This is a genomic window from Delftia sp. ASV31, from assembly GCF_016428765.1.
Lineage (GTDB): Bacteria > Pseudomonadota > Gammaproteobacteria > Burkholderiales > Burkholderiaceae_C > Comamonas > Comamonas acidovorans.
This window is the reverse complement of the sequence record NZ_JAELTK010000034.1, coordinates 1-55018: the sequence shown is the minus strand read 5'-3', so window position 1 is coordinate 55018 and position 55018 is coordinate 1. Positions and strand designations below refer to the sequence as shown.

The 55018-nt window shown below is 68.5% G+C and carries 54 protein-coding genes (1 of these 54 cut by a window edge); 25 read left to right on the top strand and 29 right to left on the bottom strand.

What is annotated here, in order from left to right:
• The 4 genes from JHD82_RS14305 to JHD82_RS14290 all read right to left on the bottom strand — a co-directional run.
• A protein-coding gene (locus tag JHD82_RS14305; protein ID WP_199137086.1) for an alpha/beta hydrolase crosses the window boundary here: on the bottom strand, positions 1 to 492 show its 5' portion. The gene continues 144 nt to the left of window position 1, outside the view; only the first 492 of its 636 coding nucleotides appear in the window; its start codon is at positions 490 to 492; its stop codon lies off the left edge, out of view.
• A gap of 80 nt (positions 493 to 572) precedes the next feature.
• Positions 573 to 947, bottom strand: a complete 375-nt coding sequence (locus tag JHD82_RS14300; RefSeq protein ID WP_012202322.1) for a ferredoxin — start codon at positions 945 to 947, stop codon at positions 573 to 575.
• Between the two features lie 10 nt (positions 948 to 957).
• Complete coding sequence (locus JHD82_RS14295) at positions 958 to 2091, bottom strand: VanZ family protein (RefSeq protein WP_199137084.1); 1134 nt, start codon at positions 2089 to 2091, stop codon at positions 958 to 960.
• Between the two features lie 31 nt (positions 2092 to 2122).
• Positions 2123 to 2551: a CopD family protein gene (locus JHD82_RS14290; protein WP_013800243.1), complete on the bottom strand. Its 429-nt coding sequence runs from the start codon at positions 2549 to 2551 to the stop codon at positions 2123 to 2125.
• A gap of 123 nt (positions 2552 to 2674) precedes the next feature.
• Here JHD82_RS14290 and hemB point away from each other — a divergent pair, with 123 nt between their 5' ends.
• Together hemB and JHD82_RS14280 are read left to right on the top strand one after the other, a co-directional pair.
• Complete coding sequence (gene hemB / locus JHD82_RS14285; RefSeq protein ID WP_013800242.1) at positions 2675 to 3682, top strand: porphobilinogen synthase; 1008 nt, start codon at positions 2675 to 2677, stop codon at positions 3680 to 3682.
• A gap of 4 nt (positions 3683 to 3686) precedes the next feature.
• Positions 3687 to 4880: a magnesium transporter CorA family protein gene (locus tag JHD82_RS14280; RefSeq protein WP_123695559.1), complete on the top strand. Its 1194-nt coding sequence runs from the start codon at positions 3687 to 3689 to the stop codon at positions 4878 to 4880.
• Here JHD82_RS14280 and JHD82_RS14275 read toward each other — a convergent pair.
• Together JHD82_RS14275 and JHD82_RS14270 are read right to left on the bottom strand one after the other, a co-directional pair.
• A complete protein-coding gene (locus tag JHD82_RS14275) occupies positions 4877 to 6835 on the bottom strand; it encodes an ATP-binding protein (RefSeq protein ID WP_199137082.1) in 1959 nt (652 codons plus the stop codon). The genes JHD82_RS14280 and JHD82_RS14275 overlap by 4 nt on opposite strands.
• Positions 6836 to 6854: 19 nt before the next feature.
• Positions 6855 to 7592 carry a response regulator transcription factor gene (locus JHD82_RS14270; protein ID WP_012202316.1) on the bottom strand — a complete coding sequence of 246 codons (738 nt, stop codon included), beginning with the start codon at positions 7590 to 7592 and terminating at the stop codon, positions 6855 to 6857.
• 219 nt (positions 7593 to 7811) lie between these two features.
• Between JHD82_RS14270 and JHD82_RS30310 the strand changes: the two genes are divergently transcribed.
• From JHD82_RS30310 to JHD82_RS14255, 3 genes are all read left to right on the top strand, one after another.
• Positions 7812 to 10424, top strand: a complete 2613-nt coding sequence (locus JHD82_RS30310; RefSeq protein WP_199137081.1) for a choice-of-anchor Q domain-containing protein — start codon at positions 7812 to 7814, stop codon at positions 10422 to 10424.
• Positions 10421 to 11065, top strand: a complete 645-nt coding sequence (locus tag JHD82_RS14260) for a molybdopterin-dependent oxidoreductase (protein ID WP_199137080.1) — start codon at positions 10421 to 10423, stop codon at positions 11063 to 11065. The genes JHD82_RS30310 and JHD82_RS14260 overlap by 4 nt, the downstream gene beginning before the upstream one ends.
• Positions 11066 to 11428: 363 nt before the next feature.
• Entirely contained in the window at positions 11429 to 11746 is a 318-nt protein-coding gene (locus JHD82_RS14255; protein ID WP_047218820.1) for a hypothetical protein, read from the top strand.
• 77 nt (positions 11747 to 11823) lie between these two features.
• Here the strand turns inward: JHD82_RS14255 and JHD82_RS14250 are convergent, their stop codons facing one another.
• Both JHD82_RS14250 and JHD82_RS14245 read right to left on the bottom strand, forming a co-directional pair.
• Positions 11824 to 12114 (bottom strand): nucleotidyltransferase family protein, encoded by a 291-nt coding sequence (locus tag JHD82_RS14250; RefSeq protein WP_013800234.1) that lies wholly within the window; start codon positions 12112 to 12114, stop codon positions 11824 to 11826.
• 122 nt (positions 12115 to 12236) lie between these two features.
• A complete protein-coding gene (locus JHD82_RS14245) occupies positions 12237 to 12929 on the bottom strand; it encodes a dienelactone hydrolase family protein (protein WP_199137079.1) in 693 nt (230 codons plus the stop codon).
• Positions 12930 to 13118: 189 nt separating this feature from the next.
• On the opposite strand from JHD82_RS14245, the gene JHD82_RS14240 reads away from it, so the two are divergent.
• The gene (locus tag JHD82_RS14240; protein ID WP_123695576.1) at positions 13119 to 13766 is read left to right on the top strand and encodes a MarC family protein; all 648 of its coding nucleotides are present in this window, start codon (positions 13119 to 13121) and stop codon (positions 13764 to 13766) included.
• 33 nt (positions 13767 to 13799) lie between these two features.
• On the opposite strand, the gene JHD82_RS14235 is transcribed toward JHD82_RS14240, so the two are convergent.
• The 7 genes from JHD82_RS14235 to JHD82_RS14205 all read right to left on the bottom strand — a co-directional run bounded on the left by JHD82_RS14235 (position 13800) and on the right by JHD82_RS14205 (position 19943).
• Positions 13800 to 14300, bottom strand: coding sequence for a hemerythrin domain-containing protein (locus JHD82_RS14235; RefSeq protein WP_199137078.1), 501 nt, complete (start codon positions 14298 to 14300; stop codon positions 13800 to 13802).
• A 257-nt stretch (positions 14301 to 14557) separates the two neighbouring features.
• Entirely contained in the window at positions 14558 to 15145 is a 588-nt protein-coding gene (locus JHD82_RS14230) for a hypothetical protein (protein WP_012202309.1), read from the bottom strand.
• A 144-nt stretch (positions 15146 to 15289) separates the two neighbouring features.
• Positions 15290 to 15508: a CsbD family protein gene (locus JHD82_RS14225; protein ID WP_012202308.1), complete on the bottom strand. Its 219-nt coding sequence runs from the start codon at positions 15506 to 15508 to the stop codon at positions 15290 to 15292.
• 657 nt (positions 15509 to 16165) lie between these two features.
• Complete coding sequence (locus JHD82_RS14220) at positions 16166 to 16834, bottom strand: ABC-type transport auxiliary lipoprotein family protein (protein WP_199137077.1); 669 nt, start codon at positions 16832 to 16834, stop codon at positions 16166 to 16168.
• A 14-nt stretch (positions 16835 to 16848) separates the two neighbouring features.
• Entirely contained in the window at positions 16849 to 17811 is a 963-nt protein-coding gene (locus JHD82_RS14215) for an MlaD family protein (RefSeq protein WP_012202306.1), read from the bottom strand.
• 198 nt (positions 17812 to 18009) lie between these two features.
• Entirely contained in the window at positions 18010 to 18813 is an 804-nt protein-coding gene (locus JHD82_RS14210) for an ABC transporter ATP-binding protein (RefSeq protein ID WP_012202305.1), read from the bottom strand.
• The gene (locus JHD82_RS14205) at positions 18813 to 19943 is read right to left on the bottom strand and encodes an ABC transporter permease (protein ID WP_012202304.1); all 1131 of its coding nucleotides are present in this window, start codon (positions 19941 to 19943) and stop codon (positions 18813 to 18815) included. The genes JHD82_RS14210 and JHD82_RS14205 overlap by 1 nt, the downstream gene beginning before the upstream one ends.
• A gap of 321 nt (positions 19944 to 20264) precedes the next feature.
• Here JHD82_RS14205 and JHD82_RS14200 point away from each other — a divergent pair, with 321 nt between their 5' ends.
• Positions 20265 to 21992, top strand: a complete 1728-nt coding sequence (locus JHD82_RS14200) for a GMC family oxidoreductase (protein ID WP_199137075.1) — start codon at positions 20265 to 20267, stop codon at positions 21990 to 21992.
• On the opposite strand, the gene JHD82_RS14195 is transcribed toward JHD82_RS14200, so the two are convergent.
• Positions 21989 to 22912, bottom strand: coding sequence for a LysR family transcriptional regulator (locus JHD82_RS14195; RefSeq protein WP_012202302.1), 924 nt, complete (start codon positions 22910 to 22912; stop codon positions 21989 to 21991). The two genes, JHD82_RS14200 and JHD82_RS14195, sit on opposite strands and share 4 nt — an antisense overlap.
• Before the next feature lie 99 nt (positions 22913 to 23011).
• Between JHD82_RS14195 and JHD82_RS14190 the strand changes: the two genes are divergently transcribed.
• The 5 genes from JHD82_RS14190 to JHD82_RS14170 all read left to right on the top strand — a co-directional run bounded on the left by JHD82_RS14190 (position 23012) and on the right by JHD82_RS14170 (position 27727).
• The gene (locus JHD82_RS14190) at positions 23012 to 24040 is read left to right on the top strand and encodes an NAD(P)-dependent alcohol dehydrogenase (RefSeq protein ID WP_233174737.1); all 1029 of its coding nucleotides are present in this window, start codon (positions 23012 to 23014) and stop codon (positions 24038 to 24040) included.
• A gap of 297 nt (positions 24041 to 24337) precedes the next feature.
• Positions 24338 to 25096 (top strand): TSUP family transporter, encoded by a 759-nt coding sequence (locus JHD82_RS14185; protein ID WP_013800226.1) that lies wholly within the window; start codon positions 24338 to 24340, stop codon positions 25094 to 25096.
• A gap of 257 nt (positions 25097 to 25353) precedes the next feature.
• Positions 25354 to 26124, top strand: coding sequence for an ABC transporter substrate-binding protein (locus JHD82_RS14180; RefSeq protein WP_013800225.1), 771 nt, complete (start codon positions 25354 to 25356; stop codon positions 26122 to 26124).
• A gap of 65 nt (positions 26125 to 26189) precedes the next feature.
• Positions 26190 to 26972 (top strand): amino acid ABC transporter permease, encoded by a 783-nt coding sequence (locus tag JHD82_RS14175; RefSeq protein ID WP_012202298.1) that lies wholly within the window; start codon positions 26190 to 26192, stop codon positions 26970 to 26972.
• On the top strand, positions 26969 to 27727 hold the full coding sequence (locus JHD82_RS14170) for an amino acid ABC transporter ATP-binding protein (protein ID WP_012202297.1): 759 nt from the start codon (positions 26969 to 26971) through the stop codon (positions 27725 to 27727). The genes JHD82_RS14175 and JHD82_RS14170 overlap by 4 nt, the downstream gene beginning before the upstream one ends.
• A 68-nt stretch (positions 27728 to 27795) precedes the next feature.
• On the opposite strand, the gene mrdA is transcribed toward JHD82_RS14170, so the two are convergent.
• The 4 genes from mrdA to JHD82_RS14150 form a co-directional block, all read right to left on the bottom strand.
• Positions 27796 to 29841, bottom strand: a complete 2046-nt coding sequence (gene mrdA / locus JHD82_RS14165) for a penicillin-binding protein 2 (protein ID WP_012202296.1) — start codon at positions 29839 to 29841, stop codon at positions 27796 to 27798.
• A 13-nt stretch (positions 29842 to 29854) separates the two neighbouring features.
• Positions 29855 to 30373, bottom strand: coding sequence for a rod shape-determining protein MreD (gene mreD, locus JHD82_RS14160; RefSeq protein ID WP_012202295.1), 519 nt, complete (start codon positions 30371 to 30373; stop codon positions 29855 to 29857).
• Positions 30370 to 31440, bottom strand: coding sequence for a rod shape-determining protein MreC (mreC, locus tag JHD82_RS14155; protein WP_199137073.1), 1071 nt, complete (start codon positions 31438 to 31440; stop codon positions 30370 to 30372). The genes mreD and mreC overlap by 4 nt, the downstream gene beginning before the upstream one ends.
• A 184-nt stretch (positions 31441 to 31624) precedes the next feature.
• Positions 31625 to 32668 carry a rod shape-determining protein gene (locus JHD82_RS14150; RefSeq protein ID WP_012202293.1) on the bottom strand — a complete coding sequence of 348 codons (1044 nt, stop codon included), beginning with the start codon at positions 32666 to 32668 and terminating at the stop codon, positions 31625 to 31627.
• A gap of 212 nt (positions 32669 to 32880) precedes the next feature.
• On the opposite strand from JHD82_RS14150, the gene gatC reads away from it, so the two are divergent.
• Genes gatC through gatB form a run of 3 tightly spaced genes read left to right on the top strand, consistent with a single transcriptional unit; the run spans position 32881 to position 36181 of the window.
• Complete coding sequence (gene gatC / locus JHD82_RS14145; protein ID WP_012202292.1) at positions 32881 to 33180, top strand: Asp-tRNA(Asn)/Glu-tRNA(Gln) amidotransferase subunit GatC; 300 nt, start codon at positions 32881 to 32883, stop codon at positions 33178 to 33180.
• A 52-nt stretch (positions 33181 to 33232) separates the two neighbouring features.
• A complete protein-coding gene (gatA, locus tag JHD82_RS14140) occupies positions 33233 to 34729 on the top strand; it encodes an Asp-tRNA(Asn)/Glu-tRNA(Gln) amidotransferase subunit GatA (protein WP_013800221.1) in 1497 nt (498 codons plus the stop codon).
• Between the two features lie 6 nt (positions 34730 to 34735).
• Positions 34736 to 36181 (top strand): Asp-tRNA(Asn)/Glu-tRNA(Gln) amidotransferase subunit GatB, encoded by a 1446-nt coding sequence (gene gatB, locus JHD82_RS14135; RefSeq protein WP_012202290.1) that lies wholly within the window; start codon positions 34736 to 34738, stop codon positions 36179 to 36181.
• Positions 36182 to 36225: 44 nt separating this feature from the next.
• Here the strand turns inward: gatB and JHD82_RS14130 are convergent, their stop codons facing one another.
• Positions 36226 to 37197 (bottom strand): tripartite tricarboxylate transporter substrate binding protein, encoded by a 972-nt coding sequence (locus JHD82_RS14130; RefSeq protein WP_013800220.1) that lies wholly within the window; start codon positions 37195 to 37197, stop codon positions 36226 to 36228.
• A 127-nt stretch (positions 37198 to 37324) separates the two neighbouring features.
• Between JHD82_RS14130 and JHD82_RS14125 the strand changes: the two genes are divergently transcribed.
• The gene (locus tag JHD82_RS14125; protein WP_199137070.1) at positions 37325 to 38548 is read left to right on the top strand and encodes a serine hydrolase; all 1224 of its coding nucleotides are present in this window, start codon (positions 37325 to 37327) and stop codon (positions 38546 to 38548) included.
• A 163-nt stretch (positions 38549 to 38711) separates the two neighbouring features.
• Complete coding sequence (locus tag JHD82_RS14120) at positions 38712 to 39902, top strand: HPP family protein (protein ID WP_307838100.1); 1191 nt, start codon at positions 38712 to 38714, stop codon at positions 39900 to 39902.
• Between the two features lie 10 nt (positions 39903 to 39912).
• Here JHD82_RS14120 and serA read toward each other — a convergent pair whose 3' ends face one another.
• A complete protein-coding gene (serA, locus tag JHD82_RS14115; protein ID WP_012202286.1) occupies positions 39913 to 41142 on the bottom strand; it encodes a phosphoglycerate dehydrogenase in 1230 nt (409 codons plus the stop codon).
• A gap of 358 nt (positions 41143 to 41500) precedes the next feature.
• On the opposite strand from serA, the gene JHD82_RS14110 reads away from it, so the two are divergent.
• The 4 genes from JHD82_RS14110 to JHD82_RS14095 all read left to right on the top strand — a co-directional run bounded on the left by JHD82_RS14110 (position 41501) and on the right by JHD82_RS14095 (position 43865).
• On the top strand, positions 41501 to 42463 hold the full coding sequence (locus JHD82_RS14110) for a hypothetical protein (RefSeq protein ID WP_199137066.1): 963 nt from the start codon (positions 41501 to 41503) through the stop codon (positions 42461 to 42463).
• Positions 42464 to 42512: 49 nt separating this feature from the next.
• Complete coding sequence (locus JHD82_RS14105; protein ID WP_199137064.1) at positions 42513 to 43076, top strand: nitroreductase family protein; 564 nt, start codon at positions 42513 to 42515, stop codon at positions 43074 to 43076.
• A gap of 122 nt (positions 43077 to 43198) precedes the next feature.
• Positions 43199 to 43435, top strand: coding sequence for a hypothetical protein (locus tag JHD82_RS14100; RefSeq protein ID WP_013800215.1), 237 nt, complete (start codon positions 43199 to 43201; stop codon positions 43433 to 43435).
• 76 nt (positions 43436 to 43511) lie between these two features.
• A complete protein-coding gene (locus tag JHD82_RS14095) occupies positions 43512 to 43865 on the top strand; it encodes a hypothetical protein (protein WP_017404908.1) in 354 nt (117 codons plus the stop codon).
• Between the two features lie 28 nt (positions 43866 to 43893).
• On the opposite strand, the gene JHD82_RS14090 is transcribed toward JHD82_RS14095, so the two are convergent.
• From JHD82_RS14090 to pyrE, 3 genes are all read right to left on the bottom strand, one after another.
• Positions 43894 to 46506 (bottom strand): membrane-bound PQQ-dependent dehydrogenase, glucose/quinate/shikimate family, encoded by a 2613-nt coding sequence (locus tag JHD82_RS14090; protein ID WP_199137062.1) that lies wholly within the window; start codon positions 46504 to 46506, stop codon positions 43894 to 43896.
• A gap of 211 nt (positions 46507 to 46717) precedes the next feature.
• Positions 46718 to 47386: a DUF4124 domain-containing protein gene (locus JHD82_RS14085; protein WP_199137060.1), complete on the bottom strand. Its 669-nt coding sequence runs from the start codon at positions 47384 to 47386 to the stop codon at positions 46718 to 46720.
• Between the two features lie 7 nt (positions 47387 to 47393).
• Positions 47394 to 48095 carry an orotate phosphoribosyltransferase gene (gene pyrE / locus JHD82_RS14080; protein ID WP_183019254.1) on the bottom strand — a complete coding sequence of 234 codons (702 nt, stop codon included), beginning with the start codon at positions 48093 to 48095 and terminating at the stop codon, positions 47394 to 47396.
• Positions 48096 to 48105: 10 nt separating this feature from the next.
• Between pyrE and JHD82_RS14075 the strand changes: the two genes are divergently transcribed.
• Positions 48106 to 48909, top strand: a complete 804-nt coding sequence (locus tag JHD82_RS14075) for an exodeoxyribonuclease III (protein WP_012202278.1) — start codon at positions 48106 to 48108, stop codon at positions 48907 to 48909.
• A gap of 52 nt (positions 48910 to 48961) precedes the next feature.
• Here the strand turns inward: JHD82_RS14075 and JHD82_RS14070 are convergent, their stop codons facing one another.
• The 3 genes from JHD82_RS14070 to JHD82_RS14060 are packed head-to-tail and all read right to left on the bottom strand — an operon-like array spanning position 48962 to position 51835.
• Positions 48962 to 50386: an NAD(P)(+) transhydrogenase (Re/Si-specific) subunit beta gene (locus JHD82_RS14070; protein WP_012202277.1), complete on the bottom strand. Its 1425-nt coding sequence runs from the start codon at positions 50384 to 50386 to the stop codon at positions 48962 to 48964.
• Positions 50383 to 50718 carry an NAD(P) transhydrogenase subunit alpha gene (locus tag JHD82_RS14065; RefSeq protein ID WP_199137059.1) on the bottom strand — a complete coding sequence of 112 codons (336 nt, stop codon included), beginning with the start codon at positions 50716 to 50718 and terminating at the stop codon, positions 50383 to 50385. The genes JHD82_RS14070 and JHD82_RS14065 overlap by 4 nt, the downstream gene beginning before the upstream one ends.
• 1 nt (position 50719) lies before the next feature.
• Positions 50720 to 51835 (bottom strand): Re/Si-specific NAD(P)(+) transhydrogenase subunit alpha, encoded by a 1116-nt coding sequence (locus tag JHD82_RS14060; RefSeq protein WP_012202275.1) that lies wholly within the window; start codon positions 51833 to 51835, stop codon positions 50720 to 50722.
• Between the two features lie 320 nt (positions 51836 to 52155).
• Here JHD82_RS14060 and JHD82_RS14055 point away from each other — a divergent pair, with 320 nt between their 5' ends.
• The 3 genes from JHD82_RS14055 (at position 52156) to JHD82_RS14045 (ending at position 54693) form a co-directional block, all read left to right on the top strand.
• A complete protein-coding gene (locus JHD82_RS14055) occupies positions 52156 to 52395 on the top strand; it encodes a zinc ribbon domain-containing protein (protein ID WP_199137057.1) in 240 nt (79 codons plus the stop codon).
• Between the two features lie 86 nt (positions 52396 to 52481).
• Positions 52482 to 53120: an MBL fold metallo-hydrolase gene (locus tag JHD82_RS14050; RefSeq protein WP_012202273.1), complete on the top strand. Its 639-nt coding sequence runs from the start codon at positions 52482 to 52484 to the stop codon at positions 53118 to 53120.
• Positions 53121 to 53235: 115 nt separating this feature from the next.
• Positions 53236 to 54693 (top strand): aldehyde dehydrogenase family protein, encoded by a 1458-nt coding sequence (locus JHD82_RS14045; RefSeq protein ID WP_199137055.1) that lies wholly within the window; start codon positions 53236 to 53238, stop codon positions 54691 to 54693.
• Between the two features lie 10 nt (positions 54694 to 54703).
• Here the strand turns inward: JHD82_RS14045 and JHD82_RS14040 are convergent.
• Positions 54704 to 55018 (bottom strand): M48 family metalloprotease (locus JHD82_RS14040; protein WP_199137053.1); only part of this gene is annotated, 315 nt, incomplete at its 5' end.

The following is a 55018-nucleotide window of genomic DNA, read 5'->3' as shown; positions in this document are numbered from 1 at the left end:
GTCATCGGCTTCGCCGTGCACCACCAGGGTCCGGTCATGGGCTTCGGGCGGGACAGGCGCCACGGTGAAACGGCTGGCCGCCGTTCCCACCAGCACCGCCTTTTCCACCCGGCCCTCGCTCCAGAGCCCCGCCAGCACATGGCTGGTGACGAAGGCTCCGAAGGAGAAGCCGGCCAGCGCGATCGGTCCTTCGGGGGCGACCTGGCGGACCACGGACAGCATGTCCTGGGCCTCGCCGACGCCTGCGTCGTGCTCGCCGGCACTGGCGCCCACGCCGCGGAAGTTGAATCGCACGGCCGTGTAGCCGCACTGCACGAAGGCACGCGCCAGGGTCTGCACCACCTTGTTGTCCATGGTGCCGCCGAACAGCGGATGGGGGTGGGCGATGATGGCCACGCCGCGCGGCGGTACATCGGCGGCCGGCGCATCGCGCAGGGCCTCCACGGCCCCGGCAAGGCCGGTCAAGGTCAAACGTTCGGTCTGCGCATTCACAATCGCTATCCTAGTAGTAGCAGCCAATCCAAGCTGACAAAGCACTGATGCCCGGAAAGGCCCAAAGTTCCAGCCGGTGCTCAGCGCCCCACGTCGGGCGGCAGCAGCAGGCGCTCCACGGGCTGGCCGTTCTTGAGGTGGGACTCGACGATCTCGTCGATGTCGGATTCGTCCACGAAGGTGTACCAGGTGCCTTCGGGGTAGACCACGGCCACGGGACCGCCCGCGCAGCGGTCCAGGCAGCCGGCCTTGTTCACGCGCACCTGCCCCTTGCCGGCCAGGCCCAGCTGCTTGACCTGCTTCTTGCAGTGGTCAAAGCCCGCCTTGGCGCCGTGCAGCGCACAGCAGTCCTCGCCGTTGGGCCTCTCGTTGAGGCAAAAGAAGATGTGGCGCGCATAGTAGTTGCCTGCGCCTTGCTGGCCGCTGTCGGCCCCGGGACGTGGGTGTTCGCTCATGGAGCGGATTCTAGGCCTGCGGCACTGCCGGCGCCGGGGGCGGCGGCGGTGCCGCATCGCGGCGCGCCAGCCTGAGCAGCACATAGACCAGGGTCGCATAGGGCCACAGCCAGCCCAGCCACTGGCCCAGCCCGTAGAAGCGGATGAAGCGGCCCTGCTCCCAGGCCTGCAGCGTTTCCGAGAAATAGGCGCTGGTGGGCGCCTGATTCAGGATGCTCAATTGCAGCACCAGCACCAGCAGCAAGAGGGCCGCACAGGCCCGGCGCGGCAGCGGCATGGCCACCATGGCCAGGCCCAGGCCACCCCACACGCCCATGCGCACCGGCAGGTCCACCCACTCCCAGGCATGGGCCGGCCCCCAGCTCAGCGCGGCCGACAGTGCCGAGACACCGATGCCGATCACCACCGCAGAGCCCGCCAGTATGGCGCGCCGGCCCATGTGGCGCATCACGCAGTAGGCCAGCAGACAGGGCACCCACAGGCCCAGCATCACGCACAGCATCTCGGTCACGGGCGACAGCGGCGTAAGGGCCGACTCGCGCAGCGGCAGCCACATGAGGAAGGGCGTGCCTTCGAGCAGATCCAGCAGTCCCTGCTCCAGCCGCTCCAGCACCTGGCCCAGGCCAAAGGGGACGGCGGCGGGAAAGAGCAACGCCCAGGGCCACAGCGCCAGCAGAACCATGGCGCCGCCGCCGTCCTCGCCCAGCCAGTGGGTGCGAAAGGCGCTCCAGCGCGCCAGCGCGCCCAGCCGCTCCAGCAGCAGCGCCACCAGCGCCCCCAGCAGGGTGCCGCCCGCATTGAGCACCAGGTCCAGGTTGGAGGGAACGCGCCGCGGCAGGTAGATCTGCAGGAACTCCATGGACAGCGACAGCAGCGTGCCGGCCAGCGCCGCCAGCGGCACGGCCGCGCGCGGGCTGCCGCTGCGCACCAGGGCCAGCGCCAGGAAAAAGCCCAGCGGCGCGTAGCCGACGATATTGATGTTGACGTCGAACCAGGTCCAGTACGGCGGCGGGATCTTTGCCGTCAGGAAGACCAGCGGATCAATGCCCTGGGCACGCCAGCCATCGAAAGGAAACAGGCTGGCGAAAACGATGAGCACCGCATAGACCAGCGCCAGCGGCCAGGCCGAAGTCTTTTGCACCACGCCCTGCCTCCCTCTTCGTTGGATCGGTTTCTCAGAAAGGTTTGACGACCACCAGGATGACGATGGCCACCAGCAGCAGCACCGGCACCTCGTTGAAGAAGCGGAACCAGCGGTGGCTGTGCTGGTCCCGGTTGTCGATCAGCTTGCGCAGCAGGCGCGCGCAGGCGTGGTGGTAGCCGATGACCAGCAGCACGCCGGCCAGCTTGGCATGCATCCAGCCGTTGCCCGGCCCCTTGCCGATGCCATAGCCCAGGTACAGCCACAGGCCCAGGCCCAGTGCGGGCACGGCCAGCAGCGTGGTGAAGCGCAGCAGCTTGCGTGCCATCAGCAGCAGGCGCTCGCGCTCGGCCACCGAGCCGGGCGTGACCATGGCCACGTTGACGAAGATGCGAGGCAGATAGAACAGGCCCGCGAACCAGCTTGCCACGAAAACGATATGAAAGGCTTTGACCCACAGCATGCGGGCAGTGTACGTGCGTACAGGGGTGCGCCAGGCTGCGCAGGCGCAAAAGCCGAGTCCCGCGTGCCGGCGTCGTCGCCAGGGTTGCGGGGCCTGCGGCGGGAATGGGGCACAATTTTCGGCATGCATCTGTCCAGCCCCACCCCCTTCCCGCACAACCGCCCCCGCCGCCTGCGCCGCGACGCCTTCACGCGCAATCTGGTGCGCGAGAACGTGCTCACGGCCCATGACTTCATCTACCCCGTGTTCGTGCACGAAGGCACGAACCAGCGCGAGGCCGTGCCCTCCATGCCCGGCGTGGACCGCCTGAGCCTGGACCTGCTGCTGCCCGTGGCCGAGCAGTGCGTGCAGCTGGAGATCCCGTTCCTGGCGCTGTTCCCCGCCATCGAGACCTCGCTGAAGACGCCCGACGGCAAGGAGGCGCTCAACCCCGACGGCCTGATCCCGCGCGTGGTGCGTGCGCTCAAGAAGGAATTCCCGCAACTGGGCGTGATGACCGACGTGGCCCTGGACCCCTACACCAGCCACGGCCAGGACGGCATCCTGGATGAGTCCGGCTACATCATCAATGACGAGACCGTGCAGGTGCTGGTGGGCCAGGCCCTGAACCATGCCGAGGCCGGCGTGGACATGGTGGCGCCCAGCGACATGATGGACGGCCGCATCGGCGCCATCCGCGAGGCGCTGGAGGCCCACGGCCACATTCACACGCGCATCATGGCCTACAGCGCCAAGTACGCCAGCGCCTTCTACGGCCCGTTCCGCGACGCCGTGGGCACGCGCGGCGCGCTGGGCAAGGCCGACAAGAACGTCTACCAGATGGACCCCGCCAACACCGACGAAGCCCTGCGCGAAGTCGCCCAGGACCTGGCCGAAGGCGCCGACATGGTCATGGTCAAGCCCGGCATGCCGTACCTGGACGTGGTGCGCCGCGTCAAGGACGAGTTCGGCGTGCCCACCTTTGCCTACCAGGTCAGCGGCGAGTACGCCATGCTCAAGGCCGCCGCCGCCAACGGCTGGCTGGACCATGACCAGGTGATGATGGAATCGCTGCTGGCCTTCAAGCGCGCGGGTGCCGACGGCATCCTGACCTACTTCGCCATCGACGCCGCGCGCAAGCTGCGCGGCTGAGCGCATGCAGCCGGTGACGCCGCCCGCGGGAGCCGCTCCCGCCGCCAGGAACATGCGAATCTTCCACCTGCAGCCGGGCGGCGCCACCGAGCTGGCCGCCCTGCCCGACCAGGCGCCCGCGCAGGGATTCGTCTGGATCTCCTGCACCCGCGCCACCTTGCAGGAGCGGCTGGCCGAGGTGCAGCGCACGCTGCAGCTGCTGTCGGGCCAGCAGCTGGTGGACCTGCATGTCTCGGACCTGCTCAACGCCCAGCTGCCCTCGCGCTACGACTACACCTCGCAGTACGACCTGCTGGTGTTTCGCCGCCTGGCCAGCGGGCAGGCGCGTGCTGCCGCTTCCACCGGCGTGCCGGCGGCCCCCACCGCAGCGCCTGCAGCACCCGTGAAGCGCACAGGCCCGCCCGTGCTGCGCAACATCGACACCAGCCCCGTGGGCTTTGCCATGTTCGATCAGGTGCTGCTGTCCGTGCACCCCGACGACTGCACCGTGCGCGACGCCTATGCCGCGCGGCTGCTGGCCGCCGTGCCCAATGACCCCCGCGAGGGACGGCTGAACCCCACCTCCGGCACGCGGCTGCCTGCCAGCCCGCCCGACCTCATGCTGCGCGTGGTCAACCTTATCGTGGACGGCTTCCTGGACCTGCGCCGCGAACTGTCGCGCCAGCTGGACCACTGGCAGACCGAGCTGCTGCGCCCGCGCACGCGCTTTGCCAACTGGAGCGCCCTGCTGGACGCACGCCTGGCCCTGCACGAGCTGGACGAAGTCTGCGAAGACCAGCGCGCCGCCGTGCAGGACTGGACGGACGCGCTGGAGACCTGGGCGCCGCCTGAAGATGCGGCGGCGCTGCGCGAGCTGGACCTGCTCAAGGTGCGCAGCCGCGACGTGCTGGAACACATAGAGCGCGTGGTCCACCACGTGCGGCGGCTGGAGCAAAGCACCGAGACCGTGGTGCAGATGCATTTTTCGGTGCAGAGCAACCGCACCAACGACATCATGCGCACGCTCACCGCGCTGACGGCCGTCTTCCTGCCGCTGAACCTGATTGCCGGCATCTTCGGCATGAACTTCGAATTCATCCCCCTGGTGCACAAGCAGGACGGCTTCTGGTGGGCCATGGGCTCGATGACGACGATTGCCGTGGGCCTGACCGTGTTCTTCTGGCGCAAGCGCTACATGGCGCGCACGGCGCAGGACTAGGGCCCCGCCCGCTCCAGCGGCATCCACAGCGTGAAGCGATTGCCGCCGGCCAGCGGCGCCCAGTCCAGCCGGGCCTGCAGCGCCAGCGCGCGCGTGCGCATGTTCGCCAGTCCCTTGCGGCCCTCGGTGGGTGCCTGGGCGCGGTCGAAGGGGTGGCCGTCGTCCTCCACCAGCACCTGCACGCCGGCCCGGCCTTGCAGCGGGGCCTGGGCCGTGCGCACCGTGATCTCGCGCGCGCCGCTGTGCTTGATGATGTTGGTCAGCACCTCCTGCAGGATGCGCAGCACATGCAGGGCGGCCTGCGCGTCCAGCCAGGGCAGCGCGGGCAGGTCGCTCACCTCCCAGTGCAGCCGCAGCCCCGCCCCCTCCAGGCGCGGCCCCAGCCGATAGCGCAGCCCGGCCAGCAGCGCCAGCAGGTCGCAGTCCAGCGGCTCCAGCGAATCGATGGACAGCTTCAGGTCATCGATGCACTCCTGCAGCAGCTGCACCAGGTTCACCGTGCCGGCCTGGTTGAACTCCACCACGCGCAGCGCGCTCATCAGCGAGGAGCCCACGCCGTCGTGCATCTCGCGCATCAGGCGCTGGCGCTCGTGCATCAGCGTCTGCTCGCGCTCCCCGGCCAGCAGGCGCTCATGGGCCTGGGCCAGCTCCGCCTCCTGGGCCTTGAGCCGTTCCGCCAGATGCAGGTTGGCGTTCTCTGCCACGGCCAGCGCGCCGTTGTAGCGCCGGTAGGCCACCAGCAGGAACAGCGTGAACAGCCCCAGGTACACATAGGGCGTGAGGTAGATGCTCTCTATGCTGATCAGGTAGCTCTGCAGCGCCAGGTCATGGAAGCCGATGGGAAACGACAGCAGCATCCACACCGCCAGCATGGTGCTGCCGCCATCGCGCATGCGCCAGGCGCCCGCCACGGCCATGCACAGCACCAGGATCTCCGGCGGCACCATCAGCAGCCGCAGCAGCGGCAGGATGGTCTCGTGCACCGGCCCCCACAGCGGCACCGCCACCAGCAGCACCGTGCCCACATAGCCCTGCAGCACCCGGGCCAGCCAGGGCCGGCGCCTGCGCTGCATCAGGCACAGGAAATGGAAGGCCGCCACCGTGGCGCCCATGAGGCCGGCCAGCGTCAGCCAGGAGAACCAGCCGTCCGACAGCGCCAGCCCCTCGCCGTCCACCATGAACTGCAGCGAGCCCAGCAACTGGCACAGCGACATCAGGAAGAACAGCAGGAACACCACATCCCCGCGCCGCCGCTGCAGCGTCCACAGCGCCAGCGCGAACAGGCCCAGCACCAGGTAGGAGCCCGCCGTGTAGACCACCAGATCGGCCTGGAGCAGGCTGCGCAGTCGCCAGGACAGGCGCAGCGACTCGGCCGGCCCCGCCCACAGGCTGGACAGCGCCCCGCCCACGCCCTGCTGGCTGGCCATGCGCACATGCACCTGCAGCGGCCTGCCCGGCTGCGCCAGCCCGCCCAGGTCCAGCCACACCGGCCGGTTGAAACTGTTCCATACCCGGCTGCCGCGCGTCTGCCAGGCCAGCGCCCCGTCCACATACACCGCCACCGTGCCCACCGTCTGCCAGCGCGGGATATACAGGCGCGCGCCCTGCGGCGTGGGCGCCAGGGCTTCAGGCGGCACCACAGCGCGGAACCAGCGCACCTCCGGTGGCGCCAGGGCCAGGTCGCCGCTGCCCGACACGGCCCTGTCGCCTCCATAAGGCAGGTCCACATCGCTCCACGGCGTCGATGCATCCAGCACCGCGTCGTCGGCCGACGCAAGCGCCGCAGGCGGCGCCCAGTGCGGGCTGTGCGACCGCCACAGCTGCGCCTGGCGCAGCTGCACCGCTTCGCCTGCGGCGGGGCCACGCAGCCCGAACGCCCCCGCCAGCAGCATCGCCAGCGCCACCAGCCCCGCCGAAACCAGCAAGACCCTCCCCTGCAGCAGCGGCTGCGTCATCTGCCCACCCTGGCGGCGCTCATTGCCGCCCCTCGGCCAGCCAGCCGCGCTGCAACGCCACATGCATCATCTGCGTGCGGCTGGACACCTGCAGCTTGCCGTAGATGCGCCGCACGAAGGTGCGCACCGTATGGCGCGACACGCCCAGCTGGCGCGCCACCTCGTCCAGCGTATGGCCACGCGCCACCAGGCGCAGCACCTCCAGCTCGCGCGCAGACAGCGCCTGCGCGGCGGCCTGCGGCTCGGCAGGCGGCTGCAACCCGGCCACCGCCCCGGCCCGCTGCTGGCGCAGCAGCAGCTTGCGCGCCACCATGGGATTGATGGGGCTGCCGCCCGCGTGCAGGCTGCGCACTTCCTCCAGCACCGCGTCGGCGGCCAGGTCCTTGAGCAGATAGCCCATGGCGCCGGCCTCGATGGCGGCCAGCACATGCTGCTCGTCGCCAAAGATGGTGCTGACCATCACCGCCGCCCCGGGGTGGCGGGTGCGCACGGCAGCAATCACCTCCAGGCCACTGCCGTCGGGCAGGCCCAGGTCCACCAGCATCACGTCCATGGCACCGGCCCCATCGGCCCGGCCGAGCTGGTGCAGGGCCTCCGCGCGGCTGGCTGCCGCCCAGCACAGGACCATGTCCTTCGCGGCATTGATCACGCCCACCAGGGCGTGGCGGCAGGCGGCGTCGTCCTCCACCACGGCCACGCGGATGGGTGTGGCGCCACCCGTCGCGGCGGCAGAGTAAGGGTCTGTGTGCGTGTCCATGGAGGTGGAGTGCGTGGCGAGGGCCGCATGTTCACATGGAACAAGACCGCTGTCATGTCGCCCGGATAGGCGATATGGGCGACATGGGCGGCATGGCGACCCCGCCCCCTCTCATCGGCCATGTAGCCCGAACGGGGGACATACAGAAAGCCGGACACCCCATAGATTTGCCCTCTTCAGCACATCACCGAGATGCTGTGCCTACCGAGGGGGTCCGCCATGTCCATCATCCACCCGTCTGCTGCAGCCGACGTACCACCCATGCCCACGCCGAGACCCTGGGGCCGGACATCCCTGGGCCTGACGGTCGGGTTGGCACTGGCCCTTGCCGGCGCCGCGGCCCGGGCAGCCACACTCACCGTCACCACCGCCGGCGAGATTGCAGACACCGAGCCGCTGTCTCGTGCGCAATGCTCGCCTGCCGCAGGCGACCGCAACTGCGACACCCTGCGCGATGCCATCAACCATGCCGCCGATGGCGACATCATCGTCTTCGGCGCGGCCCTGGATGGGCAGACCATCTCGCTGACCCGCTTTACCAACTGCCTGGACACCGGGCAGGCCGCCGGCGCCACCTGCCTGCCGCTGGCCAGCTGGCCCGGCTACGTCTCGCAGTTCGGCCCCAGCGCCTTCTTCATCAGCGGCAAGCGCATCACCATCGATGCCACCGCCAATGGCCTGACGCCCCAGGGCGTGAGCGTGCAGCGCCTCGGTACCGCACCTGGTTTCCGGCTGTTCGACATTGATGCGCAGGGTGGCCTGGTCCTGCGCGGCCTGACCCTGGCCGGGGGGCAGGCCACAGGCGGCTCCAGCCGCTTTGGCGGCGGCGCGCTGGGTGCGGGCGGTGCCATCTTCAATCGGGGCCAGCTCACCATCGAACGCAGCACGCTCACGCGCAATCACGCACAAGGGGGGCAAGGAGGCAGGCTTTCCTTGAACTCCTTTGCAGGTGCCGGCGTGGGCGAGGATGGGACTTTGTCCCCGGGGGGAGGGCCGAACGCTGGCGGCCCGAACGATGGCGGCCTGGGCGGTGGCAGTGGCAGCGCCAGCGGCAAGAACGGCGGCTTCGGTGGTGGCGGCGGCGGCTCCGGCGGTGGCGGATTTGGCGGTGGTGGTGGCCGTCGTGGCAGCGGTGGCGGCTTCGGCGCTGGCAACGGTGGGGGCGGCCCCTTCGACGCTGGCGGTGGCGCAGGCGGCATGGGAGGGGCCATTTTCAACAACGCAGGCACCTTGACGCTGAACCAGGTCACCCTGGCTGGCAACGGTGCACACGGCGGGCTGGGCAACAGCAGCGGCGGCGGCGCCGGCCTGGGTGGCGCCGTTTTCAACTACAACGGCGTGCTCACCATCCGTTTCTCCACCCTGGCCGGCAATACCGTGCAGGCCAATGGCGACGACAACCCGGCCGCGCAAGGCGGCGCCATCTACAGCCTGGGCGATTCCCAGGCCGCCTGCAGTGCGGGTGGCAACATCAGCTGCACCCGCAGCGGCGCCTCGCTGGAAATGCAGGCCAGCATTGCCCAGGACAGCGTGTTCGAGCCGCCCACCAAACAGCCCGCTGGCAGGGACGTGGTGCTGGACCTGCGCAATGGCGGCACCAGCGATGCCAGCGGCAGCAACAATCTGCTGGGCCTGGCGCAGGCCCTGAACAATGCCGACATCAGCGCCCTGGCCTTCACCACGGGCAACCCGCAGCTCGGCCCCCTGGCCAGCCACGGCGGCCCCACCCAGACCATGTTGAACAGCACCGGCAGCCCGGCACTGGACGGGGTGGCCTGCACGGCCGCACCCGGCACGGACCAGCGCGGCGTGGTCAGGCCCCAGGGTGCACGGTGCGACATCGGCGCCGTGGAGGCGAACGTCTTCCAGGCGGCATTGACCGTGCTGGCCAGCGGCGCGGGCGGCGTATCGGCGCAGCCCTCCCCGCCTGCGGCCACGGGTGCCGTACAGGACTGCGGCCGCCCAGGCGGCCTGTGCCAGGCCGGCTATGGCTACTTCGAAGGTGCGCCCACCCTGGTGACCCTGGCCGCCACGCCCGACGCTGGCCATGCCTTTGCCGCCTGGAGCGGCGCCTGCAGTGGAAGCACGCCCACCTGCAGCGTCACCATCGATGCAGCCAGGAGCGTGCAGGCCAGCTTCACGGCCTTCAGCGTCACGGCAAGCCTGCCCTCCGGCACCTACGGCACGGCCTACAGCCAGCCGCTGGCGCCCGTGCCCAGCGGCGGCGTGGGGCCGTTCAGCTACAGCGTGAGCGGTTTGCCCGCAGGCTTCAGCCAGGCCGCCGGCACCCTCTCGGCCCCAGCCACGCAGGCGGCAGGCAGCTACAGCTTCACGCTGACTGCCACCGATGCCAACGGCGCCACCACCGAACCCGCAGCCGTGACCGTGGTGATCGGCCCGGCGGCCACCAGCGCCCACCTGTCGGCCTCCCCCGCTGCGCCAGGCCCTGGCCAGAGCGTGACTTTCAGCGCCCAGGTCACGCTGCCTGCCGGCGCCAGCGGCACGGTGGATTTCTTGAACGGAACGCAGGTGCTGTGCGCCAGAGTTGCGGTGACTGGCGGGCAGGCCAGCTGCAGCGTGCCCCGGCTACCACCGGGCACGGCCACGGTGCAGGCGCGCTATGTGCCCGGTGATGGCAATACCTCCGGCTCGGACAGCAACACCGTGACCGTCACGACAGCCGCTGCGGCGCCCATTCCAGCGCTGGGCGCCGGGGGGCTTGCGCTGCTGGGCCTGCTGACCGCAGCGGGCGCGGCGTTGTCGCGCAGGATGGGCACTTCACGGAAAATCGGCGCTGGCACATCGCCACGCACCCCCAGGAGTTCCCCATGACCGCATCCGCAAGCCGGAGCCCGCTTTCACGCCGCAGCCTGCTGGCCGCCAGCGCAGCCACCGGCCTGGCCCTGTGCGAAAGCGCCCTGGCCGCCCCCGCCGCCCCCGGAAAAAGCACCGAAGCCGCCGTGCTCACCATCAGCGGCCCCGGCGTGCGCGGCAACCGGGGGCCGCTGGACCCGGTGGCCGACCTGCTGCTGAAAAACCATGGCCTGGCCTTCGACTCGGCCTGGACCACAGGGGCCCATGCGCTGGAGCGCCTGCCCACGGTGGAGATCACACCCCATATCGAATACGACGGCCAGCCCCACCGGCTGCGCGGCCCTCTGCTGGCCACCGTGCTGCAGGCGGCCGGAGTGGACAGCGCCGCCGCAGCGGCCAAGGGCCAATGGATCACCCTGCAGGCCATCGACGGCTACCGCGCCCAGCTGCCGCTGGCCCAGGCCCTGCAATGGAGCATGCTGCTGGCCACGCACATGGACGGCCGGCGCCTGGGCCTGGGCGGCCTGGGCCCGCAATGGGCCATGTACGACGCCGACCGCATTGCCGATCTGGCCGGCAAGCCCCTGAAGGAACGCTTTGCGCAGGCGCCCTGGGGGCTGTACCACATGGGGCTGCACGCGCAGCAGCCGCAGGGCTGACCCCAAGGCTGCGCATGGTTCCGTTTCGGCGGGGCTGTGCAGGACCTCCGCAAGGGGGTGCCGGCTCCTTTGCCCGGCCCGCCAACCTGCACAGCCCTGCCACCCGTTGGCGGCGGCAAGCTCAGCATAGCGTTGACCACATTGCAACCCGGCCTGCGGCGCGCATTTGGAGTACCATTTCGCGATCCCTTCGGGGATACGGGCTTGGCGGCCCGGAACAACGTAGGCGCAGCAGCCGCACGCCTTTTTCACGAGGCAGCGGCTTTTTCATCTTCCCGGTGCTGCGCCGGGCACGGTTCCGTTTTTGGCGGGGCTGTGCGGGACCTCCGCTAGGGGGTGCCAGTTCATGCCAAAGGAGCCGCCATGTCTGACCTCGATGCACTCAGCGGAGCACACGCCTCCCCGCCTTTCTTCTCTTCCCCGCAAGTGCCGAGGGAAGAGATCAGCCTGTACTACCCCATTTCCGAATACGAGGTCTATCGCCTCAAGGACTGCATGCACCAGATGGGCCTGGTGATCGACCTGTGCTGCATGGCCGGCCCAGACCAACAACTGAACGACCTGGGCGGGCTGATGAGCTTCCTGACCGCGCAGCAGCGCGCGCTGCGGGGCACGCTGCAAACCGTGCAGGCGCGCAAGGCGACGCCGGGGCCGGCCTGTGATCCTGACCCCGGGGGTTGATCAGGCCAGTTGCGGACACTCGCGCAGCACCGATCAGCACAGCTTGTCGCCGAGGTAATCGGGAAGGCGATGCCCGTTCATATCGGCTGCGCCTCCGCAAGCACTTGGGCCCGGAACTTCAAAGGCAGGTCTCCGGGCGTCAGCAGATCAACGCGAAGGCCGAGCAGCGATTCCAGCTCGTCCTGCAGGCCGCCCAGGTCGAACAGCGTCGCGCCCGGCAATGCATCGACCAGCAGGTCGAGGTCGCTGCCGTCCCGGTCTGTGCCATGCAGCACGGAGCCGAAGACGCGCGGGTTCGCAGTGCGGAAACGGCTGGCCATTTCACGCACTGCGCTGCGATTCATGTCGAGCACCACGGACGGTCGCATGGACATCCTTTCCTGTTGAGACTTCTGGAAAGCCTATTGCATCAGGCACCGGGTTTCAAGCAGCACTCCCGGAAATCCCGATGCCTGGATTTTCCATGCCGGGCCACGCCCGGCACGGCAGATCAGGCCAGGTGCTGGTCGAAGAAGGCCAGCGTGCGGTCGCGCGCCTGCAGGGCGCTGGCCTCGTCGTAGGCGCTGCGCTGGTCGCAGTTGAAGCCGTGGTCGGCGTCGTACAGGTGCACCTGCACATGCTTTTGCGCCTGGGCGAAGGCCTGCACGGCGTCCACAGGAATGTGCGTATCGCGCCGGCCGAAGTGGGCAATCACGGGGCACAGCGGCTCGCGACCCATCTCCAGCGGCGTGGTCATGCCGCCGCCGTAGTAGCAGGCCGCAGCCGACAGGCTGGGCAGGTTGCAGGCCGCGCGCCAGGCCCACAGGCCGCCCCAGCAAAAGCCCACGATGCCCACCTTGCCGCCGGGCACCAGCGTGGCGGCATGGGCGATGGCGGCCTCGATCTCGGGCAGCACGCCGGGCTGGGGCAGCGCCTCGGCGGCGGATTTCAGCGCCATGCCCTTGGCACGGTCGGCATCGCCGTAGCCCAGGTCCACACCGGCCTCGACACGCGTGAACAGTGACGGCGCCACGGCCATATAGCCGCGGGCAGCCAGACGGTCGGCCACGGCGCGGATATGGGCGTTGACGCCGAAGATCTCCTGCAGCACCACGACGGCGCCGCGCGCGGGCACATCGGGCCGCGCCACCCAGGCCGGCGAAGCCGTGCCATCCAACGAAGTCAACTGCACAAAACTGCCCATGTCCGTGTTCCTTTCTGTCTGAGAACCTGTTGTGATTTCCCGGTGGGCGGACGCGCCCCGCAATGCTGTAATGGCGGCGGGCCGGCCCGTGCGGCAATTCTTTCACAGGAGACATTCGATGGAACGAAAAGTCGTGCGTACCGGCAAGGGCCGGGCACAGGTGGGCGGCGGCAACCTACAGGGAATGCGATGGACCTCAAACCGCTGATCACGCTGGTGGCCATCATCAACCCGCTGGCCATCGTCCCCTTCTTCATCCACTACACCGAGGGATTCAGCACGCAGCAGCGCCAGCAGACCATTCGCACGGCGGCGCTGGCCTCGTTCTGCGTGATCGCGGCCTGCGCCATCATCGGGCTGCAGGTGCTGGACTTCTTCAACATCTCGCTGCAGAGCTTTCAGGTGGGCGGCGGCCTGCTGCTGCTGATCAGCGCGATGAACATGCTCAACGCCCGCCCTGCCGAGGAACGGCCCAACGCGCCCACGCTGGTCGCTGGCGCGGAAAAGGCCGCCATGGGCAACAGCATTGCCGTGGTGCCGCTGACGATTCCGCTGCTGACGGGGCCGGCCTCCATGTCCACCGTGGTGATCTACGCCGACCAGGCACGCACCATCTGGCAGCACCTGGCCCTGGTGGGCTATGGCGTGGTGGTGGCGCTGGTGGTGATGGTCTGTTTTTCGCTGGCCGACCCGATCGCCCGCGTGCTGGGCAAGACCGGAATCAACGTGATGACGCGGCTCATGGGCCTGATCCTCGCGGCCCTGGCCGTGGAGGTGATGGCGGGCGGGCTGGTGAAGATCTTCCCCATCCTGGCCTCGCCCGCGATCGTGCCCTGAGCGGGCTGGCTGGCCGATTGAAGGCCCGCCGGATCAGGCCGGCACGGCCCGCGCGCGGTCGGCGCTGCCGTCGCAGGCACCGCCGCAGCCCGTGATGGGCTGCTCGGGCAAGGCCTCAGGGTGCGCCAGGGAGCCCGTGGCGGGATCGAAGCCCGCACTGCGCAGATGCAGGGCCAGCGCCGCATCCATGGTCTGCGCATGGTGCACGAACCAGGCCGCCAGCTCGCCCGCCATGCTGCGGATCACGGCCAGATCACCGGCCACCGCCTTGGCCGCCCCCTCGCGCATCACCTGCAGCACCACCTTGTGCTGCAGGCTGTGGCAGTTGGTGCTGGTGAAGCGCGTGGACTGCATCCAGCGGTCTTCCTGGTCGAAATGCAACTGCGTATGCGCGATCAACTCATCCCAGCGCGTGCACAGCTGCGCATCATCGGCCGCCTCCACCTCGGCCAGCAGCAGGACGAACTCCTGATGCACCTCGTCCATGGCCGGCAACTCCAATGCCAGCGCTCCGCTCCATTCCAGCACGGCCATATGCTTCTCCTGCCTTCATCGTGAAAGCCTGCAGCTTAGGAACAGCACCGCCCAACCCGTTTGACCCACATCAGCCAACCCGAAAACAGCAAAGCCCCGCGAGCGGGGCTTGGTCAAGGCGGATAAAACTGGCGCGCCCCAACATCAGGGACGCCAAGCAAGAGCCGCCTCGCGGCGAGGGCGTCGCCCCCTCCCTCGCGTAGCGAGTAGAGAGGCGCCGTGCAACGGGGAAGCGGCGTCAGCCGCTCAGGGGGAGCTTACTGTCCAAACTTCCGCTTGGCATCAGCCACGCAGGTGTCCTTGGCAGCGCCGCTCATGGTGTCGCAACGGGCCTTGGCAGCCTTGTAGTCAGCTTCACGGGTTTCCTCGGCAGCGTCCTTGCGGGTTTCTGCCACGTTGGCAGCCTTGGCTGCGGAGTTGGCAGCGGGCTCGGCCTGGGCCTTGTTCACCTTGGCGGCTTCCACGGCGTGCACGTGGGCGGCCTTGGCATCCTTCACGCAAACATCCTTGGCGTCGCCCTTGAGGTCGTCACACTTTTCCTTGGCGATGTCGTAGTCGGCATCGGCCTTGGCGATGAGGGCCTTTTCACTGTTCTTGGGCGAGGGATTGCGGCGCGATTCCAGTTCGGCCTTGGCCACGTTTTCCTGGCCCTTGGCCTGCTTCTCGCAGACGTCCTTGGCGTTGCCCTTCAGCGGCTTGCACTGTTCCTTGGCGGCCTTGTAGTCGGCCTCGATCTGGTTCTTGGCAGCCGTGTGCTCCGCATTGGTCATGGCCATGGCGCCGGAGGCCATCAGGCCCAGGGCGACAGCGGAAAGCATATGGCGAAAGCGTTGCGGTGTTTGCATGATGGAACTCCTTGTATTTGTACTGAACCGGCCCTTGGTGCCTGCGGCGGCGGGCCATTGGTGCGTGCCCTCAGGCACGCTGGCTGTCGAGGAGCGGATGGCGGCGCCGGCCAGGGCGCCTAACCCATCCGCAGTCCACCCTCGTCAGTCTTCGAAGCGGAAGTCGGGATTGCGCTTTTGCCAGTCGGTCAGCTGCTTTTCGGCAGCGTCGCGGGCCAGGCCCTGGCGCTCCTGCAGCTTGCCCAGGAATTGCTCGCGCTTGCCGGCGATCACGTCCAGATCGTCATCGGTGAGCTTGCCCCATTGCTCACGGATCTTGCCGGTGAATTGCTTCCAGTTGCCCTTGATGCGGTCTTCATTCATGGCTTGGTCCTTTCAGTGATGTTGAAGTAGCGCCGTGCAATCAGGCCTTGTTTTTTCAAAGCCGCGATCTGCATCAGCGACGGTTCCACTGTAAAAAACCTGGGGGCTGCGCGCCGTAGTCTGGACCTAGTGTTGACGGTCGTCCCAGGGGCAGCCGAGACGGTGGGATCGGGACTACAGCCCCTGACGGACGCGCGGGAAGCACTGGGTCAGGCGCGGCCCGCCCCTGCCCTGAGTACCCGGCCTTTCCCCGTATGTCAGCGCCTGCGTCGTGGCGGTTGCGGGGTTGCAGTCCCGCCGAAGGACAGGACTGCTTCGTCATCTGACTCGCAGTGATTGTTTGAACGTAGCGCGCAGCGCGAAGAGAGTTTCACGGCGAACCCCGCGGCCGCCACGGCGCAGGTTGCCCCGCAGCGAAGCGAAGGGGTCGCGGACATTCGGGTCGCCTTCTTTGATCTGACCTTTCTTGGCGAATCAAGAAAGGGCAGTCGGCTGCCGGGCCGAGACCCGGCCTCGAAAAGCAACCACCCGGCAGGGGCGGAAAAAGCCCCACTTGCTTGCAGAGCCAATTGCCCGAGAACAAAAAACGGCCAGCGGATGCAATGCACCCACCAGCCGTTCTCAAGAGAATGGATGGGCTGGAAATCCAGCCGCCGCTCAGTGCCCCTGCTGCCCCAGCCACGCATCGATCTGCGCAATGGCCGCATCCGTGGCCTTGGCCAGGGCCTGGGCGCCGCCTGCGGCATCGCCGGAGGCGGCAGGACTGCGCACCTCGAACAGCTTCTGACCCAGCAGGCGGTCCACGGCACCGCTTTGCTCGACCAGGGTGGCGCGCAGGCGCACGACGCCGGCACTGGAGCCGGGCGCGTCGAAGACTTGGCTGAACTCTTCGATGTCCACGCGCAGCAGCGTGGGCACGGCACCCTGCAGGCGCGGCTGGGCCACGCTTTCGCTGCTGGCGAGCACGGGGCGCTGCAGGCCCAGTTGGCTGCGCAGGCGCTGCTGCAGCAGCAGTGCAGGAGGCTGGCTCCAGCGCGCCAGCTGGTAGGGGCGCAGTTCCTGGCCGTTGGCATAGGCCAGGCGGTAGAACATGGCCGTGCTGCCGTCGGACAGGGCGGGTGCCTCCACATCGGCCAGCGCCAGCGGCGTGCGAGCCTGCGGGGCTGCGGATGTGGCGGACTGCGCGGGCGCGGACAGCGGCGCCAGGCCGAAGTCATAGCGCGCGGGCTGGGCGGGGGGCTGCGGCAGGGCCGAGCAGCCGGCCAGCAGGATCAGGGCGGCGGCCAGTCCAGCGCTGGCCACGGCGGTCTTGCGAGATAGGGGCATGCGGGTTCCTTGGGTCAGGGCTGGGTGGCTGCGGACGGGGCGACGAAGCCGGGCTCGCCCGGCCCCGGACGGGCCTGGCCCGGCCCGTAGATCACGGCCTGCGGGTTGTCGCTGAAGCGGCTGGCCGCCGTGCCCATCTGGCGCGCGGCGCGCGAGACATCGTCGGCCGCGCGGTTGGCGTGCGGCACCGTGCTGCGGCCCAGCGAATCGGCCATGCGGGTCAGTGCGCGCGTGCTTTGGGCGATCTGCTCCAGCGGCCCATCCTGCGCGTTCACGCGGCGCACGGTCTGCTGCAGTTCGGAGGCCACGGCAGAGGCGCCGTTGCTGGCCTTCTCCAGCGACTGCAGGGTGTTGTGGGCGTCGGCGGCGAGCTGCGGCACCTGGGTGGACAGCGTGCGGTCCAGGTTCTGCGTGAGCTGCTGCACGCCTGCGGCAGCGGCCGCAATGTTCTCCAGCGCCTGGCTCACGCGCTTTTGGTTGTCGGTGTCCAGCATGTCGCTGAGGCGGCGCGAGATTTCATCGGCGCGCTCCAGCAGCACCTGCCCCTGGTCGGCCAGCATGCTCAGCGGCGACGAGCGCAGCGGCAGGCGCGGCAGGCCGCTGGGGCCCGGGGGCAGCTGGGGCTGAGGCTGGTCCGCATCATCGAGCTGCACATGGGCCAAGCCCGTGACGCCCTGGTAGCCCAGCACGGCGAACGTGGTGGGCGTGATGGGCGTGTTCACACCGATGGCGATGCGGATCAGCACGTTGCCATTGGTCTGCGGATCGAACCCGATCTGTGTGACCTTGCCCACCGCCACGCCCTTGTAGCGCACGGCAGCCTGGGCCTGCAGCCCGCTGATGCCGTCCTTGGTGGACAGCTCGTACTCGTTGTACTGCCGCGTATCCCGCGTCAGCCAGATCGCCAGCCCCGCCAGCAGGGCCGCCACGACCAGCACGAAAATGCCGGCCGCCATGGCATGTGATTTGTTTTCCATATCAATGGTCCATAACGTTGAGCCCAGCAAAACAAGGCATGGGGCCACAGCCCCAAGGGCCAGCACTCAGAGCGCGGCCTTCAAAACCGGCGCACCCCAAGGCAAGGGACACCGAGCAAGGGCCGCCCCGCCGCGAGGGTGTCGTCCCCCCCCGCAAAGCGAGAGGGGGGAAGGCGCGAAGCGACTCAGGGGGGCTTCTCATACCGTGCTCATCGCGCGCCTGCCGCGCTCGCCCTGGAAGAAATGCTCGATGAACGGATGCTTGAACTCGGCCACCTCGCGCGGCGGGCCGCTGACCAGCACCTTCTTCTCGGCCAGCACGGCCACGCGCGAGGACAGGGCGAACAGCGTGTCCAGGTCGTGCGTGACCATGATGACGGTCAGGCCCAGTTCGGCACGCAGCTCGCGCAGCAGTTCGCAGAATTCGTCGGAGCTGGTGGGGTCGAGGCCGGCCGTGGGCTCGTCCAGCAGCAGCAAGGGCGGGTCCATGATCAGCGCCCGCGCCAGCGCCACGCGCTTGATCATGCCGCCCGAGAGATCGGCCGGCATGCGCGAGGCATGCTCAGGCTTGAGGCCCACCATCTGCAGCTTGACCAGGGCCGCGTCGCGCACCAGATCGTCGGGCAGCGTGCCCTGCTCGCGCAGCGCGAAGGCCACGTTGTCCAGCACGCTGAAGGCCGAGTACAGCGCCCCATGCTGGAACAGCATGCCCACGCGGCTGGCGGCGCCCTCGCGGCCCATTTCGCTGGCCGGACGGCCCAGCACTTCGACACGGCCCTTGGTGGGCTCCAGCAGCCCCAGCATCTGGCGCAGCAGCACGGTCTTGCCCGTGCCCGAGCCGCCGACGATGGACAGCATCTCGCCGCGCTGCACATCCAGGTCCAGGTCCTGGTGCACGGCAAAGGCGTTCTCGCCTTCGCCGAACACGCTCCACAGCCCGGCGATGCGCACGATGGGCTCGTCGGCTGCGGGCGTGGAGGAGGTTTCGGTGTCCATGGCCATCAGATGCCTACGTCCTTGAACAAGATGGCGAAGATCGCATCCACCACGATGACCATGGTGATGGCCGTCACCACCGAGGCCGTCGTGCCCTTGCCCAGGCTCTGCGTATTGGGTTCCACGCGCAGGCCCCAGTGGCAGCCGATCAGGGCGATGAGGGCGCCGAAGACCACGGATTTGCCCATGGCGATCCAGAGGTTGCCGATCTTCACGGCGGCAGGCAGGGCCTCGGCAAAGTAGGCGCCCGTGACGCCCATGGTGAGGTCGGCCGCGAGCATGCCGCCGGCCAGCGCGGCCAGCGTGGTCCACAGCGAGACCAGGGGCATGGCGATGGCCAGCGCCAGCGCGCGCGGCAGCACCAGGCGAAAGCCGTGCGGTATGCCCATGACCTGCATGGCATCCAATTCCTCGGTCACGCGCATGACGCCGATCTGGGCGGTGATGGCCGAGCCCGTGCGGCCCGCCACCAAAATGGCCGCCAGCAGCGGACCCAGCTCGCGGATCAGCGAGATGCCCAGGATGTTGACGATGAAGGATTCAGCCCCGAACTGGCGCAGCTGCAGCGCCATCAGGTAGGCCAGCACCACGCCGATCAGAAAGCCCACCAGGGCCGTGATGGGCAGGGCCGTGGCGCCCATGGAGTAAAGATGGCCAGAGATGTCGCGCCAGGGCCCCCGGTGCGGCGCACGCGCAAAGCGCAGCAGGTCGATCAGCAACTGGCCGATGAGCCGCGTCATCTGCGCGAAATGGCCGCAGGCGTTGATCACCAGGCAGCCCAGGCTGTCGATGCGCTCCAGCAGGTTCAGGCGCGGGGGCGGCGGCGCAGGCTCCTTGGAGAAACGGCCCACGCGTTCGAGCATGGCGCGCTGCGCATCGCTGGCCGCAAGACGCGCGGGCAGGCGACGACCCCAGTGGTTCCACAGCAGCTGCGCGCCCACGTGGTCCAGCCAGTCCAGCCCTTCGAGGTTCCAGCCCAGGTCATCGCCCTTGGCATCGGCCAGCTGCGCACGCAGCTTGCGCCACTGCGCCCGCCGGCCCAGCTCGGCCGCGCCCCAGGAACCGGTCAGCAACGCCCACTGGCCATCGTTGTCGCGGCGCAGGCTGCATTGGGGTGGATTGTTGAGGGCAGACAAGTGCGGGAGATCCTTGGGGGTTGCGAAGGCGGGGCGCGCGGGCAGGGCCGGGCGGCATTGCAGCCAAGACCGCAGGATAACCGAGCGGCGCGGGCCGCAGATTGCCTGGCGACGCCGTGCGCACGACAGCTTTGCCCTACGCGTGCAATTTTTATCAAAAAACCAGCGCGACAGCCATGACTGCTGCATGCGATGCTGCAAAAAAAGGAGTCCAGCGCGCTTTCCCTCTCGACAGTGCGCATGCCGTCCGCACAATGGGCCGAAGCACCAACCCCGGCTCCCAAGGACGCTCCGGCCCGCAGCGGGCGCCCGCCCATCTCCATGAGCAACACCACCTTCGACTACATCGTCATCGGCGCCGGCACGGCGGGCGCCCTCCTGGCCAATCGGCTTTCGCGCGATGGCCGCAGCCGCGTGCTGCTGATCGAGGCGGGCGCCAAGGACGACTACCACTGGATCCACATCCCCGTGGGCTACCTGTACTGCATCGGCAATCCGCGCACCGACTGGCTCTACCAGACCGAGCCCGACGCAGGGCTCAACGGCCGCAGCCTGCGTTATCCGCGCGGCAAGACGCTGGGCGGCTGCTCCAGCATCAACGGCATGATCTACATGCGCGGCCAGGCCCGCGACTACGACGGCTGGGCCGAGCTGACCGGGGACGACGCCTGGCGCTGGGACCAGGTGCTGCCGGCCTTCCGCCAGCATGAAAGCCATTGGCGGCTCGATGCCGGCGGCAACGCCGATGCGGGCTTTCGTGCCCTGCACGGCGGCACGGGCACAGGCGGCAGCGCTGAATGGCGCGTGGAGCGGCAGCGCCTGCGCTGGGACATCCTGGACGCCTTTGCCGAAGCCGCGCAGCAGGCCGGCATTCCGGCCACAGAGGACTTCAACGGCGGCAGCAACGAGGGGGTGGGCTACTTCGAGGTCAACCAAAAGGGCGGCCTGCGCTGGAACACCGCCAAGGCCTTCCTGCGGCCCACCTGCTATGGCCGCCCCAATTTCGAGCTGTGGACCCATGCCCAGGTCAGCCAGCTGCTGTTCGAACAGCTGCCCGCCGGCGGCCTGCGCTGCAGCGGCGCCCAGGTCTGGACCGGCTCGGAAATGGTCAACGTGCAGGCAAGCCAGGAGGTGCTGCTGTGCGCGGGCGCCGTCAACTCCCCGCAGATCCTGCAGCTGTCGGGCATCGGCCCAGGCGCGCTGCTGCAGAACCACGGCATTGCCGTGCGCCACGACCTGCCCGGCGTGGGCGAGAACCTGCAGGACCATCTGCAGATCCGCTCGGTCTACAAGATCAAGGGCGCGCGCACGCTGAACACCATGGCCAATTCGCTGTGGGGCAAGGCCGGCATCGGCCTGGAATACCTGCTGCGCCGCAGCGGGCCGATGAGCATGGCGCCCTCCCAGCTGGGGGCCTTCACGCGCAGCAGCCCGCAGCAGGAGCACCCCAATATCCAGTACCACGTGCAGCCGCTGTCGCTGGACGCCTTCGGCGAGCCGCTGCACGGCTTTCCGGCCTTCACGGCCAGCGTCTGCAACCTCAATCCCACGAGCCGGGGCACGGTGCGCATCCACAGCGGGGACTTCCGCCAGGCGCCGGCCATTGCGCCGCACTACCTGTCCACACCCGAGGACCGGCAGGTGGCCGCCGACAGCCTGCGAGTGACGCGGCGCATCGTCGGCCAGAACGCACTGGCGCGCTTCGCCCCCGAGGAATGGAAGCCCGGCGTGCAGTACCAGAGCGACGAGGATCTGGCGCGCCTGGCCGGCGACATCGCCACCACCATCTTCCACCCCGTGGGCACGACGAAGATGGGCCGCGCCGACGACCCCATGGCCGTGCTGGACAGCCGCCTGCGCGTGCGCGGCGTACAGGGCCTGCGCGTGATCGATGCAGGCGCCATGCCGCGCATCACCAGCGGCAATACCAACAGCCCGACGCTGATGATGGCGGAGAAGGCCGCCGGCTGGATTCTTGCGGACCGGCAAGGACAGGGCCAGGAGACCGCACGGGAGAGCACGGAACCGGCCGTTGCGCTGGCCGCCTAGGACTGCTCCTGCAGCAGCGGCGGAATCGCCGCCAGCAGCGCATCGATGGTCACGCGCAGCCGGTAGGGCAGAAAGCGCGTGCGCGGCCACAGCACATGCAGGGGAATGCGCGCGGCCGGTACGTCGGGCAGCAGGCGCACCAGCGCTCCGCTGTCCAGCGCACTGCGCACCCGCCACAGCGGCATGTGGGCCAGGCCCGCGCCCTGCAGCGTGGCCGTGGCGATGGTCTCTATGTCGTCAAAGCCCAGCGCCGGCTCCAGCACGGGCGCGGCCAGCGACCCATCCTCACCGGCCAGCCACCAGGGGGCAGCGCGGCCGCTGCGCATATAGGCAATACAGCGATGCCCGGCCAGGTCGGCCACGCTGCGCGGCGCGCCATGGGCCTGCAGATAGGCGGGTGATGCGCACAGCACCATGGTTTGCATGCCAAGGCGCCGCGCAACCAGCCAGTCGCTGTCAGGCAGTTCCCCGCTGCGTATGGCCAGGTCGATGCCGTCATCGGCGAAGTCCAGCTGGCGGTCGGTGAAGCTGGCCTCGATGCGCAGGCGCGGATGCAGCTGCGCCAGCTCCAGCAGCAAGGGGGCCACGTGGTGGCGGCCGAAGACCACGGGTGCGCTGATGCGCAGCCGGCCCACCACTTCCCGCCGCCCGGCTTCCAGCATGTGCCGGGCGGCATCCAGGTCCTCCAGCGCCTGCGCGCAGCGCTCGTAGAACATCTGGCCGTCCTCGGTCAGCCCCAGGCTGCGCGTGGTGCGCACGAACAGCCGCGCGCCCAGGCGCTCTTCCAGCCGCGCCACGGCCTTGCCAACGGCCGAGCGCGTAAGGCCCAGGCGCTCGGCCGCCTGGGCGAAGCTGCCGGCCTCGGCCGAGGCAACGAAAGCGCTGACGCCTGCCAGCCTGTCATTTGCAATTGGTTCCATAAATTCTACAAACCATAGCCTCAATTGAATCAATGCAATTATGAGGGAATCAATAGACTGAAGTCCTGTTTGATACCTGCCTCGAAAGGACCGCCTTCCATGACCGTGCCTGCGTCTTCCCCATTCATGCAGCAATGGCAACTGCCCGCTCTGGGCCATGAAAACCTGCAGCTGGTGCAAGTACCCATTCCCGAGCCCGGGCGGGGCCAGGTACTGGTGCGCGTGCATGCGGCATCGCTGAACTACCGCGATCTGCTGATCCTGCGCGATGGCATGGGCATGGTGCCGGCCCTGCCCCTGGTGCCCGGCTCGGACATGGCTGGCGAGGTGGTCGCCCTCGGCCCGGGCGTCGCGGAGTTCGCGGTTGGCGACACCGTGATCAGCACCTTCTTCGCCGGCTGGCAGGACGGCGTGCAGCCGCGCACCAGCCTGCCGCTGGGCTCGCCCGGGCCGGGCATGCTGTCGGAATACGTGGTGCTGGGCGAAGACAACCTGGTCGCCTCGCCCCTTCAGCTGGACTTTGCGCAGGCCAGCACCCTGACGTGCGCGGGCGCAACCGCCTGGTTCGCGCTGGCCGAGTCCGCGCCCACGCGGCCCGGCGACACCGTGGTCATCATGGGCACGGGCGGCGTGGCGCTGTTCGCCATGCAGATTGCCCATGCGCAGGGTGCGCGCGTGGTGGTGGTTTCGGGCAGCGACGACAAGCTGGCGCGGGCTGCGCAGCTGGGTGCAGACCACGGCATCCACCGCCACCGCACGCCCGACTGGGCCGCCGAAGTGCGCGCCCTCACGGGAGGGCGTGGTGCCGACCATGTGCTGGAACTGGCCGGGGGGGATAACTTCGGCCGCTCGCTATCGGCCCTGGCACAGGGCGGCCGCGTGTCGGTGATCGGCAATCTGCAGGGCGATGAGCTGCGCGGCTCGGTCTATCCGCTGCTGCTGGGGCGCGCCACCGTTCAGGGCATCGGCGTGGCACACCGGCGTGCGCTGCAGGATCTGGTGCGTGCCGTGGACTGGCTGAAGCTGCAACCTGTGATCGACAGCGAATACGCGCTGGCCGATCTGCCGGCAGCCCTGGAGCATCTGGAGCGGGGTGCTTTCGGCAAGCTGGTGCTGCGCATGCGCTGAACGTCCGGCAACCGACAATCATCGCTCCAGCCCTTTGCTGGTGCAATCCCGCACTTTTGCGGTAACTGCGGGAAATCCCCGATGCACCACCCAGGTGCGACCATTAAAGTCCACCCACTCTCGCGGCACCACAGTGCTGCACAAGAGGGGCCGAGGAGACAACTCGTACACAACCAGATCAACATTCATAAATAGCATCTCAAGATGCATTTCCCAGAGCGCCGGCAAGTCCGGCGCTTTTTTTATGCCTGCGGCCAGCCTGCTGCGGCACCTGGGCGGTGCGACAATCGCCGCCCTATGGAATGGATCATCGTCTCGCTGGCCTCGATGCTGGCCGGCTTCGTGGACGCCATCGTGGGCGGCGGGGGCCTCATCTTGCTGCCCGCGCTGTTCGCCACCTTCCCCACCGCACCGCCCGCCACGCTGCTGGGCACCAACAAGAGCGCCTCGGTCTGGGGCACGGCCATGTCCACCTGGCAGTACGGCCGCAAGGTGCAGCTGCCCTGGCGCGCGATGATGCCGGCGGCCTGCGTGGGCATGGCGGGCTCCTTTGCGGGCGCCTGGGCCGTCACGCAGATCTCCCCCGATTTCCTGCGCCGGCTGCTGCCGCTGGTGCTGCTGGGCGTGCTGGTCTACACGCTGGCGCGCAAGGACATGGGCCGCCACCACACGCCGCACTATTCGGGCCGCGCCGAGACGCTGATCGCCTGCGCCATCGGCCTGGTGATTGGTTTCTACGACGGTTTCTTCGGCCCCGGCACGGGCAGCTTCTTCGTGTTCCTGTTCGTGCGGCTGATGGGCTATGACTTCCTGAACGCATCGGCCTCGGCCAAGCTGCTGAACATGGCCACCAACCTGGCGGCGCTGGCGCTGTTCGCGCTCAAGGGCCATATCTGGTGGCACCTGGCCGTGCCCATGGCGGTGGCCAATGTGCTGGGCGCCATGCTGGGCACGCACATGGCCCTGCGCCATGGAACGGGCTTTGTGCGCGGCATTTTCATCGGCGTGGTGAGCCTGCTGATCCTCAAGACCGGCTACGACGCCTTCATCGCCTGAGCACGGGCCAGCGGCGTTCGCAACACCTGCCATCGGCGTTGGCGACGGCAACCTTCTATAATTGCCGACTTTTCGCCTTGAGCTGCGGCGGCTGGTGCATGTCGCACCCCTGCCAGCGGCCGTACCCGACCAGCCGACCAGCCGCAAAAAACCGGCCCCGCCGTCCATGGCCCACGCACTGATGCGTGCCTTGGCCTTGGCGCTTTCTTCATGCTGCGGCGCCGGGGTCAGGTCTTGAGCGACAGCCCAGGAGTTCCATGAAACGCTTTACCGTCATCGCCGCCGCCGCGCTGGCCCTGTGGACCGCCGCCGGCGTTCAGGCCCGCCCCTTCGACGCCATCCAGAAGGAAGGCACGCTTCGCCTGGCCACCGAGGGCTACTACGCGCCCTTCGCCCATTTCGAGGGCAAGCAGCTGACCGGCTTCGAAGTCGAGCTGGCCCAGATGATGGCCGCCAAGATGGGCGTGAAGTACGAGTGGAAGACCATCAGCTTCGACGCCCTGCTCACCGGCCTGCAGCAGGACCGCTGGGATCTGGTGATCTCCTCGCACGGCATCACGCCCGAGCGCGAGAAGGCCGTGACCTTCACCCAGCCCCATTACTGCTCGGGCGCCATCGTGATGTCGCTGGACCCGGCCATCCGCTCGGCCAAGGACCTGGCAGGCAAGACGGTGTCGGTGCAGACCGGCACCACCTATATGCAGTACATGGAGAAGAACCTGCCCGGCATCAAGCGCCTGGTCAACTTCCCCACCAACGAGGCCGCCCGCAATGCGCTGCTGTCCAAGCGCGTGGACGCCTGGGTGACCGAACGCTTCATCGCCAAGGAACTGCAGCAAAAGAACCCCAATGCCCAGCTCAAGCAGGGCGAGTTGCTGCTGGTCGAGCGCATTGCCGCCGCCGTGGCCAAGGACAACAAGTCGCTGGCCGATGCCTGGAACAAGGCCTTCAAGGAAGCCCTGGCCGACGGCAGCTACGCCAAGCTGTCGCAGAAATACTTCCACGAAGACATCCGCTGCCCTGACTGAGGCCCCGGGCAGATCTGCCCGACCGGCGCCCACTTGCAGGGCGCCTTTTTGTTTCTAGCCCACCTATGCTTACCGTCCTCTGGCCCGCCCACTGGAGCCGCTCGCAGCGCAGCAACGCCACCCTGGTCACGGCCCTGCTGCTGATGGTGCTCGTGGTTTCGCTGCTGGGGCAACTGCTGTCCCTGCTGCCCGAGCCCATAGGCTCCAATGCCGACACCTTCGCCGAAGGCGCGCGCACCACGCTGTACCTGACGCTGGTCAGCGGCGCCGCCGGCCTGGTGCTGGGCATCGCCGCCGCGCTGGCGCGCACCTCGCGCACGGCCGCCCTGCGCTGGGCCGCGGGCTTTTACGTCTGGGCGATCCGCGGCACGCCGCTGCTGGTGCAGATCCTGTTCATCTACTTCGCGCTGCCGGTGCTGATCCCGGGCCTGAACCTGCCCGACTTCGCAGCCGCCTGCATTGCACTGGCGCTGAACGTGGGCGCCTACAACGCCGAAGCCGTGCGCGCCGGCCTGCAGGCCGTGCCGCGCGGCCAGGCCGAGGCCGCACGCGCCCTGGGCCTGCCGCGCATCTGCGTCTTCATGGACGTGGTGTTCCCGCAGGCCTTCAAGATCTCGCTGCCGCCGCTGGTGAGCAACTTCGTGGCCCTGCTCAAGGATTCGTCGCTGGCGTACGCCATCGGCGTGGTGGAGCTGACCAATGTGGGCAACCGCATCCAGTCGGCCACCTTCCAGCCCGTGGAGACCCTGGTCACCGTGGGCGTGACCTACCTGGTGCTGACCACGCTGGTGACCCAGGTCACGGCTGCCGTGGAGTACCGCTTCGACGTGGAGGGCCGCCACAAATGAGCGCCGACAAGCTGGCACGGGGCATGCCCTACATCGTGGCCGAGAAGGTCACCAAGTCCTTCGGCAGCCACCAGGTGCTCAAGGGCGTTTCCACGCAGTTCTGCACGGGCGAGGTGACGGTGATCATCGGCGCCTCGGGCTCGGGCAAGTCCACGCTGCTGCGCGCCATCAACCGGCTGGAGCCGCACGATGGCGGGCGCATCACCATCGACGGCGTCGAAGTCACCGACAACGAAGCCACGCTGCAAAAGCAGCGCTGCGAAGTGGGCATGGTGTTCCAGCAGTTCAATCTGTTCGGCCACATGACGGTGCTGGACAACGTGACCCTGGCGCCGCGCCGCATCCACAAGACGCCGCGCGCCCAGGCCAATGCCAAGGCCATGGCCCTGCTGGAGCGCGTGGGCATGCAGGCCCATGCCCACAAGTACCCGTGGCAGCTGTCGGGCGGCCAGCAGCAGCGCGTGGCCATTGCCCGCGCCCTGGCCATGGAGCCGCAGGTGATGCTGTTCGACGAGCCCACCAGCGCGCTGGACCCGGAGATGGTCCAGGAAGTGCTGGACGTGATGCGCGAGCTGGCACGCGGCGGCATGACCATGATCGTGGTCACCCACGAAATGGGCTTCGCCCGCGAGGTCGCCGACCGCGTGATGTTCTTCGACCAGGGCTGCATCGCCCACGAGGCCCCACCGGCCGAGTTCTTCGGCAACCCGGCCAGCGAGCGGATCGCGGCGTTCATCGGGCGCATGGGGCATTGAGGCCTGGGCCTGCGCACGCAGGCTGCTCAAGAAAACAAAGAGCCGGCAATGCCGGCTCTTTTGCTTTCTCAATCCTCCAGCTCGCCAGCAGACGGCGGCGGCAGAGCGGCAGCGCGGTTGGATGCCACGGGCGCCGATGCCTCGGGCGGCTCGTAGCGCGGCAGGCCGGGCAGGTTCACGGTTTCTGCGTCCAGCGTGATTTCGGAGACGCGGCGCGGGGCGCCTATGGGCACGCCGGCCTGGCCCTTGCGCATGGCGGCCATGTCCTCCAGGCTGGGGTAGCGGCCCAGCAGCCAGTAGTCGAACACGCGGCGTGCCAGCGGCGCGGCGGCGGCGGCGCCAAAGCCGGCGTTCTCCACGATGACGGCGACGGCGATGGTGGGGTTGTCGGCCGGCGCGTAGGCGATGTACAGCGAGTGGTCGCGCTGGAACTCGGACAGGCGCGAGGCGTTGTACTTCTCGTTCTGGCGCACGCCCACGGCCTGGGCCGTGCCGGTCTTGCCGGTGGAGGTGTAGGGCGCGTTGCCGAAGATGCCGCGCGAGGTGCCCTCCACCGTCACGGCGGCCACGGCGGCGCGCACGGCTTCCACGTTCTCGGGCTTGTAGCCCATGCTGGTGCCGGGGTCCTTGTTGATGGCCGAGAACTGCTGCGTCACGGCATCGACACGTCCCACGGCCAGGTGGGGCCGGTGCTTGACGCCCTTGGCCGCCAGCGTGGACATGGCGTTGGCCAGCTGCAGGATGGTGAAGTTGTTGTAGCCCTGGCCGATGCCCAGCGAGATGGTCTCGCCCGCGTACCACTTCTTCTGCTCGGGCCGCTTGTAGGTGTTGCGCTTCCACTCGGTGCTGGGCAGCACGCCGCGCGCCTCGCCACGCACGTCGATGCCGGTGATCTGGCCGAAGCCCAGCGGCTTCATGTAGTCGTGGATCATGTCCACGCCCATGTCGTTGGCCAGCATGTAGTAGTACACGTTGGACGACTTGATGATGGAGCGGCGCAGATTGGTCGGCCCGTTGGGGTGGCCCGAGCGGAAGGTATGGCCGCCGAAGGTCCAGCTGCCGTTGTCCATGATGGTGGTGTCGGGGCGGCGCTTGCCCGACTCCAGCGCGGCAATCGCCATGAAGGGCTTGTAGGTGGAGCCCGGCGGATAGGTGCCCCGCAGCGCGCGGTTGAGCAGCGGGCGGTTGATGGATTCGTTGAGCGCGGCCCAGCTTTCCTGGTCGATGCCATCGACGAAGAGATTCAGGTCGAAGGTCGGGCGGCTGACCATGGCCAGCAGCTCGCCGCTGCGCGGATCGATGGCCACCAGGGCGCCACGGCGGTCGCCGTACAGCTCCTCCACCATGCGCTGCAGCTTGATGTCCAGCGACAGCACCAGGCTGTCGCCCGGCGTGGCGGGGCGGCTGCCGAGCTTGCGCACGGCATGGCCGCCGGCCGAGGTTTCCATCTCTTCCCAGCCGGTCTGGCCGTGCAGGTCGGTTTCGTAGCTCTGCTCCACGCCCAGCTTGCCGATGACGTCGGTGCCCCGGTAGTTGGCGGCGTCGTCGGAGTCTTCCAGTGCTTCCTTCTCGCGCTGGTTGATGCGGCCTATGTAGCCGATGACATGGCTGGCCGTGTCCTGCATGGGGTAGGTGCGGAACAGCCGCGCCTTGATGTCCACGCCCGGGAAGCGGTAGCGCTGCGCGGCGAAGCGCGCGACCTCGTCATCGGTCAGGCGCGTGCGGATGGGCAGGGAGTCGAAGCTGCGGGAATCATCCACCAGGCGCTTGAACTTGCGGCGGTCGCGCGGCGTGATCTCGACGATCTCGGCCAGGCCGTCGATGGTCTCTTCAAGGTTGCCCGCGCGCGAGGGCATGATCTCCAGCGTATAGGCCGAGTAGTTGGTGGCCAGCACCACGCCGTTGCGGTCCAGGATCTGGCCCCGGTTGGGCACGATGGGCACCACGGCCGTGCGATTGCTTTCGGCGCGCTCGGCCAGCTCCTCATGGCGCTGCACCTGCAGCACCAGCAGCCGCGCCACCACCAGCCCGAAGGCCAGCAGCACCACCACGCTCATCACCCATGTGCGCAGCCTGAATCGCTGCAGCTCGGCTTCTGTATTGCGGATTTCCATCACGCGTCAAGCCTCACAGAGGACGGTTCTCGTCACTGTCCGGCGGACGGCGCTGCGGCGCCAGCAGCAGGCCGCTGACCAGGGGCCACAGCAGGGCCTCGATCAGGGGGGCCACCACCACCAGCGGGCCGGGCACGATGCCGCCGGCCAGCATGCGCAGCAGCACCTGCAGGCCATGCACCACGGCGAACAGGGGCAGCAGGTGCAGCGCCTGCACGGGCGTGGAGAACCAGGACAGGCGCCGGCCCATGGCGCCGGCCGCAAACACCAGCAGCGCATAGGCCAGCGCATGCTGGCCCAGCAGGGAGGAGCGGTCCACATCCATGCACAGGCCCAGCAAAAAGGCCACGCCCATGCCCACGCGCTGGGGTTGGTTCAGCGCCCAGAAGGCCAGCAGCACCATCAGCAGGTCGGGCTGCCAGGCCTGGCGGCCCAGCGGCAGCATGTTGAGTGCCAGCGCCGCCAGCAGGCTGACGACGATGAACAGGGGGTTGACCGGCAGCAGCAGCTGCTGGCCGCGCGGCATGATCATGCGGGCTCCTTCCTGGAGGAGGCGGGTGCGGCGGGAGCAGCAGGTGCTGCAGGCGTGGCCGGTGCATCTGTCTTCCCGGCCTTGCCGTCCTTGGAGGCTTCCTTGCCCTTGCCGTCCTTGGCCTTGTCTTTTTCCTTGCCCTTGTCTTTTTCCTTGCCCTTGCCGGCGCGCAGGGGTTCGGCGGCGCCTTCCGCCTCGGGGTGGGTGGCGCGGTCCAGCGGCTTGAGCACCACCACGTGGCGCACGCCCTGCACGCGGCCCACGGGCTCGCAGTAGATGCGCGAGAAGGCCGAGTCGGCGCGGCGCTCCACCGAGACCACCTTGGCCACGGGCAGGCCCGGCGGGTACAGGCCATCGACGCCGCTGGTGGTCAGCAGGTCGCCTTCCTGGACATCGGCATTGCTGGGCATGAAGCGCAGCTCGATGCCGCCGGTGCGCAGCGGCGACGGATCGCCATAGGCCACGCTGCGCGCGCCGGTGCGCGGGTTGAAGACGGGAATGGCCTGGTCGCGGTCGATGAGCAGGGTGACTTCGGCACGCAGCGGATACACGCGCGTGACCTGGCCGACCACGCCCTTTTCATCGAGCACGGGCGAGCCCTGGTCGATACCATCCACCTGGCCGCGGTCAATGACCACGCGGCGCGTATAGAGGTCGGGGCTGTCGTAGACCACCTCGGCAGCGGTGCCGGGCGTGGTGAGGCGATCGCGCAGCTGCAGCAGCTCGCGCAGGTGGTCGTTTTCCTGGATCAGCTCGTCGGCCAGCGATGCACGCTGGGCCATGGCCACCAGTTCCTTGCGCGCGGCCTGTTCGCGGGCCTGGGCATCGTCCAGCGAGCCCAGGTAGCGGCTGGCGTCGTGCACGGCCTGCACCGGCTTGAGCATCACCCATTGCACGGGGTACAGCACGGTGGCCACGGCCACGCGCACGGGATCGGTGATCCTGAAACGCGCATCGGCCACCATCAGGAACAGCGCCAGGGCGCTGTACAGGGCCAGTTGCGAGACCCGCGAGGGCCGCCGCTTGAACAGCGAGGGCGCCGAGTGGTCCAGGGTATTGGGATTCATGCGGCCCTCCCGCGTGGCAGGGCCTGCCCTGCCGCACTTGCTGCAGCCTGGAAAGCACGGGCCGGTCCCGGTGCGAAGGAAGGCAGGGCAAGCATGCAGGTCACCACGGAAGGGGGAGAAAAATCGTTGCAGTCAGACGGCTGCGGCCCCGGGCCCGCGACAACGGGCCCCGGCCTGCGCCGCATCAGTCGCTGGTGAAGATGCTGCCCTGGCGGTCCATGGTCTCCAGCGCCATGCCGCAGCCGCGCACCACGCAGGTCAGCGGCTCTTCGGCCACCAGCACGGGCAGGCCGGTTTCTTCGGCCAGCAGGCGGTCCAGGTCACGCAGCAGCGCGCCGCCGCCGGTGAGCATCATGCCGCGCTCGGCAATGTCGGCGCCCAGCTCGGGCGGTGTCTGCTCCAGCGCGTTCTTGACGGCGCTGACGATCTGGTTGAGCGGATCGGTCAGGGCTTCCAGCACCTCGTTGGACGAGATGGTGAAGCTGCGCGGCACGCCTTCGGAGAGGTTGCGGCCCTTGACTTCCATCTCCTTGACTTCGGAGCCGGGGAAGGCCGAGCCGATGTTCTTCTTGATGGACTCGGCCGTGGGCTCGCCGATCAGCATGCCGTAGTTGCGGCGGATGTAGCTGATGATGGCTTCGTCGAACTTGTCGCCGCCCACGCGCACGGAGCCCTTGTAGACCATGCCGCCCAGCGAGATCACGCCGACTTCGGTGGTGCCGCCACCGATGTCCACCACCATGGAGCCCGAAGCCTCGGACACCGGCAGGCCGGCGCCGATGCCGGCAGCCATGGGTTCCTCGATCAGGTAGACGGAGGTGGCGCCTGCCGCCTCGGCCGCGTCCTTGATGGCGCGGCGCTCGACCTGGGTGGAGCCGCAGGGCACGCAGATGATGATGCGCGGGCTGGGCGTGAGCACCGAGCGCGGATGCACCATCTTGATGAACTGCTTGATCATCTGCTCCGTGATGACGAAGTCGGCAATCACGCCGTCCTTCATCGGGCGGATGGCCTCGATGTTGCCGGGCACCTTGCCCAGCATGGCCTTGGCCTCGCGGCCCACCGCCTGGATCACCTTCTTGCCGTGCGGCCCGCCTTCGTGGCGGATGGCGACAACGGAGGGTTCGTCCAGAACAATGCCCTTGTCGCGGGCGAAAATCAGGGTGTTGGCTGTGCCAAGATCAATGGCAAGGTCGGTGGAGAAATACCGACGGAAAGCTCCGAACATTACGAGAGTCCTCTCAGGCACGGCATGCTCGTCGGCCTGCCATCGCCGGGATGAAAGTTAGGGAGTCTGGATGGGGTTGGCTTTTCGCACAATGACCGGCTCGGAGAGGGTATTGCGGCAAAGCCGAGATAATACCGTATCCCCTGTGAATAACTTCTACTGCCGGGGCTTGAAATACGGGTTTACATCCCGTTGCCCCCTTCAAAAATCCTATGGCACTGAACGCACAAGACATCGCACGCATCGCGAACCTGGCACGACTTGAGCTCTCCTCCACCGAGAGTGAGCGCATGCTAGGCCAGCTCAATGATTTTTTCGGCATCGTGGAGAAGATGCAGGCTGTGGATACTTCAGGCGTCAGCCCGCTGTCACATCCGGTCGCCGCCATCCAGGACATTGCCCTGCGTCTTCGCGAGGACATTGCCAGCGAGCCCGACCAGCGCGACGCCAACCAGCGCAGCGCACCGGCCGTCGAGCGCGGCCTGTTCCTGGTCCCCAAGGTGATCGAGTAAGCGCCGCGCGCCCTCGTCACTGGCATCCGTCCCCGTTTTCCGCACCCCATACATGACCCAGCAAACCACTGATCTGCACACGCTCGGCGTGTCGGCCCTGTCGGCCCTGCTGCGCGAGCGCAAGCTCGGCGCCGTCGAAGCCGCCCAGCACTTCCTGGCCCGCGCCCAGGCGCACCAGAACCTGGGCGCCTTCGTCAGCATCGACGAAGAGGCCACCCTGGCCCAGGCCCGCGCTGCCGACGCCCTGATTGCCCAGGGCAAGGGCGGCCGCCTGGCTGGCGTGCCCATTGCGCACAAGGACATCTTCGTCACGCGCGATTTCCCGACCACGGCCTCCAGCAAGATGCTGGCCGGCTACCGTTCGCCCTTCGACGCCACCGTGGTGACGCGCCTGGCCGAGGCCGGCGCCGTGACGCTGGGCAAGCTCAACTGCGATGAATTCGCCATGGGCTCGGCCAACGAGAACTCGGCCATCGCGCCCGTGGGCTTCGACGCCCCCGCGCCCGTGCGCAACCCCTGGAACACGGACCGCGTGCCCGGCGGCTCCTCGGGCGGCTCGGCCGTGGCCGTGGCCGCCGGCCTGGCGCCCGCCGTCACCGGCACCGACACGGGCGGCTCCATCCGCCAGCCCGCATCGTTTTGCGGCATCACGGGCATCAAGCCCACCTATGGCCGCGCCAGCCGCTACGGCATGATCGCCTTCGCCTCCAGCCTGGACCAGGCCGGTCCCATGGGCAAGAGCGCCGAGGACTGCGCCCTGCTGCTGTCCGAGATGTGCGGCCCCGACCTGGACCGCGACTCCACCAGCCTGGACGTGCCCGCCGAGGACTTCACGGCCCGCCTGAACGACGGCATCGAAGGCCTGCGCATCGGCATCCCCGCCGAGTTCTTCGGCGAAGGCCTGTCGGCCGACGTGCGCGCCGCCGTGGATGGCGCGCTCAAGGAATACGAGAAGCTGGGCGCCCGCCTGGTGCCGATCTCGCTGCCGCGCACCGAGCTGTCGATTCCCGTGTACTACATCCTGGCCCCGGCCGAGGCATCGTCCAACCTGTCGCGCTTCGACGGCGTGAAGTTCGGCCACCGCGCCAAGGACTACACGGACCTGGTGGACATGTACAAGAAGACCCGCGCCGAAGGCTTCGGCGACGAGGTCAAGCGCCGCATCATGATCGGCGCCTATGTGCTGTCCGAGGGCTACTACGACGCCTACTACCTGCAGGCGCAGAAGATCCGCCGCATGATCGCCGACGACTTCCAGGCCGCCTTCCAGCAGTGCGACGTGATCGCCGGCCCCGCCGCGCCCACCGTGGCCTGGCAGCTGGGCGGAAAGAGCGACCCGCTGGCCAACTACCTGGCCGACATCTTCACGCTGCCCGCATCGCTGGCCGGCCTGCCCGGCATGAGCGTGCCCGCTGGCTTTGGCGAGGCCGGCATGCCCGTGGGCCTGCAGCTGATCGGCAACTACTTCAAGGAAGGCCAGTTGCTCAACGCCGCCCACCGCTTCCAGCAGGCCACCGACTTCCACCTTCAAGCTCCGAAGGGCATCTGATACCCCATGACCGCGAAACTCATCCAGGGCTATGAAGTCGTCATCGGCTTCGAGACCCACGCCCAGCTGGCCACCCAGTCCAAGATCTTCAGCCGCGCCAGCACCGCCTTCGGCGCCGAGCCCAACACCCAGGCCTGCGCCGTGGACATGGCGCTGCCCGGCACGCTGCCGGTGATGAACAAAAAGGCCGTCGAGTGCGCCATCCGGCTCGGCCTGGCGCTGGGCTCGCACATTGCGCCGCGCAGCATCTTCGCGCGCAAGAACTACTTCTACCCCGACCTGCCCAAGGGCTACCAGATCTCGCAGTTCGAGATTCCCGTGGTCCAGGGCGGCGAGGTGTCCTTCTTCCTCGGCGACGAGAAGAAGACCATCCGCCTGGTGCGCGCCCACCTGGAGGAAGACGCCGGCAAGTCGCTGCACGAGGACTTCATCGGCCAGTCGGGCATCGATCTGAACCGCGCCGGCACGCCGCTGCTGGAGATCGTGACCGAGCCCGACATCCGCAGCACGGAAGAAGCCGTGGCCTACGCCAAGACGCTGCACCAGATCGTGACCTGGATCGGCATCTGCGACGGCAACATGCAGGAAGGGAGCTTTCGCTGCGACGCCAACGTCTCCGTGCGCAAGCCCGGCCAGCCGCTGGGCACGCGCCGCGAGATCAAGAACCTCAACAGCTTCAAGAACATGCAGCTGGCCATCGACTACGAGATCCGCTGGCAGATCGAGGAAATCGAGGACGGCCGCCGCATCCAGCAGGCCACCGTGCTGTTCGACCCCGACACGGGCGAGACGCGCTCCATGCGCACCAAGGAAGATGCGGCCGACTACCGCTACTTCCCCGACCCGGACCTGCCGCCGCTGGTGGTCGCGCCCGAGTGGGTGGAACAGGTCAGGGCCGACATGCCCGAGCTGCCGCGCGCCATGGCCGCGCGCTTTGTCGAGCAGTACGCCCTGCCCGAGTACGACGCCACCACGCTGACGCAAAGCCAGGCCATGGCCGCCTACTTCGAGGACACGGCCCGGGCCTGCAATGCGCCCAAGCTGGCCAGCAACTGGATCATGGGCGAGATCTCGCGCCGCCTGAACACCGAGGAAATCGGCATGGAGGCCGCCAAGGTCTCCAGCGCCCAGCTGGCCGCGCTGATCCAGCGCATCGGCGACGGCACCATCTCCAACAACGCCGCCAAGCAGGTCTTCGAGGCGCTGTGGAGCGGTGAAGGCAGCGATGTCGATGCCATCATCGAGGCCAAGGGCCTCAAGCAGATGAACGACACGGGCGCCATGGAGAAGATCATCGACGAGGTGATCGCCGCCAACCCGGCCAACGTGGAGCAGTACCGCGCAGGCAAGGACAAGGCCTTCAACGCCCTGGTCGGCCAGGTCATGAAGGCTTCCAAGGGCAAGGCCAACCCGGCGCAGGTCAACGAGCTGCTCAAGGCCAAGCTGGCCTGACCGGCCGCAGCGGGCGCCCCCACGCGCTCCGGGGGGCGCCTGCCTCAATCCACCGAGGCGCCCGACTGCCGTACGGCCTGGCCCCACTGCGTGATCTCGGAGGCCACGAAGGCATCCATCTCGCGGGGCGTGGTGGGCGCAGCCTCCGAGCCCCGATCGCTGATGAACTTGCGCATCTCGGGGCTGCGCAGGATGGCCACGGCCTCGCGGTTGAGCCGGTCGATCACTTCCTGCGGCGTGCCCCTGGGGGCCATCAGGCCCAGCCAGCCCACGGCCTCGAAGCCCCGGAACTCGGGCAGGCCCGATTCGGCAATGGCCGGCACCTCGGGCAGCTGGCTGGAGCGGGCGCTGGAGGTCACACCCAGCGGCACCGCCTTGCCCGCCTGGATATTCGGCAGGGCGGCCGTCACCGAGTCCACCATCAGCGGCACCTGGCCGCCCACGAAGTCCGCCTGCGCGGGGCCGCTGCCCTTGTAGGGGATGTGCTCTATCTGTATCTTGGCGCGCGCCTTGACCATCTCGGCGCTCAGGTGCTGGGTGCCGCCGATGCCGGCGCTGGCGTAGTTCCAGCGGCCCGGCTCGGCACGCGCCTTGTCCACCAGATCTTTCATGGATTGGATGCCAGCACCCGGGTGCGCCAGGAACACCAGCGGCACCTTGGCGATCAGCGTGATGCCCACCAGGTCGGTGCGCGGGTCGAAGTTGACCTTCTTGTACAGCGTCTGGTTCACGGCCATGGCACTGCCGGCCACGAGCAGCGTGTAGCCGTCGGCCGGGCTGCGCACCACCTGCTCGCTGCCGATGTTGCTGCCGGCCCCGGCCTTGTTCTCCACCACCAGCGGCTGGCCCAGCTTCTGGGCGAGCTTTTCAGCCAGCGCGCGCGCAAAGATGTCCGTGGCCTGCCCGGGCGGGAAGGGCACGACCAGGCGGATGGGCTTGTCGGGATAGGCGGCGCTGGCCGGCATGGCCAAGGCGGCGGCCGCGCAGGCTGCGGCGGCCAGAATGATCTGTTTCATGGTGTCGTTGTCTCCTGCGGGCCAGTTTAGCGGCGGCATGCCCGCTGCACCCGCACGCCGCTGTCCCGCAGCCAACAGCGCGCCAGGCCATCTGCCGGAACAATCGGCGCACACCACAGGAGACTCCATGACCGCCAACACCGACCGCCTGCACATCCCCGGCCTGCCCTGGGCCGACTCCCCTGAAACCGTGGGCCTGGGCAGCGCGCGCCTGGCGCGCCTGTCGGCCCGGCTGCAGCGCGGCGTGGACACCGGCGAGATCCCGGGCGCCGTGGCCCTGGTGGCGCGGCGCGGCAAGCTGGCCTACCTGGAGAGCTTCGGCCTGCTGGACCCCGAGGCCGGCACGGCCATGCGGCCCGATGCCATCTTCCGCATCGCCTCCATGAGCAAGCCCATCACCTCGCTGGCCATCATGATGCTGGCCGAGCAGGGGCGGCTGTCCATCATCGAGCCTGTGGAGCAGTACCTGCCCGAGCTGGCCGCGCTGCGCGTGGGCCTGGAGCGCGCGCAGCTGGCGCGGCCCATCACGCTGCAGGACCTGCTGCGCCACACCTCCGGCATTCCCTATGGATTCGCCGGCACCGAACACCCCGTCAAGAAGATGTACCTGGATGCGGGCCTGTTCAGCGGCAAGTTCACCAATGCGCAGTTCATCACCAGGCTCGCGCAGCTGCCGCTGGTGGCCCAGCCCGGCGAGACCTGGGAATACGGCATGTCCACCGACGTGCTGGGCCGCGTGGTCGAGGTGGTCAGCGGCCAGACGCTGGCCACCTTCGTGCGCGATCACATCACCGGGCCGCTGGGCATGGCCGACACGGGCTTTCATGCGCCCGACAGCGAGATCGCACGGGCCGCCCGGCCCCAGCCCGAAGGGCCGCAGAAACAGATGCCGCCCATCCCCCCGGTCACGCGCGCCATGATGTTCGAGTCGGGCGGCGGGGGCATGGTCTCGACCATGGCCGACTATGCGCGGCTGTGCCTGTTCTGGTGCAACGGCGGCACGCTGGACGGCGTGCGCCTGGTCTCGCGCAAGACCGTGGAGCTGATGACCACCAACCACCTGCCCGCCAGCGTGCGCATGGGGCCGGATATGGCGTATTTCGGCGCCCAGCTGCCCTCGCCCGAGGTGGGCCAGGGCTTCGGCCTGGGCTTTGCGGTGCGCACGGCGCCCGGCCTCAACCCGCTGCCGGGCAGCGTGGGCGATTTTTCATGGAGCGGCATCTACGGCACCTTCTTCTGGGTGGATCCGAAGGAGGATTTGTTCGCCATCCTCATGATGCAGTCCATGGCCCAGCGCATTCCCTACCGCTGGGTGATGCGCGAGGGCGTGTACCAGTCCGTGGTGGACTGAGCCGGCAGGCGCGCCGCACCGAAAGGGTGCAAAGCCCATGCTGCCAGCAAGAGCGGCGTCCCTTCCTAAAATGACGCGCTTTTGCAGCCCTGCCCCGGGGCCGCGCAGGCAAAGACAAAAAGACAACAAGGCCATGGGCTGGAACAGAAAAGCATGGGGGCCGGTGGTGCCACGCCCCGCGCCTGCGGACATGTGGCGCGTGGCCATGGGCTCCATCGTGGGCATGGGGCTGGCCACGGCCCTGGTCTGGCTGGCGCATGCGGGCACCTGGGATCTTCCCCTGCGCCTGTTCGCGCCACTGGGTGCCACGGCCGTGCTGCTGTTCGCCGTGCCCACCAGCCCGCTGGCCCAGCCCTGGTCCTGCGTGGTGGGCAATACGGTGTCAGCGCTCTGGGCCCTGTTCGTGCTGCAGTGGTGCCCGCCCCAGCTGGCCCCTGCGCTGGCCGTGGGTGGCGCCATAGGCTGCATGCTGCTGACGCGCTCGCTGCACCCGCCAGGTGGCGCCATGGCCCTGCTGACGGTGCTCAACGCCAAGGCCTCGCTGGCCGCCGGCTGGATGCTGCCCTTCCTGCCCGTGGGCGCGCTGACACTGGGGCTGGTCCTGGCGGCCACGGCGCTCCACCGCGCCACGGGCCGGCGCTACCCCCACCATGCCGACACGGCGCCCAAGGCCGCGCCCGCCGATGCGGCCCACCGCCATGCCTCGCGCCTGGGCCTGTCCCATGCCGATCTGGAGGGGCTGCTGCTGCGCTTCGGCCAGGAAAACAACCTGGAAGCCGATGACCTGGCCGAGCTGCTGGCCGCCGCCGAGGAAACCGCCATCGAGCACCGCCTGGGCGGCGTGCGCTGCGCCCAGCTGATGACGCGCGATCCCTTGAGCTGCTCCATGGACGACGACGTGCACGCCGTGGCCGCACGCTTTCGCGCGCACCCGGCCAAGAGCCTGCCGGTGCTGGACGCCGATGGCGGCCTGGCCGGCACGGTCTCCCGCGCCGAGCTGTACGAGTGGCTGTGGATGAGCCCCGTGCGCCCGGCCGAATCTGCGGCAAAACCTTCTTTGTTGAACTGGCTGGGCCAGCGCCTGCCCGGCAAGACCCGGGCCGCGCCCCGCCTGTCGGAGCTGCCCCAGCTGGTTCATGCGCCTGAACTCAGCGTGGACGAAGACACGCCCGTGGGCCAGTTGCTCAACGCCCTGGCCCGGCACAGCGTGCCCTGCATTCCCGTGATGCGCGAAGGCCGGCTGACCGGCCTGATCACGCGCACGGATCTGATGCGGCTGCTGCTGCAGCCGGGCAGACAGGGCGACCCGGCAATGCGCCCGTTTCAGGAAGCGCGCCCAAGCGCAGCATCCTGAAACCTGGCCATCAGAACAGCACGCGGCAGCGGATGGTGCCCGGAACCTGGGTCAACTTTTCCACGGCCAGACCCGAGGACTGGGCCGCCAGGTCGATCACCACATAGCCCACCTTCTCGTCGGTGCGCAGGTACTGGCCGGCGATGTTGATGCCGTTCTCGGCAAACACCTGGTTGATGGCCGACAGCACGCCGGGCTGGTTGTGGTGCACGTGCAGGATGCGGTTCTGGCCGGGGTGGGCGGGCAGGGCCACTTCGGGGAAGTTCACCGCCGAGGTGGTGGTGCCGTTGTCGCTGTACTTGACCAGCTTCTCGGCCACTTCCAGGCCGATGTTGGCCTGGGCCTCCATGGTGGAGCCGCCCACGTGCGGGGTCAGGATGACGTTGTCCAGGCCGCGCAGGGGCGAGACGAATTCATCCTTGTTGCTGCGCGGCTCGGTGGGGAACACATCGATGGCGGCGCCCAGCAGCTTGCCGGCCTTCAGGGCCTCGGCCAGCGGCTCAATCTCCACCACGGTGCCGCGCGAGGCATTGATCAGGATGGCGCCGGGCTTCATGGCCGCGATTTCCTTGGCGCCGATCATCCACTGGGTGGAGGGCAGCTCGGGCACGTGCAGGGTGACGATGTCGCTGCCGGCCAGCAGATCGGCCAGCGATGCGGCCTGGCGCGCATTGCCCAGCGGCAGCTTGGTGGACACGTCATGGAACAGCACCTGCATGCCCACCGACTCGGCCATCACCGACAGCTGGGTGCCGATGGAGCCGTAGCCCACGATGCCCAGCGTCTTGCCGCGGATTTCGTAGGAATTCTCGGCGCTCTTGAGCCAGCCGCCGCGGTGGGCGGAGGCGTTCTTGGCAGGCACGCCGCGCAGCAGCAGGATGGCTTCGGCCAGCACCAGCTCGGCCACCGAGCGCGTGTTGGAGTAAGGCGCGTTGAAGACCACCACGCCGCGCTCGCGCGCCGCGTCCAGGTCCACCTGGTTGGTGCCGATGCAAAAGCAGCCCACGGCCACGAGCTTTTGCGCGGCGGCGAACACGTCGGCCGTCAGCTGCGTGCGCGAACGGATGCCGACGAAGTGCACGTCGGCGATCTTGCGCTTGAGCTCCTCGCCTTCCAGCGCGCCCGTCACGGTCTCCACATTGGTGTAGCCCGCGTTGCGCAGCACTTCGAGTGCGGAAGGATGGATGCCTTCGAGCAGCAGGAACTTGATCTTCGATTTATCCAGCGACGTTTTGGTCATGGGCGAGCCCTCTCTAGTCAGTCAGAAATCAGAGCGAGCATTACAGCGGATTCGGGAAGCCGCTACAGCCGGTAGGCCCAAAGCCTGCGCGCCCGCAAGCGGGAGAACCATGCGCCCTGCGGCCATGAACGCCCTGCCATCCGGCAGGCGCCCATTGCAGGACGGTGCATGCCACGGGAGCACATGCACACTTCGAGATTGGCGCGAAATGTAAAACATTGAGAACCGGTGCGCCCGTGCGCGGCAGCCTTCCTAGAATTCGCGCGTCTGTGTCCGGCGCTTTCAAATCAATAGCAACAGAACAGCCCTGCAGGCGGGCCGGACACGCCCTTGTTTTACGAACCAACCGAGGATTCCGATGATTACAAACATGCTGCGCAGGATCGAGGACCTGCTGGTGCAGGTGGTGCGCGTGGTGCTGCTGGTGTTCTCCCTGCTCGTGCTGGTGGGCATGGCGCTGTGGACCTGGGAGAGCTTCAGGCCCGGCAAGGCCGAGGCGCCCCAGGCCGTGGCCCAGGAATTGAACTGGAAGGACGCCAGGCCCGACCTGCAGTTCGTCGTGGACGAAACCAGCCGCGACCTGGGCGCGGGCGGCGGCGAACCCGCCATGGAAAAGCGCCTGGCCGATCCGGCGCTGCGCCCCGCCTTCCAGAAGGCCGACGCCCTGGTGCGCGCCTTCGTGAACAAGGATCCCGCGCGGCGCGAGCGCACCGAGCGGGACAACCAGGCCCGGGGCCTGGCGCCGCTGCACCCGCTGCTGCAAGGCGACGCCCTGCCGTCCGAGGCCGATGTGCAGCGCCGCATCCAGGAACGCGGGCAGCGCGAAGGCGATGCCGGGGCCGTGGATGCGGCTGCCGACGCAGCGGCTGCCGCAGCCGCCTCCACCGGCGAGGAAGACGGCTGGATGGTCGAGCCCGTGGATACCGCCGCCGCCATCCATGAGCGCGCCCAGGCCGCCGAGCTGGAACATGGCAAGGGCGCCTATGCGGCCTATGTGCAGGGCCTGCCCGCCGCGCTGGAGCAGGTCTTCGGCAATGCCGCGCTGGAGCCGCGGCTGCAGGCGCAGACGGCCCAGCAGATCCTGTCCACGGTGCTGCTGAACTACACGCTGTCCCTGGACAATGCGGCGCGCGCGCTGCGCGGCGAGGACAGCCACGGCAGCAGCTCCTGGAAGGAGCGCTTCGGCGCCGTGGAGACGGCCTTCTGGAGCATGCTGATGTCATTCCTCGTGCTGGTGGTGATGGTGCTGGTCTTCATCCGCATGGAGCGCCACCTGCGCGTGATCAGCCAGCAGCATGGCCAGGCACCGCGCCAGCCCTGAGGCCTTGCGCTATCGTTGCCGCTTTCCTTTCTGCTTGCCGCATATCCGCATGACACGCAACACCACCACTCCCATCCATCCGCAATTCCTGGGCCGCATGTCGCCGCGCGCCTTCAAGCCGGAGGCACTGAGCCAGGCCCAGATCGAGCAACTGGCCGACGCCGCGCGCTGGGCGCCTTCGGCCAGCAACAAGCAGCCCTGGCACTTTGCCTATGCGCTGCGCGGCGATGCGAACTGGCAGGCCTTCAGCACCATTCCCAACGAGTTCAACCGCCGCTGGTGCCTGGAGGCGGGCGCGCTGATCGTGCTGATGTCCGACCGCCAGGCCTCGCCCGGCAAGCACAGCTTCGACGCGGGCTGCGCCTGGGGCTACCTGGCGCTGGAAGCCCACGCCATGGGCCTGGCCACGCACGCCATGGGCGGCTTCTCGGCCGACGCCGCACGCGAGGTGCTGCGCCTGCCCGAGCACCTGGAGCCCGAGGTGGTGATCGCCGTGGGCTGGCGCGGCGACGCGGCCACCCTGCCCGACGATCTGCGCGAGCGCGAGGTGCCCTCGCCCCGCAAGCCGCTGGCCGAAGTGCTGAGCGCCGGCCCCGTGACCACGGGCGGCTGACGGCGGGTTCCAAGTCCTACGCCGCTTTGCGGGGATGCCCCGGATGGCCGCTCCAGGCCCCGGGGCTACACTGGTCCACAGGCCTGCGGCGCAGCAGGCGTCCATGACCCCAAGGAGTTGCCATGACCCCATCCACCAGCCCCAATCTCGACAAGCTGCGCAACATCGTCCAGAAGTTCGGCGCCAGCTCCTTCACCACGGACCAGGTGGCCAGCGAATACGACGACGCCCCGGCCACGGCGGAAAGCACCGAGCAATTCGACGCCCTGCTGCAGCGCCACGCGGCCGTGCTGGGCATCCATGCCGTGCCTGGAAGCGGCGGCCAGGGCCACGGCGCCACCGTCTGGCAGCCGGCCTGAGCGCGCCGGCGGCGCAAAGCACGGCGCCGCTACACTCGCTGCGGCCGGCACGGTGCCGGCGCGCAGTTTCCTTTTGATGTCCTCACTCTCTCCCCATACCTGGCTGCAGCTGTCCGTGGCAGCCAGTGCCTTGCTGGTGCTCGCCTCCATCGGCTGGGTCTGGCACGGCACGCGCGCCCTGCCTGCAGATTCGCGCGATGGCCGCAGCGCCCGGCGCATGGCGGCCCTGTTCGCCCTGGGCGCCCTGGCCTGGCTGGCCTACGGCCTGTACACGGGCTATGCCGTGCTGTGGAAGGCGGACGCGCTGATGCTGTTCGCCCAGCAGGGCGCGCTGCTGCGCCTGCCGCTGCTGATCGGCGGACTGGCCTGGGTGGCCGCGCTGCTGGTCACGCGCGTGCTGCGCATGCTGGGCCGGGCCGGATCGGCATGAGCCGGCGCTGACCCCACGGTGCGAGCGCTCAGGGCGCCGCCACCTCCTTGGGCAGCACATAGGCGCGCACGCTGTCCCCGGCCTTGGTGCCGGTCGAACCATGCCCACCCGCCACCACCACCAGGTACTGGCGCTGGTCCGTGCCCAGGTAGGTCATGGGCGTGGCCTGGCCGCCTGCGGGCAGGCGGTCCTGCCAGAGCTGGCGGCCGCTGTCCACGTCATAGGCGCGCACATAGTTGTCCAATGCCCCCGAGTAGAAGGCCACGCCGCCAGCGGTCATCACCGGGCCGCCAATGCCGGGCACGCCCATGCGAAAGCCCAGCGGCAGCGGGCTCAGGTCACGCGGCGTGCCGTTGCGGCGCTGCCAGACGATCTGGCCCGTGCGCAGGTCGGCACCCGCCACAAAGCCCCAGGGCGGCGCCTGGCAGGGAATGCCCAGCGGCGAGACAAAGGGCTTGAGCCGCACCGCAAACGGTGCGCCGAAGTTTTCGTTGAGCGCGGGCAGGCTGTCCTTGGGCGGGCCGCCGTCCTGCACCAGCAGCGAGGTATCGTCCGCGCGCGGCACCAGGGTGGAGACGAAGGCCAGCCGCGTGGGCGTGGCAAACACCACCTGCCGGCGCGGGTCCACGGACACGCCGCCCCAGTTGAAGACGCCGAAATTGCCCGGATAGATCAGCGAGCCCTGCTCCGAGGGCGGCGTGAAGCGCCCCTCGTAGCGCAGGCGGCGAAAGGCCAGCCGGCACCACAGTTGCTCGAAGGGGCTGGCGCCCCACATGTCGCGCTCGGTCAGGGCCGGGGGGTTGAAGCTCAGCTGCGAATGCGGCTGCGTGGGCGCCGTGCGGTCGCCGCGTGCCGCGCCCTGCGGCGCAGCCACCTCGGTGACGGGCAGCAGCGGCTGGCCCGTGCGCCGGTCCAGCACGAACAGCTCGCCTTGCTTGGTGGGCTGCACCAGGGCGGGCACGCTGTGGCCGCCGATCTCCAGGTCGATCAGGCTGGGTTGAGAGGGCACGTCGTAGTCCCAGAGATCGTGGTGCACGGTCTGGAACACCCAGCGCACGGCGCCCGTGGCAATGTCCAGCGCCACCACCGAGGACGAATACTGCTCGGCCTCGGCGCTGCGCCGCCCGCCCCATTGGTCGGGCGGCGCATTGCCCATGGGCACGAAGACCAGGCCCAGCGTCTCGTCCACGCTGGAGATGGACCAGCTGTTGGGCGAGCTGGGCACATAGGTCTGCCCCGGAGGCAGCGGCGTGCTGTTGCCTGGCCGCCCCGGGTCCCAGGCCCACAGCAGCGCACCCGAGCGGATGTCGAACGCACGGATCACGCCCGAAGGCTCGCGCGTGGAATGGTTGTCCAGCACCGTGCCACCCACGATGATGCGGTCGCGCGCCACCACCACCGGCGAGGTCGAGTAGTACGAGCCCGGCTTGCGCTCGGGCATGCCCTGCCAGAGGTCGATCTGGCCCTGGCCGCCCGCCACATTGCTGCAGGTCTGGCCATCTGCGGGATTGAGCGCGACCACCTTGCCGTCGGCCGTGGCCATGAACAGCTTGGCGGTGCAGCGGCCGTCATCGCCAGGGGCTGCAGAAGCAGAAGCCGAAGCCGCGGATGCGGCGGTGGGTGCAGGCACGGCCTGCGCGCCGGACTTCCTTGCAGCCGGCGCCACCGCCGAATGCGTCTGCCCTGCCGCCGCATCGAACTGCGCGGCCGCCTGCGCGGACTGGTAGGACAGGCCCCGGCAGGTCAGATGCTGCAGCGCCAGCCCCTTGGGCATGGGCAGGTCGCGCCGCCACAGCTGCTTGCCCGTGGTGGCATCGAGCGCAATCACCGACTGGTGGGGCGTGCACAGGAACAGGCGCTCGCCGATCTTCAGCGGCGTGACCTCGAACGTGGTTTCTTCGGGATCGCCGGGTTTGCCGCGCACATCGCCCGTGCGGAACTCCCAGGCCAATTGCAGCAGCCGCACGTTGTGCGGGCCGATCTGGCGCAGCGGCGAATAGCGCTGGCCCGCTCCGGTGCGGCCATAGGCATGCCATTCGCCCTCGGGCACGGCATCGGTGGCATCGCCCTGCAGCACCGGCGGGCTGCGCAGGCCACCGGCATCGGAGGCCACCATGGACATGTTCTGCACGGCCGTGACCTGGCCGTCGGCCGGCAGGTCCGACGCGGCGGCGGCCGCACCCGCAAACTGGCCCTGGGTTTCATGGGCATCGCGCTGGCGCCCGAATGACAGGCCCGCAAGAATGGCCGTGCCCAGCACCACCAGCGCCAGCGCCGCATGGGCCGGTGCCAGGCCCCGGTTCTGGCCCATGTCGGGCTCATGGCGCAGCGCACGCACCGACCAGGGCAGCACCAGCAGCAGGCCCATCAACCAGGGCACACCCAGGCGCCCCGCCAGCGGCCACCAGTCCAGCCCTATCTCCCAGACCGCCCACAGCGCGGTGCCCAGCAGCCACAGCGCAAACAGCCACAGCGCCGCTGCCGAACGGCGCGCCACGCCCAGGCCCACGGCCAACAGCAGCACACCTGCCACCACGTAGTAGCCGCTGCCCCCGGCCCACAGCAGCTGGGCGCCTCCCCAGGCCAGCCAGGCACCGGCGGCCCACAGCCACAGCACCGTCAACCATCGCCATGCCGTCATGCATGCTCCCTTCTCGCGGCGGCCCGGCACCAGTGGCTGCAGCGCACACCAGCAGCCAGGCCCTGAGGGCCCGGGAAAATCCGTGGCCGGGAATGTAGTGACAGCCTAGACCGCCGCAATGGCAGCGCTTGCAGGACGAATCCGATTCACGCGCACCGGGCGTGCGGCAGGCCGTTCGCGCCAGACGGGAAAGACAGGGGGCAAGGGCCGCTCAGCGGCCCGTGGGAGCCGCAGCGGCGGCGGCCGCGCTCCACAGCGCACGCAGCGGCACGAGCTCGGCATCGAAGCGCTGGTTGATGCGGCTTTTTTCCTGCTCCTGCTGCTGGATGAAGCGCTGCTGCTCTTCCTGGCTGCTGCGGTTTTCATCGAGCTGGCGGCGCAGGGAGGCGGGGGCCTTGGACGGGTCCTTGCGGTAGAACTCCATCTCGCCATCGATCTTGACGCGCTGGGCCTGCAGCTCCTGTATGCGCTGGCGCGCCAGGTTGGCGACCTGGTCGGTCTGCGACAGGGCCTCGGCGCGTTCGGCGTCGTGCGTGGCCTGGTTGGGATAGCGCGCAATCAGGGCGCGCTCGCGCGAGCGCTCCTCGCGCACACGGCGCTGTTCGGCCTGCTCGCGGCGGCGCTGGGCATCGAGCTCGGCGCGCTCGTTGTCGGTCAGCGTGGGGCCGACGCGGCGAAGCTCCACGCCGGAGCTGCCCAGCACACGCTGGTCGCGGTCCACGCATTCGGCAATCGGGCGGTCTGCCGTCAGGCGCCGGCCCTTGGCGTCGGTGCATGCATAGATGCCGGCCGGCACGCCGGCATCCAGGGCGCAGGCAGGGCCAGCCGTGGCACCAGCCAGGGCGCACCACAGCAACCGTGCATGCAACGCCTTGTTCATCAAACCCTTATTCCTTGTCATTGACTCCGTAACGCTGGCGGTAGGCCAGCACGCGCTCATGGTGGCCGCTGCCCGCGCTGCCGCCCTGAATCTCAAGATAAAGCAATAAGTCTGCCAACTTTGCAATGGTGCAGACCTGCATACCCAGCTGATTGCGCACGTACTGCACGGCGCTGTGGGGCACGTCCTGGCCATTCTCGGTGGCCATTTCCTGGCGGTCCAGCGCGATCGCCACGGCATGCGGCGTGGCGCCTGCGGCGCGGATGATGGCGATGGACTCGCGCGCTGCCGTGCCGGCGCTCATCACGTCGTCCACGATCAGCACGCGGCCCTTGAGGGGCGCGCCCACCAGGGTGCCGCCCTCGCCGTGGTCCTTGGCTTCCTTGCGGTTGTACGCAAAGGGCTTGTTCAGGCCCATGCGGGCCAGCTCCACGGCCACGGTGGCGGCCAGCGGGATGCCCTTGTAGGCGGGGCCGAAGATCATGTCGAACTCGATGCCGCTGGCTGCGATGGCTTTTGCATAGAATTCGGCGAGACGGCCCATCTTGCCGCCGTCATCGAACAGGCCGGCATTGAAGAAGTACGGGCTCATGCGCCCGGCCTTGGTCTTGAACTCGCCGAAACGCAGCACCCCTGCGTCAACGGCGAATTGCACAAATTCCTGCGCCAGACGGCCTGTGTCATCGGCCTGCAGATTACTCACCACCATGGATTCATCCTTGTTCAAATTGACCAGCCTCAACCTCAACGGCATCCGCTCGGCCTCGACCAAGGGCGTCGAAGCCTGGATCGAGGCCACTGCGCCGGATTGTATTTGCGTGCAGGAAATCAAGGCCCAGGCCGCCGACATGACCGGACGCTTCGAGCTGCTGGCTGGCCTGCGCGGCCACTTCCACTACGCCGAGAAGAAGGGCTACTCGGGCGTGGGCGTCTACAGCCGCCACGAGCCCAGCGATGTCGTGGTCGGCTTCGGCTCGCACGAGTTCGACGCCGAGGGCCGCTATGTGGAGGCGCGCTTCGACACGCCCGCGCGCAAGCTGTCCATCATCAGCGCCTACTTTCCCAGCGGCAGCTCGGGCGAACTGCGCCAGACGGCCAAGTTCCGCTTCCTGGCCGAAATGCACGAGCACCTGATGCGCATGAAGGGCGAGCGCGAGTTCATCCTGTGCGGCGACATCAACATCGCCCACCAGCAAATCGACCTCAAGAACTGGCGCAGCAACCAGAAAAACAGCGGTTTCACGCCCGAAGAGCGCGAGTGGATGACAAAGTTGTTACACAAAACTGATCCCACGGGCGGTCTTGTGGACGTTTATCGCCTGCTCCAGCCCGACACCACGGACGCCTGCTACACATGGTGGAGCAACCGAGGCCAGGCCTATGCCAACAACGTGGGATGGCGCCTGGACTACCACCTGGCCACCCCGGCCATCGCCGCACTGGCACGCACCGAGCACATCTACAAGGATGTGAAGTTCTCGGACCATGCGCCGGTGACCATCGGCTATGACATGAAGGTGTGAGCGCAAGGAGCGGCTCGCGCCGCCCCTTGTCCCTTGTGCCCCAGGCAGCACCTCACTCCAGCGCCTTGCCCATGTCCTCCACCACCTTCTTGGCGTCGCCGAAGACCATCATGGTCTTGTCCATGTAGAACAGCTCGTTGTCCAGGCCCGCATAGCCGGCCGCCATGGAGCGCTTGTTGACGATCACCGTCTTGGCCTTGTAGGCCTCCAGGATGGGCATGCCGTAGATGGGGCTGCCCTTGACGTGCGCGGCGGGGTTCACCACGTCGTTGGCGCCCAGGATGATGGCCACGTCGGCCTGGCCGAACTCGCTGTTGATGTCCTCCATCTCGAAGACCTGGTCGTAGGGGACCTCGGCCTCGGCCAGCAGCACGTTCATGTGGCCGGGCATGCGGCCGGCCACCGGGTGGATGGCGTACTTCACCGTCACGCCGCGCTCGGTGAGCTTGTCGGCCAGCTCCTTGACCGCGTGCTGGGCACGCGCCACGGCCAGGCCGTAGCCGGGCACGATGACCACGGTCTCGGCATTGCCCAGGACGAAGGCCGCATCGTCGGCGCTGCCGCTTTTCACGTTGCGCTGCTGCTGGGAGCCTGCCGCCGCGCTGGTGGCCTCGCCGCCGAAGCCACCCAGGATCACGCTGAAGAACGAGCGGTTCATGGCCTTGCACATGATGTAGCTCAGGATGGCGCCCGAACTGCCCACCAGCGAACCCGCAATAATCAGCATGCTGTTGTTCAGCGAGAAGCCGATGCCCGCCGCCGCCCAGCCCGAGTAGCTGTTGAGCATGGACACGACCACCGGCATGTCCGCGCCGCCGATGGGAATGATCAGCAGCACGCCCAGCAGCAGGCCCAGGGCGATGACCAGCACGATGTCCATCCAGCTTTGGCTGTGCCAGAAGCCGAAGACGAAGAAGGCTGCTGCCAGCCCCAGCACGGCGTTGAGCGCATGCTGGCCCTTGAACTGCACGGGCGCGCCCTGGAACAGGCGGAACTTGTACTTGCCGCTGAGCTTGCCGAAGGCGATCACCGAGCCCGTGAAGGTCACGGCGCCGATGAAGGCGCCCAGCGCCAGCTCCACGCGGTTGCCGCCCGGAATGGCGCCGCCCTTGGCCGTGATGGCAAAGGCCCAGGGCTCGGCCACGGCGGCCACGGCGATGAACACCGCCGCCAGGCCGATCATGCTGTGCATGAAGGCCACCAGCTCGGGCATCTTGGTCATCTCCACGCGCTGGGCCATGACGGCACCGGCCGTGCCGCCGACCAGCAGGCCCAGCAGCACCCAGCCCAGGCCCAGAGCGTTGCCGCCGGCCAGCTGCACGATGAGCGCCGCCGTGGTCAGCACGGCGATCACCATGCCGGCCATGCCGAACAGGTTGCCGCGTATGGAGGTGGTGGGATGCGACAGCCCCTTGAGCGCCTGGATGAAGCAGACGCTGGCCACCAGGTAGAGCAATGTGACGAGGTTCATGCTCATGACTGGCCCTCCGCCTTGGCGTCCTTGCCCGGAGCGCTCTTGCGCTCTTTCTTGCGGAACATCTCCAGCATGCGCCGCGTGACCAGGAAGCCGCCGAACACGTTGACCGCGGCCAGCGCCACGGCCAGCACGCCCATGGTCTTGCCCAGGCCCGTTTCCGTGAGCGCCGCCGCCAGCATGGCGCCGACGATGACGATGGCCGAGATGGCATTGGTCACCGCCATCAGCGGCGTGTGCAGCGCGGGCGTGACGGTCCAGACCACGTGGTAGCCCACGTAGATGGCCAGCACGAAGATGATGAGATGGATGATGGTGGGGGATACGGCTTCCATGTCATTTCCTCCGCAGCTGGCCTTCATGGGCCATCAGGCACGCGGCCACGATGTCGTCCTCCATGTCCACATGCAGGGCGCCATCCTTGTTGATGATGAGCTTGAGAAAATCGAGCACGTTGCGTGCATACAGGGCCGAGGCATCGGCCGCCACCATGGCGGGCAGGTTGGTCAGTCCCACGATGGTCACGCCATGCGTGACCACGGTCATGCCGGCCTGGGTCAGCGGGCAGTTGCCGCCGCGCTCTGCCGCCAGGTCCACGATGACAGCGCCGGGCTTCATGGCCTGCACCATCTCGGCCGTGACCAGCACGGGAGCGGGCCGGCCCGGAATCAGCGCCGTGGTGATGACCACGTCAGCCTGGGCCACGCGCTTGGCCACCTCGGCCTTCTGGCGGTCCAGCCAGCTTTGCGGCATGGGGCGCGCGTAGCCGCCCACGCCTTCGGCGGCCTCCTTTTCCTCGGCGGTCTCGTAGGGCACGTCGATGAACTTGCCGCCCAGGGATTCGACCTGCTCACGCACGCTGGGCCGCACATCGCTGGCCTCGATCACGGCGCCCAGGCGCTTGGCCGTGGCAATGGCCTGCAGGCCGGCCACGCCCACGCCCAGCACCACGACGCGCGCGGCCTTCACCGTGCCGGCCGCCGTCATCAGCATGGGAAAGAAGCGCTGGTACTGGTTGGCCGCGATCATCACGGCCTTGTAGCCGGCGATATTGGCCTGGCTGGACAGCACGTCCATGCTCTGCGCACGCGTGGTGCGCGGAGCCGCCTCCAGCGCATAGGCCGTCACTCCCGCGTCGGCCAGGCGCTGCAGGCCTGCGGGCTGGAACGGGTCCAGCATGCCGACCAGCGTTGCGCCCTTGCGGATGCCGGGCAACTCGTCCTCCGAAGGGATACGGACCTTGAGCACCAGGTCGGCGCCCAGGGCGCCTGCCACATCGACGATCTCCGCGCCCGCTGCCTCGTACAAGGCATCGGGCACGCTGGCCGCCACTCCCGCCCCCGCCTGCACGCGCAGCACATGGCCTTGCGCACGCAGCTTCTTGACGGTCTCGGGGGTCGCAGCCACCCGGGTTTCTCCTGCCATGGTCTCGGCAGGCACGCCAATCAACATACCGGTTCTCCCTCGCGTGATGCCGGTACCCGCCCTGCATTGCGCAGGTGGCGGCCCGGCCCATCCTCGAAAAAATCCTTGCGTGCCTGCATCGGGGGCAGGCTGGCTTGGCGGCACGGCTAGCTTGTAACACGGCGGCGTTGCCGCAGCCACGGGGTCTGCCCGCGAGGCTGTCTCCTGTCCGTCACAGGACCTGGATTGCCACGAGATGACAGCCACATTAAATGATCGCCATCCACGGCCCGGCGGACCGCTGCCGTGTCCCAATGCGCCTTTGAACGACTGCAGCGGCGCATCCGCGCAGTGCGAAGGAATACACCATGGGACTCTTGCAAAGACTGTTCGGAAATCATTCGCGCGGCGGCCACCACGGCGGCGGCACATACCGTGCCGCAGCCGTGGCGGCGGTCTGCCCCGGCTGCCGTGCATCCATTGCCGCCAGCTCGCGCTTTTGCCCGCAGTGTGGCGGCGCGGTGCTGCCGCAGGCCTGCAGGAACTGCAACGCCAGCCATCCGGCCGGCGCGCGGTTCTGCGGGCAATGCGGCCAGCCGACCACCTGACGGTGCAAGCGGGGGCGGTCCTGCGCTGCCATCAGGGGAAGGACCGGGAATAATGGACGCTTTCGCCAGAAGCACCCACGCCGCTCATGCTCCAGTACCACACCATCCCCGTCACCGCCTTCCAGCAGAACTGCTCGCTGGTCTGGTGCGACCAGACCATGGAAGCCGCCGTCATCGACCCGGGCGGCGACCTGGAGCAGATCGGCTGGGAGATTGAGCGCCTGGGCCTGGCGCTCAAGGCCATCTGGCTCACGCACGCCCACATAGACCACGCGGGCGGCACGCGCGAGCTGGCCGATGCACAGCAGTTGCCCATCATCGGCCCCCATCCCGGAGACCAGTTCTGGATCGATGCGCTGCCCCAGCAGGGCGCCATGTTCGGCTTCCCGCATTCGGACCCCTTCACGCCCACGCGCTGGCTGCACGATGGCGACACGGTGAGCATCGGCCAGGAAACGCTGCAGGTGCGCCACTGCCCCGGCCATACGCCCGGCCACGTGGTGTTCCATGCGCCGCAGATCGACCGCGCCTTCGTGGGAGACGTGCTGTTCGCGGGCAGCATCGGCCGCACCGACTTTCCCCAGGGCAACCACCAGCAGCTGATCGACAGCATCGTCCAGCGCCTGTGGCCCATGGGCGACCAGACCGTGTTCATCCCGGGCCACGGCCCCGAAAGCAGCTTCGGCCGCGAGCGCAAGAGCAACCCCTACGTGGGCGGGACCTGAGCCGTACGGGAGTCCCCTACAGGACTCCGCGCGCCTGCGCCCATCGGGCATCATGCCCGGCACAGCAGGCGGCGCCCCCGGACCGCCTCCCATTCCAACTAACGGAGACAGCTTCATGAGCACGCAAGAGCACCTGCAGTTCTATATCGACGGCCAATGGGTTCCCCCGGCTGTGCCGCGCACGCTGGATGTGATCAATCCGTCCACCGAGGAGGTGGCGGCCCGCATCAGCATGGGCTCGGCCGCCGATGTCGATGCAGCCGTGGCCGCCGCACGCCGCGCGTTCGACGGCTTCTCGCAGACCACGCGCGACGAGCGGCTGGCCCTGCTGGACAAGGTGCTGGCGGTCTACATGCGCCGCATCGACGAGGTGGCGCAGACCATCTCGCTGGAGATGGGCGCGCCGCTGTGGCTGTCGCGCGCGGCCCAGGCCACCGTGGGCGCGGGGCACCTGAAGCAGACACTGCAGGTGCTCAAGGACTTCGAGTTCGAGAGCGTGCGCGGCACCACCGGCATCGTGCATGAGCCCGTGGGCGTGGTGGGCATGATCACGCCCTGGAACTGGCCCATCAACCAGATCATGTGCAAGGTGGCACCGGCCCTGGCGGCGGGCTGCACCATGGTGCTCAAGCCCTCGGAGATCGCGCCGCTCAACGCCATCCTGGTGGCCGAGATCCTGCACGAAGCGGGCGTGCCGGCCGGCGTGTTCAACCTGGTCAACGGCGACGGCCCCTCGGTGGGCGAGGCCATGTCCGTGCACCCCGGCATCGACATGATGACCTTCACGGGCTCCACGCGCGCGGGCATTGCCGTGGCCAAGGCCTCGGCCGATACCGTCAAGCGCGTGACGCAGGAGCTGGGCGGCAAGTCGGCCAACATCGTGCTGGACGACGCCGACATCGAAAAGGCCGTTGCCCAGGGCGTGAACGCCTGCTTCACCAACTCCGGCCAGAGCTGCAACGCGCCCACGCGCATGTTCGTGCCGCGCGCCATGCATGCGCGCGCCGTGGCGGCCGCCAAGGCCGCTGCCGAGGGCGTGAAGGTAGGCGATGCATTGGCCGACACGGGCGCCATGCACATGGGCCCCGTGGTCAGCGAGGCGCAGTTCCGCAAGATCCAGGGCCTGATCGAGGCCGGCATCGCCGAAGGCGCCACCCTGGTGGCCGGTGGCACGGGCCGCCCCGAGGGCCTTGCGCGCGGCTACTTCGTGCGGCCCACGGTGTTCGCCGACGTGCGCAACGACATGACCATTGCGCGCGAGGAGATCTTCGGCCCCGTGCTGGTCATCCTGCCCTACGACACGGAGGAGGAGGCCATCGCCCAGGCCAACGACACGCCCTACGGCCTGTCGGGCTATGTGCAGTCAGGCAGCCTGGAGCGCGCACGCCGCGTGGCATCGCGCCTGCGCACCGGCATGGTCCACCTCAACGGCGCGGGGCCGGACTTCGGCGCGCCGTTCGGTGGCTACAAGCAGTCGGGCACGGGCCGGGAATGGGGCGAGCACGGCTTCAAGGAGTACCTTGAAGTGAAAGCCGTGATGGGCTATCAACCAAAGCAAAAAGCCGCCGCCTGAAGGCGGCTGCCTACCCGCGCCGTGCGGCCTCGTAGAGGCCTTCCACGCGCGGGATGTTGCGCTCCAGTTCGCGGATGCGCTCGGGGCCTGCGGGGTGGGTGGACAGGAATTCCAGGCCGCCGCGGTCGCCCGTGGCCTGGCCCATCTTGCGCCACAGCGAGACCGAGGCCTGGGGGTTGTAGCCGGCGCGCGCGGCCAGTTCCAGGCCCACGAGGTCGGCCTCACTCTCGTCGCCCCGGCTGAATTTCAGCGACAGCAGCTGGCCACCCAGGCGGGCCGCCGCATTGCCCAGGTCGCCCAGGCCCAGCAATTGGGCGCCCAGCGA

What these genes read in the sequence shown, in the direction of transcription:
- JHD82_RS14300 (WP_012202322.1), bottom strand. Translation starts at nt 947, where the DNA reads ATGAGCGAACACCCACGTCCCGGGGCCGACAGCGGCCAGCAAGGCGCA.
- JHD82_RS14290 (WP_013800243.1), bottom strand. Translation starts at nt 2,551, where the DNA reads ATGCTGTGGGTCAAAGCCTTTCATATCGTTTTCGTGGCAAGCTGGTTC.
- hemB (WP_013800242.1), top strand. Translation starts at nt 2,675, where the DNA reads ATGCATCTGTCCAGCCCCACCCCCTTCCCGCACAACCGCCCCCGCCGC.
- JHD82_RS14280 (WP_123695559.1), top strand. Translation starts at nt 3,687, where the DNA reads ATGCAGCCGGTGACGCCGCCCGCGGGAGCCGCTCCCGCCGCCAGGAAC.
- JHD82_RS14275 (WP_199137082.1), bottom strand. Translation starts at nt 6,835, where the DNA reads ATGACGCAGCCGCTGCTGCAGGGGAGGGTCTTGCTGGTTTCGGCGGGG.
- JHD82_RS14270 (WP_012202316.1), bottom strand. Translation starts at nt 7,592, where the DNA reads ATGGACACGCACACAGACCCTTACTCTGCCGCCGCGACGGGTGGCGCC.
- JHD82_RS30310 (WP_199137081.1), top strand. Translation starts at nt 7,812, where the DNA reads ATGTCCATCATCCACCCGTCTGCTGCAGCCGACGTACCACCCATGCCC.
- JHD82_RS14260 (WP_199137080.1), top strand. Translation starts at nt 10,421, where the DNA reads ATGACCGCATCCGCAAGCCGGAGCCCGCTTTCACGCCGCAGCCTGCTG.
- JHD82_RS14255 (WP_047218820.1), top strand. Translation starts at nt 11,429, where the DNA reads ATGTCTGACCTCGATGCACTCAGCGGAGCACACGCCTCCCCGCCTTTC.
- JHD82_RS14250 (WP_013800234.1), bottom strand. Translation starts at nt 12,114, where the DNA reads ATGCGACCGTCCGTGGTGCTCGACATGAATCGCAGCGCAGTGCGTGAA.
- JHD82_RS14245 (WP_199137079.1), bottom strand. Translation starts at nt 12,929, where the DNA reads ATGGGCAGTTTTGTGCAGTTGACTTCGTTGGATGGCACGGCTTCGCCG.
- JHD82_RS14240 (WP_123695576.1), top strand. Translation starts at nt 13,119, where the DNA reads ATGGACCTCAAACCGCTGATCACGCTGGTGGCCATCATCAACCCGCTG.
- JHD82_RS14235 (WP_199137078.1), bottom strand. Translation starts at nt 14,300, where the DNA reads ATGGCCGTGCTGGAATGGAGCGGAGCGCTGGCATTGGAGTTGCCGGCC.
- JHD82_RS14230 (WP_012202309.1), bottom strand. Translation starts at nt 15,145, where the DNA reads ATGCAAACACCGCAACGCTTTCGCCATATGCTTTCCGCTGTCGCCCTG.
- JHD82_RS14225 (WP_012202308.1), bottom strand. Translation starts at nt 15,508, where the DNA reads ATGAATGAAGACCGCATCAAGGGCAACTGGAAGCAATTCACCGGCAAG.
- JHD82_RS14220 (WP_199137077.1), bottom strand. Translation starts at nt 16,834, where the DNA reads ATGCCCCTATCTCGCAAGACCGCCGTGGCCAGCGCTGGACTGGCCGCC.
- JHD82_RS14215 (WP_012202306.1), bottom strand. Translation starts at nt 17,811, where the DNA reads ATGGAAAACAAATCACATGCCATGGCGGCCGGCATTTTCGTGCTGGTC.
- JHD82_RS14210 (WP_012202305.1), bottom strand. Translation starts at nt 18,813, where the DNA reads ATGGCCATGGACACCGAAACCTCCTCCACGCCCGCAGCCGACGAGCCC.
- JHD82_RS14200 (WP_199137075.1), top strand. Translation starts at nt 20,265, where the DNA reads ATGAGCAACACCACCTTCGACTACATCGTCATCGGCGCCGGCACGGCG.
- JHD82_RS14195 (WP_012202302.1), bottom strand. Translation starts at nt 22,912, where the DNA reads ATGGAACCAATTGCAAATGACAGGCTGGCAGGCGTCAGCGCTTTCGTT.
- JHD82_RS14190 (WP_233174737.1), top strand. Translation starts at nt 23,012, where the DNA reads ATGACCGTGCCTGCGTCTTCCCCATTCATGCAGCAATGGCAACTGCCC.
- JHD82_RS14185 (WP_013800226.1), top strand. Translation starts at nt 24,338, where the DNA reads ATGGAATGGATCATCGTCTCGCTGGCCTCGATGCTGGCCGGCTTCGTG.
- JHD82_RS14180 (WP_013800225.1), top strand. Translation starts at nt 25,354, where the DNA reads ATGAAACGCTTTACCGTCATCGCCGCCGCCGCGCTGGCCCTGTGGACC.
- JHD82_RS14175 (WP_012202298.1), top strand. Translation starts at nt 26,190, where the DNA reads ATGCTTACCGTCCTCTGGCCCGCCCACTGGAGCCGCTCGCAGCGCAGC.
- JHD82_RS14170 (WP_012202297.1), top strand. Translation starts at nt 26,969, where the DNA reads ATGAGCGCCGACAAGCTGGCACGGGGCATGCCCTACATCGTGGCCGAG.
- mrdA (WP_012202296.1), bottom strand. Translation starts at nt 29,841, where the DNA reads ATGGAAATCCGCAATACAGAAGCCGAGCTGCAGCGATTCAGGCTGCGC.
- mreD (WP_012202295.1), bottom strand. Translation starts at nt 30,373, where the DNA reads ATGATCATGCCGCGCGGCCAGCAGCTGCTGCTGCCGGTCAACCCCCTG.
- mreC (WP_199137073.1), bottom strand. Translation starts at nt 31,440, where the DNA reads ATGAATCCCAATACCCTGGACCACTCGGCGCCCTCGCTGTTCAAGCGG.
- JHD82_RS14150 (WP_012202293.1), bottom strand. Translation starts at nt 32,668, where the DNA reads ATGTTCGGAGCTTTCCGTCGGTATTTCTCCACCGACCTTGCCATTGAT.
- gatC (WP_012202292.1), top strand. Translation starts at nt 32,881, where the DNA reads ATGGCACTGAACGCACAAGACATCGCACGCATCGCGAACCTGGCACGA.
- gatA (WP_013800221.1), top strand. Translation starts at nt 33,233, where the DNA reads ATGACCCAGCAAACCACTGATCTGCACACGCTCGGCGTGTCGGCCCTG.
- gatB (WP_012202290.1), top strand. Translation starts at nt 34,736, where the DNA reads ATGACCGCGAAACTCATCCAGGGCTATGAAGTCGTCATCGGCTTCGAG.
- JHD82_RS14130 (WP_013800220.1), bottom strand. Translation starts at nt 37,197, where the DNA reads ATGAAACAGATCATTCTGGCCGCCGCAGCCTGCGCGGCCGCCGCCTTG.
- JHD82_RS14125 (WP_199137070.1), top strand. Translation starts at nt 37,325, where the DNA reads ATGACCGCCAACACCGACCGCCTGCACATCCCCGGCCTGCCCTGGGCC.
- serA (WP_012202286.1), bottom strand. Translation starts at nt 41,142, where the DNA reads ATGACCAAAACGTCGCTGGATAAATCGAAGATCAAGTTCCTGCTGCTC.
- JHD82_RS14110 (WP_199137066.1), top strand. Translation starts at nt 41,501, where the DNA reads ATGATTACAAACATGCTGCGCAGGATCGAGGACCTGCTGGTGCAGGTG.
- JHD82_RS14105 (WP_199137064.1), top strand. Translation starts at nt 42,513, where the DNA reads ATGACACGCAACACCACCACTCCCATCCATCCGCAATTCCTGGGCCGC.
- JHD82_RS14100 (WP_013800215.1), top strand. Translation starts at nt 43,199, where the DNA reads ATGACCCCATCCACCAGCCCCAATCTCGACAAGCTGCGCAACATCGTC.
- JHD82_RS14095 (WP_017404908.1), top strand. Translation starts at nt 43,512, where the DNA reads ATGTCCTCACTCTCTCCCCATACCTGGCTGCAGCTGTCCGTGGCAGCC.
- JHD82_RS14090 (WP_199137062.1), bottom strand. Translation starts at nt 46,506, where the DNA reads ATGACGGCATGGCGATGGTTGACGGTGCTGTGGCTGTGGGCCGCCGGT.
- JHD82_RS14085 (WP_199137060.1), bottom strand. Translation starts at nt 47,386, where the DNA reads ATGAACAAGGCGTTGCATGCACGGTTGCTGTGGTGCGCCCTGGCTGGT.
- pyrE (WP_183019254.1), bottom strand. Translation starts at nt 48,095, where the DNA reads ATGGTGGTGAGTAATCTGCAGGCCGATGACACAGGCCGTCTGGCGCAG.
- JHD82_RS14070 (WP_012202277.1), bottom strand. Translation starts at nt 50,386, where the DNA reads ATGAGCATGAACCTCGTCACATTGCTCTACCTGGTGGCCAGCGTCTGC.
- JHD82_RS14065 (WP_199137059.1), bottom strand. Translation starts at nt 50,718, where the DNA reads ATGGAAGCCGTATCCCCCACCATCATCCATCTCATCATCTTCGTGCTG.
- JHD82_RS14060 (WP_012202275.1), bottom strand. Translation starts at nt 51,835, where the DNA reads ATGTTGATTGGCGTGCCTGCCGAGACCATGGCAGGAGAAACCCGGGTG.
- JHD82_RS14055 (WP_199137057.1), top strand. Translation starts at nt 52,156, where the DNA reads ATGGGACTCTTGCAAAGACTGTTCGGAAATCATTCGCGCGGCGGCCAC.
- JHD82_RS14050 (WP_012202273.1), top strand. Translation starts at nt 52,482, where the DNA reads ATGCTCCAGTACCACACCATCCCCGTCACCGCCTTCCAGCAGAACTGC.
- JHD82_RS14045 (WP_199137055.1), top strand. Translation starts at nt 53,236, where the DNA reads ATGAGCACGCAAGAGCACCTGCAGTTCTATATCGACGGCCAATGGGTT.